This is a genomic window from Syntrophorhabdaceae bacterium (assembly GCA_028698615.1).
Taxonomy (GTDB): Bacteria; Desulfobacterota; Syntrophorhabdia; order Syntrophorhabdales; family Syntrophorhabdaceae; genus Delta-02.
Genome location: JAQVWF010000014.1, coordinates 1 through 57,671, shown reverse-complemented (window position 1 = coordinate 57,671; position 57,671 = coordinate 1). Strand labels below are relative to the sequence as shown.

General features: G+C 55.9%; 47 protein-coding genes (1 of these 47 running past the window's edge). 24 read left to right on the top strand and 23 right to left on the bottom strand.

Going from position 1 to position 57,671, the window contains the following annotated elements; translation table 11 throughout:
- The 3 genes in view from PHC90_07160 to PHC90_07150 are tightly spaced (at most 27 nt apart) and all read right to left on the bottom strand, a layout consistent with a single transcriptional unit that may run on beyond the window.
- On the bottom strand, positions 1–1,519 hold the 5' portion of the coding sequence (locus tag PHC90_07160; protein MDD3846129.1) for a DNA translocase FtsK 4TM domain-containing protein. Its footprint begins 524 nt before the window's first position; the window shows 1,519 of its 2,043 coding nt (coding positions 1–1,519); the start codon lies at positions 1,517–1,519; its stop codon lies off the left edge, out of view.
- Positions 1,520–1,546: 27 nt separating this feature from the next.
- Complete coding sequence (locus PHC90_07155; GenBank protein ID MDD3846128.1) at positions 1,547–2,275, bottom strand: lysophospholipid acyltransferase family protein; 729 nt, start codon at positions 2,273–2,275, stop codon at positions 1,547–1,549.
- On the bottom strand, positions 2,272–3,048 hold the full coding sequence (locus PHC90_07150; GenBank protein MDD3846127.1) for a carbon monoxide dehydrogenase accessory protein CooC: 777 nt from the start codon (positions 3,046–3,048) through the stop codon (positions 2,272–2,274). The genes PHC90_07155 and PHC90_07150 overlap by 4 nt, the downstream gene beginning before the upstream one ends.
- Before the next feature lie 281 nt (positions 3,049–3,329).
- Between PHC90_07150 and htpG the strand changes: the two genes are divergently transcribed.
- Positions 3,330–5,237: a molecular chaperone HtpG gene (htpG, locus tag PHC90_07145; GenBank protein MDD3846126.1), complete on the top strand. Its 1,908-nt coding sequence runs from the start codon at positions 3,330–3,332 to the stop codon at positions 5,235–5,237.
- Between the two features lie 23 nt (positions 5,238–5,260).
- On the opposite strand, the gene dnaJ is transcribed toward htpG, so the two are convergent.
- The 4 genes from dnaJ to PHC90_07125 form a co-directional block, all read right to left on the bottom strand.
- A complete protein-coding gene (gene dnaJ / locus PHC90_07140) occupies positions 5,261–6,358 on the bottom strand; it encodes a molecular chaperone DnaJ (GenBank protein ID MDD3846125.1) in 1,098 nt (365 codons plus the stop codon).
- A gap of 19 nt (positions 6,359–6,377) precedes the next feature.
- Positions 6,378–6,971: a nucleotide exchange factor GrpE gene (gene grpE, locus PHC90_07135; protein ID MDD3846124.1), complete on the bottom strand. Its 594-nt coding sequence runs from the start codon at positions 6,969–6,971 to the stop codon at positions 6,378–6,380.
- Between the two features lie 8 nt (positions 6,972–6,979).
- Positions 6,980–8,002, bottom strand: a complete 1,023-nt coding sequence (gene hrcA, locus PHC90_07130) for a heat-inducible transcriptional repressor HrcA (GenBank protein MDD3846123.1) — start codon at positions 8,000–8,002, stop codon at positions 6,980–6,982.
- Between the two features lie 441 nt (positions 8,003–8,443).
- Entirely contained in the window at positions 8,444–8,887 is a 444-nt protein-coding gene (locus PHC90_07125; GenBank protein ID MDD3846122.1) for a hypothetical protein, read from the bottom strand.
- Positions 8,888–9,051: 164 nt separating this feature from the next.
- Here PHC90_07125 and nudC point away from each other — a divergent pair, with 164 nt between their 5' ends.
- From nudC to PHC90_07090, 7 genes are all read left to right on the top strand, one after another.
- Entirely contained in the window at positions 9,052–9,852 is an 801-nt protein-coding gene (gene nudC / locus PHC90_07120; GenBank protein MDD3846121.1) for an NAD(+) diphosphatase, read from the top strand.
- Positions 9,849–10,817, top strand: coding sequence for an alcohol dehydrogenase catalytic domain-containing protein (locus PHC90_07115; GenBank protein MDD3846120.1), 969 nt, complete (start codon positions 9,849–9,851; stop codon positions 10,815–10,817). Before nudC ends, PHC90_07115 begins: the two co-directional genes overlap by 4 nt.
- Before the next feature lie 117 nt (positions 10,818–10,934).
- Positions 10,935–11,642, top strand: a complete 708-nt coding sequence (locus PHC90_07110) for an ABC transporter ATP-binding protein (GenBank protein ID MDD3846119.1) — start codon at positions 10,935–10,937, stop codon at positions 11,640–11,642.
- Entirely contained in the window at positions 11,639–14,128 is a 2,490-nt protein-coding gene (locus tag PHC90_07105) for an FtsX-like permease family protein (protein ID MDD3846118.1), read from the top strand. Before PHC90_07110 ends, PHC90_07105 begins: the two co-directional genes overlap by 4 nt.
- Before the next feature lie 5 nt (positions 14,129–14,133).
- Positions 14,134–15,264 carry a lipocalin-like domain-containing protein gene (locus PHC90_07100; protein ID MDD3846117.1) on the top strand — a complete coding sequence of 377 codons (1,131 nt, stop codon included), beginning with the start codon at positions 14,134–14,136 and terminating at the stop codon, positions 15,262–15,264.
- 146 nt (positions 15,265–15,410) lie between these two features.
- A complete protein-coding gene (locus tag PHC90_07095) occupies positions 15,411–16,355 on the top strand; it encodes a DUF523 and DUF1722 domain-containing protein (GenBank protein MDD3846116.1) in 945 nt (314 codons plus the stop codon).
- Positions 16,356–16,459: 104 nt separating this feature from the next.
- Complete coding sequence (locus PHC90_07090; GenBank protein MDD3846115.1) at positions 16,460–16,828, top strand: hypothetical protein; 369 nt, start codon at positions 16,460–16,462, stop codon at positions 16,826–16,828.
- A gap of 44 nt (positions 16,829–16,872) precedes the next feature.
- Here the strand turns inward: PHC90_07090 and PHC90_07085 are convergent, their stop codons facing one another.
- The gene (locus PHC90_07085; GenBank protein ID MDD3846114.1) at positions 16,873–17,103 is read right to left on the bottom strand and encodes a hypothetical protein; all 231 of its coding nucleotides are present in this window, start codon (positions 17,101–17,103) and stop codon (positions 16,873–16,875) included.
- Between the two features lie 357 nt (positions 17,104–17,460).
- Here PHC90_07085 and PHC90_07080 point away from each other — a divergent pair, with 357 nt between their 5' ends.
- Entirely contained in the window at positions 17,461–17,952 is a 492-nt protein-coding gene (locus tag PHC90_07080) for a hypothetical protein (protein MDD3846113.1), read from the top strand.
- Here the strand turns inward: PHC90_07080 and PHC90_07075 are convergent.
- From PHC90_07075 to dusB, 11 genes are all read right to left on the bottom strand, one after another.
- On the bottom strand, positions 17,937–18,767 hold the full coding sequence (locus PHC90_07075; protein MDD3846112.1) for a hypothetical protein: 831 nt from the start codon (positions 18,765–18,767) through the stop codon (positions 17,937–17,939). The two genes, PHC90_07080 and PHC90_07075, sit on opposite strands and share 16 nt — an antisense overlap.
- 25 nt (positions 18,768–18,792) lie before the next feature.
- Positions 18,793–18,954: a hypothetical protein gene (locus PHC90_07070; protein MDD3846111.1), complete on the bottom strand. Its 162-nt coding sequence runs from the start codon at positions 18,952–18,954 to the stop codon at positions 18,793–18,795.
- 31 nt (positions 18,955–18,985) lie between these two features.
- Positions 18,986–19,783, bottom strand: a complete 798-nt coding sequence (locus PHC90_07065; GenBank protein MDD3846110.1) for an undecaprenyl-diphosphate phosphatase — start codon at positions 19,781–19,783, stop codon at positions 18,986–18,988.
- Positions 19,780–20,562 carry a TonB family protein gene (locus PHC90_07060; GenBank protein ID MDD3846109.1) on the bottom strand — a complete coding sequence of 261 codons (783 nt, stop codon included), beginning with the start codon at positions 20,560–20,562 and terminating at the stop codon, positions 19,780–19,782. Before PHC90_07060 ends, PHC90_07065 begins: the two co-directional genes overlap by 4 nt.
- Positions 20,555–20,938 carry an ExbD/TolR family protein gene (locus PHC90_07055; protein MDD3846108.1) on the bottom strand — a complete coding sequence of 128 codons (384 nt, stop codon included), beginning with the start codon at positions 20,936–20,938 and terminating at the stop codon, positions 20,555–20,557. The genes PHC90_07060 and PHC90_07055 overlap by 8 nt, the downstream gene beginning before the upstream one ends.
- A gap of 26 nt (positions 20,939–20,964) precedes the next feature.
- Positions 20,965–21,642, bottom strand: coding sequence for a MotA/TolQ/ExbB proton channel family protein (locus tag PHC90_07050; GenBank protein ID MDD3846107.1), 678 nt, complete (start codon positions 21,640–21,642; stop codon positions 20,965–20,967).
- 309 nt (positions 21,643–21,951) lie between these two features.
- Positions 21,952–23,070 (bottom strand): radical SAM family heme chaperone HemW, encoded by a 1,119-nt coding sequence (gene hemW / locus PHC90_07045; GenBank protein ID MDD3846106.1) that lies wholly within the window; start codon positions 23,068–23,070, stop codon positions 21,952–21,954.
- Positions 23,063–24,856 carry a translation elongation factor 4 gene (lepA, locus tag PHC90_07040; GenBank protein MDD3846105.1) on the bottom strand — a complete coding sequence of 598 codons (1,794 nt, stop codon included), beginning with the start codon at positions 24,854–24,856 and terminating at the stop codon, positions 23,063–23,065. Before lepA ends, hemW begins: the two co-directional genes overlap by 8 nt.
- A gap of 61 nt (positions 24,857–24,917) precedes the next feature.
- On the bottom strand, positions 24,918–25,268 hold the full coding sequence (locus tag PHC90_07035; GenBank protein ID MDD3846104.1) for a hypothetical protein: 351 nt from the start codon (positions 25,266–25,268) through the stop codon (positions 24,918–24,920).
- Between the two features lie 172 nt (positions 25,269–25,440).
- Complete coding sequence (locus PHC90_07030; protein MDD3846103.1) at positions 25,441–26,340, bottom strand: hypothetical protein; 900 nt, start codon at positions 26,338–26,340, stop codon at positions 25,441–25,443.
- A gap of 68 nt (positions 26,341–26,408) precedes the next feature.
- Entirely contained in the window at positions 26,409–27,446 is a 1,038-nt protein-coding gene (gene dusB / locus PHC90_07025) for a tRNA dihydrouridine synthase DusB (GenBank protein MDD3846102.1), read from the bottom strand.
- 258 nt (positions 27,447–27,704) lie between these two features.
- On the opposite strand from dusB, the gene PHC90_07020 reads away from it, so the two are divergent.
- The 8 genes from PHC90_07020 to PHC90_06985 all read left to right on the top strand — a co-directional run bounded on the left by PHC90_07020 (position 27,705) and on the right by PHC90_06985 (position 44,388).
- Positions 27,705–28,577 carry a glycine--tRNA ligase subunit alpha gene (locus PHC90_07020; GenBank protein ID MDD3846101.1) on the top strand — a complete coding sequence of 291 codons (873 nt, stop codon included), beginning with the start codon at positions 27,705–27,707 and terminating at the stop codon, positions 28,575–28,577.
- Positions 28,578–28,622: 45 nt separating this feature from the next.
- Positions 28,623–30,698, top strand: coding sequence for a glycine--tRNA ligase subunit beta (gene glyS, locus PHC90_07015; GenBank protein ID MDD3846100.1), 2,076 nt, complete (start codon positions 28,623–28,625; stop codon positions 30,696–30,698).
- 9 nt (positions 30,699–30,707) lie between these two features.
- Entirely contained in the window at positions 30,708–33,488 is a 2,781-nt protein-coding gene (gene ppdK / locus PHC90_07010; GenBank protein ID MDD3846099.1) for a pyruvate, phosphate dikinase, read from the top strand.
- A gap of 291 nt (positions 33,489–33,779) precedes the next feature.
- Positions 33,780–38,900, top strand: a complete 5,121-nt coding sequence (locus PHC90_07005) for a PAS domain S-box protein (GenBank protein MDD3846098.1) — start codon at positions 33,780–33,782, stop codon at positions 38,898–38,900.
- Between the two features lie 156 nt (positions 38,901–39,056).
- Positions 39,057–41,243, top strand: a complete 2,187-nt coding sequence (locus tag PHC90_07000) for a heavy metal translocating P-type ATPase (GenBank protein ID MDD3846097.1) — start codon at positions 39,057–39,059, stop codon at positions 41,241–41,243.
- A gap of 58 nt (positions 41,244–41,301) precedes the next feature.
- The gene (gene tsaA, locus PHC90_06995; GenBank protein ID MDD3846096.1) at positions 41,302–41,784 is read left to right on the top strand and encodes a tRNA (N6-threonylcarbamoyladenosine(37)-N6)-methyltransferase TrmO; all 483 of its coding nucleotides are present in this window, start codon (positions 41,302–41,304) and stop codon (positions 41,782–41,784) included.
- A 133-nt stretch (positions 41,785–41,917) separates the two neighbouring features.
- Positions 41,918–43,777: a KUP/HAK/KT family potassium transporter gene (locus PHC90_06990; protein ID MDD3846095.1), complete on the top strand. Its 1,860-nt coding sequence runs from the start codon at positions 41,918–41,920 to the stop codon at positions 43,775–43,777.
- 173 nt (positions 43,778–43,950) lie between these two features.
- On the top strand, positions 43,951–44,388 hold the full coding sequence (locus PHC90_06985; GenBank protein MDD3846094.1) for a hypothetical protein: 438 nt from the start codon (positions 43,951–43,953) through the stop codon (positions 44,386–44,388).
- 91 nt (positions 44,389–44,479) lie between these two features.
- Here PHC90_06985 and PHC90_06980 read toward each other — a convergent pair whose 3' ends face one another.
- The 4 genes from PHC90_06980 to PHC90_06965 form a co-directional block, all read right to left on the bottom strand.
- On the bottom strand, positions 44,480–45,169 hold the full coding sequence (locus PHC90_06980) for a tetratricopeptide repeat protein (GenBank protein ID MDD3846093.1): 690 nt from the start codon (positions 45,167–45,169) through the stop codon (positions 44,480–44,482).
- A gap of 34 nt (positions 45,170–45,203) precedes the next feature.
- Positions 45,204–45,794 carry a DUF1318 domain-containing protein gene (locus tag PHC90_06975; GenBank protein MDD3846092.1) on the bottom strand — a complete coding sequence of 197 codons (591 nt, stop codon included), beginning with the start codon at positions 45,792–45,794 and terminating at the stop codon, positions 45,204–45,206.
- Between the two features lie 18 nt (positions 45,795–45,812).
- A complete protein-coding gene (locus PHC90_06970; GenBank protein ID MDD3846091.1) occupies positions 45,813–48,446 on the bottom strand; it encodes a hypothetical protein in 2,634 nt (877 codons plus the stop codon).
- Positions 48,447–48,520: 74 nt separating this feature from the next.
- The gene (locus PHC90_06965) at positions 48,521–48,937 is read right to left on the bottom strand and encodes a hypothetical protein (protein ID MDD3846090.1); all 417 of its coding nucleotides are present in this window, start codon (positions 48,935–48,937) and stop codon (positions 48,521–48,523) included.
- A 151-nt stretch (positions 48,938–49,088) separates the two neighbouring features.
- Here PHC90_06965 and PHC90_06960 point away from each other — a divergent pair, with 151 nt between their 5' ends.
- From PHC90_06960 to PHC90_06930, 7 genes are all read left to right on the top strand, one after another.
- Entirely contained in the window at positions 49,089–51,356 is a 2,268-nt protein-coding gene (locus tag PHC90_06960; GenBank protein MDD3846089.1) for a fused MFS/spermidine synthase, read from the top strand.
- Positions 51,357–51,412: 56 nt separating this feature from the next.
- Positions 51,413–52,519, top strand: a complete 1,107-nt coding sequence (gene amrS / locus PHC90_06955) for an AmmeMemoRadiSam system radical SAM enzyme (GenBank protein MDD3846088.1) — start codon at positions 51,413–51,415, stop codon at positions 52,517–52,519.
- Positions 52,516–54,006: an AmmeMemoRadiSam system protein B gene (amrB, locus tag PHC90_06950; protein ID MDD3846087.1), complete on the top strand. Its 1,491-nt coding sequence runs from the start codon at positions 52,516–52,518 to the stop codon at positions 54,004–54,006. Before amrS ends, amrB begins: the two co-directional genes overlap by 4 nt.
- A 37-nt stretch (positions 54,007–54,043) precedes the next feature.
- Positions 54,044–54,415, top strand: coding sequence for a hypothetical protein (locus PHC90_06945; GenBank protein MDD3846086.1), 372 nt, complete (start codon positions 54,044–54,046; stop codon positions 54,413–54,415).
- Complete coding sequence (locus PHC90_06940) at positions 54,408–55,610, top strand: aminopeptidase (protein MDD3846085.1); 1,203 nt, start codon at positions 54,408–54,410, stop codon at positions 55,608–55,610. Before PHC90_06945 ends, PHC90_06940 begins: the two co-directional genes overlap by 8 nt.
- Positions 55,607–56,773 carry an MFS transporter gene (locus tag PHC90_06935; GenBank protein MDD3846084.1) on the top strand — a complete coding sequence of 389 codons (1,167 nt, stop codon included), beginning with the start codon at positions 55,607–55,609 and terminating at the stop codon, positions 56,771–56,773. The genes PHC90_06940 and PHC90_06935 overlap by 4 nt, the downstream gene beginning before the upstream one ends.
- 183 nt (positions 56,774–56,956) lie before the next feature.
- The gene (locus PHC90_06930) at positions 56,957–57,355 is read left to right on the top strand and encodes a hypothetical protein (GenBank protein MDD3846083.1); all 399 of its coding nucleotides are present in this window, start codon (positions 56,957–56,959) and stop codon (positions 57,353–57,355) included.
- The last annotated feature ends 316 nt before the right edge of the window (positions 57,356–57,671 follow it).

The following is a 57,671-nucleotide window of genomic DNA, read 5'->3' as shown; positions in this document are numbered from 1 at the left end:
CCCTGGCCATCTGGGCGAGACGGGCGATGTATTCCTCCACCTCTTTCGGGGAGACCATCATGAGGTCGGCGAGCTCGTCTATCACCACAACGATATAGGGCAGGGTCTCGCCCTCCTCGCGCACAACCTTGTGGTTGTATTTCTCTATGTTGCGAACGCCCTTTTGCGCCATCATGTTGTAGCGCCTCTCCATCTCGTCCGTCATCCAGCGCAGCGCCGTCTTCGCATTCTTCGCGTTGGTGACGACGGGCAGGAGAAGATGGGGAATTCCTTCATAGAAGGACAATTCCAGCATCTTGAGGTCGATCATGAGAAAACGCACATGGGCGGGGGTCGCCTTGAAGAGAACGCTGAGGATCATGCTGTTCAGGGACACGCTCTTGCCGGAACCCGTCGCCCCCGCCACCAGGAGGTGAGGCATCTTCGCAAGATCCGCCACGTATGATTCTCCGCTTATGGTCTTTCCCAGCACGAGGGTAAGATGTGAGGGTGAAGACGTGAAGACCCGCGATTCAATGATCTCCCGTATGTACACCGTCTCCCGCTCCCTGTTTGGGATCTCTATGCCCACCACCGCCTTGCCGGGGATGGGGGCGATGATCCTGATGGAAACGGCGCTGAGGGCCATAGCCAGGTCATCGGAAAGATTGGCGATCTTGCTCACCTTGACACCCGGAGCCGGCTCAAATTCGTACATGGTGATGACGGGCCCGGGTTTCACCTCCGTCACCCTGCCATCAATCCCGTAATCCTTGAGCTTCTTCTCCAGGATGGAGGCGTTCGCCTGGATGGATTCCTTATCGACCTTCATCTCCTTCTTTTCGACGTTATCGAGAAGGGACGGGTCGGGGAGTTTGTAAGGCCCGATCTCCTTGAAGAACTCGAAGGTATCCTGTACCGCCGCCTTCTTCTCCTGGGTCTTCGGGGCCTCGTCCTCTTCCTTCCTCCCGTGAGTCACCTTGATCTCGCTGCGACGCTCAGCCTTCTTTCGCCTCGCTATACGCTCCTCGATCACCCCCAGGATGGGCGCCTGGATGATGAGAAAGGCGGAAATGAAAAGAAGAACGACGGCGACGAGAATGGTGCCGAAATTGCCGAGGAAGTTCATGAGGGCCTTTTCGAGAAGGGACCCCATTAGTCCCGAGAACTCGATCTGGACCCCTCGCAGGTAGACCTTTCCCACAAACACCTGCAGGAGCGTCCCCACGGAAAGGAAGAAAAGAACAAGCCCCGACGAGAAGACGATGATGCTGGGGGGATCCTTTTTCCGGACATAGAAGATGCCAAAGAGGAGGGAATAGGAGACAAGGAGATAGCTCATGAATCCAAAAAGCTGCATGAAGAGGTCAGAAAGGTAGGACCCTGCCTTGCCGCAGAGATTGCGGGCCGATCCGTCGGTGACCGTATGAAATGAGGGGTCGAGAGGGTGATAGGACAGGAGACTGACGAAAAGGAAGAGGAAAACCCCTATGAGGGCTACCCCGAGCATCTCTTTCTTCAGTTCCGCCGATAGATTCATGCGTCTGCCGTCATTACGAACTGAACCTCACCGGTCCCCCTGTGCACTCGCGGCCTGACCTTTCGCCATAAGCCTTTCGATGCGAAGCCTCACATCGTCCATCACTTTTGTTTTCTGAGACCTGTCCATGCCCTCGAGCACTACGGGTTCCCCGACCTCAATGTATATTACGCCTTTTTTACGGGGAATAAAACCTCCTTTTGGCTGCAAAGCACTCGAACCATAGATACCGACGGGAACAACGGGCACCGTGGCTCGAAGTGCGAGCGTAAAACCCCCTTTTTTGAAAGGAAGGAGCTTACCATCGGCGCTGCGGGTGCCTTCGGGAAAGATAACGATGTTCGTCCCTTCCCGTATCCTCTGAGCCGCCTTCTCGATGGCCTTTAAGGCCTCCCGGGCGTTTTCCCGGTCTATGCTTATATAGCCCGCCTTTTTCATGGCCCATCCGAAAATGGGGATGCTGAAAAGCTGCCTTTTGGCGATCCATCTGAAGGACAGGGGTAATCTGGACAGGAGCGCGTATATGTCGAGAGCGCTCTGGTGGTTGCACATGACGACGTAGGGGGACGAGCTGAGATGCTCGAGCCCTTCCATTCTGACGCGGATCCCCGCCATTGCAAGGTACATCTTTGCCCAGAGGCGGGCCAGGCGGTGGAGGGCCTCTTCGTAGCTCCCAAAAAGATTCACGAGAAGGGCAACGCAGGAGAGGGCTATCGTCGAAAGAACCAGCCAGACGAGAACAATGGCACTTCTCATCCGGATAGGTCCTCAAGGGAGTCGAGGACCGCCGTCACTTCATTTTTGATCCTCTCGTCCAGATCATAGGGCGAAACGCCTCTCTTGTCGGCCTCGACGACCCGATCGTTGAGAGAGAGAAAACCGAGGAGCGGCAGCCCTTCAAGGTTCTCCCGGACAAGGGCCTCATCCTCGTTCCCGGCGATCTTGTTTCCCACGACATACACCTTCTTAATTCCAATGTCGTCGGCGAGCTTTCTCACCTGGCGTGCAGTCTGAAAGCTTCGTCTGCCCGGCTCCACTACGACGATGAGAGCATCGATATATTCTGTTGTGCCCCTGCCGAGATGCTCAAGCCCGGCCTCGAGATCAACAATGACGTATTCGTCGCGCTCTATCATGACGTAGGAAAGCAGGCTCCTGAGAAGCGCATTCTCTGCGCAGAAGCAACCGCCGCCTCCCTGGGGTATATTGCCCAGCACGAGGAGTTTCACGCCATCCCTCACCAGCGAAAAACGTTCAGGTATGTCGTCGACGCGGGGGTTCAGCTGAAAGAAGGCCCCGTACTGGCCCTTTTTCGAACCCGTCCGCTCGGCGATGAACTCCTCCATGGCGGCAAGAGGCCTCACCGCATTCAGACTTTCCTCGTCGATGCCGATGGCGCTTGCCAGGTTCGAGTCCGGGTCGGCGTCGATGGCGATCACCTTTTTACCCCTCTCGCCGAGAATCCGCGCCATGCCCCCGGCAAGGGTCGTTTTCCCCGCACCGCCTTTTCCTGAAACAGCTATCTTCATGGTATCCTTCGCTGCAAAATTATCATCCTTTGCAAAGCATTGTCAACGTTGACGGCAGAATGAAGGGCCGCTTCGCGGCAAGCCTCCATGGATGACTGATTATAGCACGGTAGAACCAGGAAAAGAAGGGCTAAGGGGGTGGAGTCAAGAGTCAGGAGAAAAGGGGTGAACGCAAGAACTCTGGCGCCTGATCTCCGAATCCTTCTCCTTGTCTCTTGACTCATCTCCTCCCCTGTCTTATTTTTTGGGGACAAAACAACTAAATTCGAGGTGATCTGAACATGACAAGTGAACGTATGGAATTCAAGACCGAGGTCAAACAGCTTCTCGACCTTATGATCCACTCTCTTTACTCCCACAAGGAGGTTTTCTTGCGGGAGCTCATATCGAATGCTTCCGACGCCATCGACAGGGCGCGCTATGAATCGTTGACAAACAGCGATATCCTGGAAGAGGGCAGCGGGTGGAAGATCAAACTCGTCGTCGACAAAGATGCGGGGACGCTTACGATCAGTGACAACGGCATCGGTATGACCCACGATGAGGTGATCGAATCGCTGGGCACCATCGCCCGTTCGGGCACAAAGGAATTCCTTGAGGCTTTGAAAAGCCAGGAGGTGAAGGACAATCCCGAGCTTATCGGCCAGTTCGGCGTGGGATTCTATTCCTCCTTCATGGTGGCCGACAGGATCACCGTCATCTCCCACCGCGCCGGTTCGAAGGGAACACGGGGCATCAAATGGGAATCCTCCGGCGACGGCACCTTCACCGTCGAGGAGACGGAAAAAGGATCCCGAGGCACCGACGTCATCCTCCATCTCCGCGAGGACGAGAATATCTATCTCAGCGAATGGGAAATCCGCAGCGTCGTCAAGAAATATTCGGATTTTATCGAGCATCCCATCGTCATGGAAGTGGAAAAAGAGATAGAGAGCGAGCTGAAAAAGGGCGAAAAGGTAAAGGTGCGCGAAGAAGAGACGCTCAATTCCATGAAGGCCCTCTGGCTCAAGGAGAGGTCGGAAGCGAGCCCCGAGGAGTACACCGACTTCTACAAGCACATATCCCATGATTTTCATCCCCCCGCAAAGGTCATCCATTACAGGGCGGAAGGGACGTCGGAATTCGCGGCCCTCATGTTCGTGCCTTCCATAGCACCCGTGAACATGCTCTACCGCGATTTCAAGTTTGGGCCAACGCTCTACGTGAAGAGGGTCAGGATCATGGACCACTGCGAGGATCTCATACCCCAGTACCTGCGCTTCGTGCGCGGCGTCGTCGATTCATCGGACCTGCCGCTCAATGTCTCCCGGGAGATACTCCAGAACAACCGGCAGGTTGATATCATAAAGAACTCGCTCACAAAGAAGATCCTCGAAACATTTGAGGAAATGAAGGAGAACGAATATGACGACTATCTCAAGATATACGGGGAATTCGGTCGCGTCCTGAAGGAGGGGGTCCATTTCGACCTGCCTAGGAGAGAGACCATTGCAGACCTTCTCCTCTTCGCCTCCACGAGTTCACAGGAAGGAAAGCTCAGGACCTTGAAGGAGTATATTGACGACATGAAGGAGGGCCAGGAAGAGATATACTATATCGTCGGTTCATCCCTTTCGGACGCCGCCAACTCGCCCTACCTCGAAGCCTTCAAACAGAAGGAATACGAGGTCGTCTTCATGACCGACGACATCGACGATTTCATCTTCAACGGCTTCGAATACAGGGGAAAGAAGATGCATTCCATCACGCGGGGCGACATCTCTCTCGACAAGGACAAGACGGTCCAGATAGAAGAGACGAAAAAGAAATACGCAAAGCTCATCGATCTCGTCAAGGAGACTCTTTCCGAGGAAGTGAAGGATGTTAGACTCTCGGGAAGGCTCACCGATACCGTGTGCTGTCTTGTAGCCGATGAAGGCGATCTCGACCCGGCCATGGAACGCCTTCTCAAGGCAATGGGCCAGGATCTGCCCCCCATGAAGCGGATACTGGAATTGAACCCTTCGCATCCGCTCTTCGTCTCCATGAACAGTATCTTCGAGAAAGAGGAGGCCAGCCCGGAATTGAAGGATTATATTCGGCTCCTCTATGATCAGGCACTGGTCCTCGAAGGATCGAAGCCCAAGGATCCAGCGGCTTTCTCAAGGGCGATAGCGAGATTGATGGTCGAAAATGCGGAGAAGAGATAGAGACAGGGACCCGTGACCTCTCTTCACTCGAAAAACTCCATGAACTTATCCTTGAAGCCCTTGCGCGTCCTCGGCGATGAATCCTTGAATTCCCCCGCCAGTTCCTCGACGAGGGTCTTCTGCCGGTCTGTCAGCTCTGAGGGGATAACGATGTTGAGATAGACGAGCTGGTCACCCCTGCCGTAGCCATTGGACTTGTTGACACCAAGACCCTTGAGCCTGAAGACCTTTCCCTGCTGTGTGCCTGTGGGTATCTTGAGGACCGACTCACCCTCGATGGTAGGGATCGTTATCTCTCCACCCAGGCACAGGAGGGGAAAACCGACATCGACCTGAACGATGATGTCGTCCCCGGCCCTCTCGAAAACAGCGTGTTCCCTGACCTGGAGGACCACGAAAAGATCGCCGGGGATGGTGTCCCCAGACTGCTGCATCCCCTCTCCTCTCAACTGGAGGCGGGTATTGTTATCGACACCCGGGGGTATCCTGACCTTCAGCTTCTTCTTGGTCTTGACACTCCCCTTGCCCTTACAGTTCTTGCAGGGATTCTTTATAACCTGACCTTCACCGCCGCAGTACTCACAGGTTCTATTGATGGTAAAAAACCCGTGGCTCTGACGGACCTGGCCGCGGCCGCCGCAGTGCCTGCAGACCACCGGCTCGTGGCCAGGCTCGGCACGTGAACCGTTGCAGACGGGACATCTTGTTTCCTTGGGAATCTCGATCTCCTTCTCTCCGCCGAACACTGCTTCCTCGAACTCTATGGTCAGGTTATACCGGAGATCGTTTCCCTTCCTCTGGCGCGGTCTCTGGTTGCCGAAGAAGTCACTGAAAAGATCGTTGAAGACAGAATCGAAATTTCCCTGAAAACCGAAATCAAATACGGACCCCGCGTCGCCCGCAGCTCCGAAGCGCTCGTAGTGGTTTCTTTTCTGGGCGTCTCCCAGGACCTCGTAGGCCTGGTTTATCTCTTTGAACTTCTCCTCGGCCTTCAAGTCTCCGGGGTTGCGGTCCGGATGGTATTGAAGGGCGAGTTTCCGGTATGCCTTTTTTATCTCTTCGTCGCTTGCCCCCCGCGAAACATTGAGGACCTCGTAATAATCAACGTGCCTGCTTCTCATGATAAACCTTTCTTGAGCCTTACTGGATATCGGGTTTTTTTGAGACACCTACCCGGGAGGGTCTGATGAGTCTGTCATTGAGGAGATAACCTTTTTGCAATTCCGAAACCACGGTGTCAGGCTCCACGTCATCGTGTTCTTCCTGATAGAAAGCCTCATGAAAGTTGGGGTCGAACTTTTTGCCCACCGCTTCTACTGATTTGACACCGGCCTTTTCCAGGACCTTCATGAATTCGCTGAGTGTCATCCTGACACCTTCGTGGATGCCTTTGTGATCGTCAGTGGACTCGGCGTGCCTCAGGGCCAACTCGAGATTATCGAGAACGGGCAGCAATTCCTTGATAATGACCTCATTCGCGTACTTGAGCACATCCAGTTTCTCTTTCGCTTTGATCTTCTTGAAGTTCTCGAAATCGGCCTGAAGATAGAGCAGTCTTTCCTCAAGGGATTTGATCTTCCCTTCCTTCTCTTCCAGTTCCTTTTTCAATTCTGCGGGTGTCTCTTCTTTCTTTTTCTTTTTTTTATGCTCCTCATGTTTGTGTCCGTTACCGCCATTCTCTTCGTGCATTTCTTCCTTTTCGTCAAGGAGCAGGTCTTTGTCTTTTTCTTTCATTACTTTCCTCACATCAATTTAAAGAGATCTGTTACCGCCCGGGCAGTATAATCAACTATAGGGATAAGGCGCGAGTAGTTCATCCTCATCGGCCCGATGATACCAAGAAGGCCGTAGCTGTCCTCGCCGATTCGGTAGGCCGAAGTGATGATGCTCATCCCTTCCATCCCTTTCATGTCACTTTCGCTTCCAAGAATTACGTTAATGCCTTCTTCACTCAGGTACCGGTCAAGAAGCTGTATCAGTCTTTCCTTGTTCTCCAGGGTCCTGAAGAGGTCTTTGAGCTTTTCCACATCGGAGAATTCAGGGATACCGATCATCTTCGATGCCCCCTCTATATAGATCTCCCTCTTCTCCTCCTCGCCTACAAGAACATCAAGCGTATCCTGTATCTTTCGATAGAGGGTCTGAAAATTTTCCCTGTCCTTGTGCATGTCCTTAAGGATGTTCTCCTTGAGGGCATAAAAAGGCATGCCGGAGAAGCGTTCATTCATGTAATGTTTCATCTCGTCAAGTACGCCTTGCTCGAGATCCTCGCTGGTATCGACGAACCTCCTGTGGACCATGCCCGATGACGTGACGAAAACAACGAGGATCGTACTCCGGGAAAGCCTGACAAACTCCACTTCTTTGAAAAGCATCGTATCGACCCTGGGCTCTACAACAATGCTCGGACATCGTGAAATGGCGGCGAGCACCCGCGAGGCATCAGCCATGAGCTCTTCCGCATAGGCATAGCGCAACCGGGAAAGGGTTTCCAGGGCCTTGAGCTCCTTCTTTCCCGGAACCCCGGGAGCCGGCAGGCTGTTCACATAATAGCGGAAGGCCTTGGGTGTGGGTACCCGCCCGGCCACCGCATGGGGTTTGTACAGAAAGCCCAACTCCTCAAGCTCGCTCATGATATTCCGGATGGTGGCGGAACTCACCTTCTTCTTCATCACCCGGGAGATCATAATGGAACCTATGGGCTCGGCGAAGACGATGTAATTCTCGACGATGAGCTCAAGCACAGACCTTTCACGGTCATTCAAGATATCCCGTAAACCTTCCATTGATACAATACATTAATTATCCCGCCCGCCTTTGTCAAGAAAATGGCATGGGTCGCCATTGACGCTGCGTTCCGGGAAACGCAATCTTACAGGTATGTCCCGTTCCTGTGCCGATCAACAGAAAACGGGGGCGCATATGACCATCCAAACCGTGAGAATGCTGATATCCGTTTTGTTTCTTGCTTGTGCCCTCGCCGCCGTCTTCGCCATGTTCGAGATGCTCAGACGGGAGGAAGGGAGGTTCAATGCCGAAAAGTCCACAGGGGTTCCATCGCACCAACGGCATTGTGTTATTCATGTCGGCCCTTGCCCTCGGAGAGGATTGGGTGCAGCCTGCATGAAAGAACCGAAAAAGAACCGGAGACTCTTTCATCGGTCACCGGAATCTGGTTATTGTCTTTTGAATTGGTTATTGTCTTCTCAGACGGTTAATTCAAAGGTGCTGGGGTGCCAGTTGCGGTGGGAACTCGCCTCTGAGTATCTTTTCATCGCTATGTTGCTTACGTGAACATCATAGGGACCGATGCTTGCGCTGTAACGGACAACGCCGCTCTCGACCGCCGCGCCGGTGCGTTTCAGTGCCACGCTGTAATCGTGCCCGTTCCTCTGCCCTTCAAGCGCCTGACTGCTCCCGGCGGAAGAAACATTGGCGGGGAGCCGTTCCTGTGTTCCCTGAGCCCTCGTCCCCGAACTGATCCTGACATCGTCGCCATCGAAGGCAACAAGGAAGGAGGGCAGATCCTTGCGTGAACCTGCGCCCTGTCTGTCCTCACGATGGAGGTCTTCGCCTCTCCGCGCCTCGCCGATAACCGGAACGTGGCCGCGTGTCCGTATATTTTCTGATGTTATAACAGTAGTATTCATCTTGATGATGCCACTATTCTAACACTTTTTTTCTTTTTGGACGAGAAAAAAATCGAAAGTCCCTTAAAATATCTGCCGCCTCTGTGTCAAGCCTTCTTCTTGACTTTCCCATTCTCATACAGTATTGATTCATACATTGACCAAGTTTAAGAAAGGATCTGCGCATGACCGGCGATAACGACGCCTGCTATGTTTTCTTGCTTCGCGGTCAGAAGGTGCTTGTCGACCTGTCCTCGCGGCCGCCGAAAGTGCCGCGACAGTCTACCGCAAAGAGCCTGGGGCTGTCCCTTGAGAGCGCGTACCGCCTCGGCTCCCTGAATGGCCTCGAGTGCTATGCTTTTTCTGTCACCGGCGACAGGGAACCCCCGCCTGGAATGGATTTCCTGGGTCTCAGAAAGCTTTTCGGGGTCCTCGATGGAGACCAGTATTCCATGGCTGTCAGGGCACTCGGGATCCTCAACTGGGATGGCACCTGCCAGTTCTGCAGCGTCTGCGGTTCGCGTCTCACAAGGCACGACGTTATCCTCGCCAAGCAGTGTGAGGCTTGCGGCTTCACGATGTTTCCCAGGATATCTCCGGCAGTGATCGTCCTCGTGGAAAAGCGGGACAAGGTGCTTCTTGCCAGGGCAAGCAGATTTGCCGAAGATCTCTATAGCGTCCTGGCGGGTTTTGCAGAACCCGGCGAGACGCTTGAGGACGTGGTGCGCAGGGAGATCAGGGAAGAGGTCGGGATAGAGGTCAAGGACATCCGCTATTTCGGCAGTCAGCCCTGGCCCTATCCCGACTCCCTCATGATCGGCTTCATTGCGTCATGGGCGGCCGGTGAGATAGCCATCGACAACGACGAGATAAGCGATGCGCGGTGGTTCACCGTCGAGAACCTGCCGAAAATACCGGACAGGATCAGCATTGCAAGGGCACTCATAGACTGGTTCATTGAAAAGAACAGGAAAGGAGCCCAATGAAAGCAATAGTCTTCGACGGGAGCCTGAGGATTACCGGCACCAGGGGAAAACCGGTCCCGGCGCATGGCGATGCCCTGATCAGGGTCTCCATGGCCGGCATCTGCAATACGGACATGGAGATAACGAAGGGTTACCTGGGATTTAACGGGACCATCGGTCACGAGTTTACCGGCATTGTGGAGGCGATTGGCGGCAGATCGAAGAAGCTGGTCGGGAAACGCGTCGTCGGAGAGATAAATTGCGGATGCGGGCACTGCGACATTTGTCTCAAGGGCCTTGAAAAGCATTGCCCCGACAGGACCACCATCGGGATACTGGGGAGGGAGGGCGCGTTCGCGGAGTATATGACGCTTCCCGTCAAGAACCTTCATGAAATACCCGACGGCCTTACCGACGAAGAGGCGGTCTTCACCGAACCGCTGGCCGCCGCGTTTGAAATACTCGAGCAGATCAGGGTCGGGACCCGCGATACCATCCTTGTCGTCGGCGATGGCAAACTCGGCATCCTCTGCGCCCTTGCGCTCAGGCTGACCGGGGCGCACGTGACCCTGGCAGGAAAACACCCCTCGAAACTGAGCATTGCCCGGGATCAGGGTGTACCGGCGGTAATGACAAAAGACCTTTACCCGGGCAGCAAATACGACATCGTTGTGGAGGCGACAGGCAGCGCCGACACCTTCCAAACCGCCATGAAGCTCACAAAACCCCGCGGCGTCATCGTCCTCAAGAGCACCGTGGCCCACGGCAGCCCCATCAACCTCGCCCCCATCGTCATAGACGAGCTAAACGTCATCGGCTCCCGCTGCGGACCTTTCAAACCGGCCCTGAAGGCCCTGGCTGACGGCCTCATCGACGTTAAGCCCCTCATTTCGGCAATCTTTTCTCCTCGAGAAGCAAAGAAAGCCTTCGCGGCCGCGAGAAACCGCAACACCCTCAAGGTGCTTATCGATTTCAGAAGGAAGTGACAACCAATGACCAAACAAGAAGGAACGGCTGGCCGGAGATCTTTTCTCTGACCATTGTGATTTGGTCATTACGGTCGTTGGACATTTCTTCCTTCAGAATATAATATTGATGTACCCATGAAAGTTTCAGAGACATCTTCGATAATACGGACATATGACCTTTGGAAACAATACGAGGATGAAGGTCATGACGGCATGGCCCTTCGGGGCGTCGATCTTGATATTAAAAAGGGTCAGATCATAGCCCTTTTCGGGAAGAGCGGCTCGGGAAAGACAACGCTCCTCAATCTGCTGGCGGGTCTCGATGAACCTACGCGGGGGCGGATCGAGATCGATAAGGAGGACCTCGGGGCCCTGGGAGAAAAAGGCAGGACCCTCCTTCGGCGCCACAAACTGGGTTTCGTCTTTCAGTTCTTCAACCTTCTGCCAACGCTCACCGCGGCGGAAAACGTCCATCTCTCCCTTGAACTGGCCGGGCGTGCCGACGAGAGGCTCACCCATGAATTCCTGGACCTTGTAGGTCTTGCCGGCAAGGAGCGGCGATTTCCTCATGAACTTTCAGGCGGGGAACAGCAGCGTGTCGCCATAGCCCGGGCCCTCGTCAAGAAGCCTCCCATCATCCTCGCCGATGAACCGACGGGGAATCTGGATTCCGCGACGGGAGTGCAGATACTTACCCTCTTGACCAGCCGTTGCCGCGACGCCGGCACGACCCTCATCATGGTGAGCCACGCCATGAACACATGCGAATACGCCGACAGGGTCTTGCGGATGACCGACGGCAGGATATTCGAAGAAAACTCCTGCAAAGGTCTGGCCCCTTGACAGGCGTCATCCGGTCATTCCTGCGCTACCTGGTGCGGCGAAAGAGCCTCAGTATACTCCAGCTTCTCGGCATCGCACTGGGTGTGGCTGCTGCGGTGGGGATGACGCTGGCCTCCCGCTCCGCCCTTGAGAGCCTGGGGAACGCCGTCGACTTCCTCAGGGGAGACACCACCCACACCATTGCACGCCCGGCGGGACCCATGGACGAAGGACTGCTCTCGGGACTTATGGGCGACCCCGCTGTCAAGCATTTCGCTCCCGTCATCGACCGGAGGGTCAGGCTGGAGGGAGGCAAGCAGGTCCGCATGCTTGGCGTCGACCCTTTTCTTGACAAGGACCTCCGTACGATCACGGCCCAGATAGCCGCGTCTGCCAGCGATAATAAAGGAGAAGGGGTCTTTTCATCCTTCCTTTTCGATGCCGGGGCGGTTCTTGTCGATGAGAGCATAGCGAAGGATCTGAACCTTTCACCGGGAGGCACCCTCACGACCTTGCAGGGGCCCCTGAAGGTCGTTCACATCTTTCGCAATCCCTCCGGCGAGCCTCTCATAATCATCGACTTAGGGCATGCTCAGGAGTTCTTCCGCATGAGAGGGTACGTCGACCGTGCCGACCTTGTCGTCACCGACGAAGAGGCCCTCCGGCGGCGATGGGCCACGGGTTTCACCATCGAATCCAACACCGAGAAGGCTCAAACCCTGTCGGCCCTTCTTGGCGCCTTCAAGCTGAATCTTCAGGCGCTATCCCTCTTCGCCCTCTTTGTGGGCATCTTCCTCATATACAACACGGCCATGTTCGCTGTGGTAAGCAGGCGCAAGGATGCCGGCATCCTTCTTTCTGTTGGCGCATCCAGGGAACAGGTGGCTGGCGCCTTTCTTGTCGAGGTCCTTCTCCTCGGAGCCCTCGGGGGAGCCCTCGGGGGAGCCCTCGGCTACCTCCTGAGCACATTTCTCGTGCAGGTCGTAGGCAATACCATAAGCACCCTCTACTTCTTTCTGAGACCTTCCGCGCTTCCCTGGTCTTCCTGGAACCTGGCGGGAGGGGTCTTCCTCGGCTGCACGGCAAGCATCGTGGGCTGTCTGCCGCCCCTTGTGGAACTCCGCCGCGTCCAGCCCGTGCACGTCCTCAGGGGAAGGACGGCGACCCGTGGCGCATCGAAAAAAATGAAGACCATCGCCGTGGCGGGAGGGGTCTGCCTGGCCCTGGCGCTTGCCCTTTTCGGGCTCTCTTTTCTCCATGTATATGTCGGTTTTGCCGGTGCCTTCGTCTTTCTTCTCGGCGCAAGTCTTTTCGCGGGCTTTGTCATCATCCTCGCGGTTCCCGGAATGAAGCGTCTTTTCTCCTCGGTCATGGGACTCGCCGGCCGGATAGCCATCGGGAACATCAGAGAGAACCTGGGGAGGACATCCGTTGCCGTTGCTGCCTTCATGATCGCTTTATCCATGTCCATCGGCCTCGCATCCATGATCGACAGCTTTCGCCACTCCCTCGTGTGGTGGATGAACGGCCAGCTTCGGGGCGACCTGTACATCTCGACAAAGGCTGACGTGAACGTACCGGAAGAGCTTTATGAGGAACTGAAAATGATACCGGGTATCGGCGGCATCGATGTTTTCCGCAACGTCCCGATAACCTTCAGGGGTAAACCGGCCTCGATCACCTCCATAGACGCCTCTGTTCTCCAGCGATATGATCGGTTCGGCTGGCTCGATGGAGGGGACGGGAGCTGGGAACAGGTGAAGCGGGGCGATGTCATCATCTCCGAGAGTTTCTCCCGGAGATTCAAGGTTGGACGGGGAGACCGGATCACCATTGAAGCGGTTCACGGCCCGGCGGAGCTTCTCGTTGCTGCCGTTTACTACGATTATGCTTCGGAACACGGGGTGATCATGATGGACCGTTCCATCTATCTGAGACTCTTTCGCGACAGGACCATAAACAGTCTGGGTGTCTTTATCGACAAAGGGAATTCCGATCACGCAAGGATCATCGAGGAGGTAAAACACAAAGCGCGATCCTATGGCCTTCCCTTTGCGACCCGTGAAGAGTTCCACGGGAGGATACTTGATGTTTTCGACAGCACCTTTGCCGTCACGCGGTCAATGCGCGTTCTCGCTGTCATTGTGGCTTTTTTCGGCATAGCCGGGGCGCTTATGACGCTTTTTGTCGAACGACAGAAGGAGTTCGGCGTCTACCGCGCCCTGGGGTTCACCCTCGGTGATGTCGCACGCATGACCGTTGCGGAAGGCCTGGGGCTGGGACTCATAAGTTTTTTCATGAGCACCGTCGTGGGGACCGTCTTCGCGCTTATCCTCATCAAGGTCATCAACCTTCAAAGCTTCAACTGGACCATCTTCTACCATTTTACCGCACGCCCATACGTGGTCGCGGCGCTCACGGCACTCACAGCCAGCGCGGCCGCCTGTGCATACCCGGTGTGGTCAGTGATCCGCAGGTACCCGGTCATGCAGATCAGGGAGGACTGAGAGCTATGAAGATCCGGCACAACCTTGCCGCCAGATTCGCTGTTTTCCTTGTTTTCACCTTTCTGTGCTCCCTCTATACCCCCGGGACTTTGGTCGCGCGGGAGTGGAAACAGGCTTCGGAATTGCGGCTTTGGTCCTTTCCCCGCGACCACGGAAGCCATGGGGAATACAGGACCGAATGGTGGTATTTCACCGGAAACCTGACCAACAGCCAGGGAAACAGATACGGGTACCAACTCACCTTTTTTCGCTACGGCCTGGCGCTGGGATCCAAAAACGCCTCCAAACCCTGGTCCGTGCGGGACATCTACCTCGCCCATTTTGCCATTACCGATGTTACGAATGGAACCTTCCGCTACCGTGACCGCGTCTCACGGAAGGGGCCTGGCCTCGCCGGGTCAGCCGGTGATGCCATGAACGTCCATGTCCTCAACTGGTCCGCCCTCATGAGAGATGGCCGGATCATCCTCAAGGCCGCCCATGACGGCATGGAACTTGCGCTCAGTCTCACGCCCGCCAAGCCCCTTGTCCTCCATGGCCGGCAGGGACTCAGCAGGAAGGGCCCGCTGCCGGGTCAGGCCTCATATTACTATTCTTTCACGGACCTGAGGACGGAAGGCACCCTCAGGAGCCCGGGCATGAAAGGCCCTGTCGCGGTACGGGGAATAAGCTGGTTCGACCAGGAATTCGGTTCCAACCAGCTGTCACAGGAGCAGGCGGGCTGGGATTGGTTTGCGCTGCACCTCAGCGACGGCCGTGACCTGATGGTGTATTACCTGAGGAAAAAGGACGGCACCATGGAGAAGGAATCATCGGGAACCCTCGTGGAACCCGACAGCGCCTCGCGTCATCTCACACTCTCAGCCATAGACACAACCATCCTCGCCTATTGGAAAAGCGTCAAAACGGCCGGGCGATATCCGGCGGCCTGGCGCATCCGGGTCCCCGCTGCCGCCATCGATGTCACCATTGCTCCCCTCGTCGCGGACCAGGAACTTGTCAATACGGCATCGACGGGCATCACGTACTGGGAAGGAGCCGTCGACGGGAAGGGAACGTCACAGGGGAAAGAGGTGACCGTCGAAGGATATGTCGAGCTCACCGGCTACGCCGGCACGCTGGGAGGTAAGTTCTAGAGACGGTTTCACGTTTCAACCTGCAAAGTTTCAGGATAAAAGTCGGGGATACTGGTATAATCTCGAAGTGATAGTACAGATTTGTTTATAGCCTTTGCCTGAGACCTGGAATTTGAAACGTGAAACCGGTTGTTCGAGGGGGACGGATGGATAAGATAACGATCGGCATCAGCAGATGCCTTCTGGGCGAGAAGGTTCGATATGACGGCGGGCACAAGCATGACCGGTACATAACGGACACACTGGGCCAGTTCTTCCACTTCGTTCCTGTATGCCCCGAGGTCGAATGCGGCTTGCCCGTTCCCAGAGAACCGATGCATCTTGCCGATGACGTTGACAATCCTCGACTGGTGACCGTCCACACGGGTATCGATCACACCGAGAGAATGAAACAATGGGCTGAGAAAAGGCTTGACGAACTGGCAGGGCAGGAACTTTCCGGTTATATATTCAAGTGCAGATCTCCGAGTTCCGGCATGCGGGGGGTCAAGGTCTACATGGGGTCGGCACCGCCCGTCCACCGTGGCGTGGGGCTCTTCGCGGCCGCCTTTATGAAGAGGTTTCCCCTGATACCCGTAGAGGATGAGAACCGGCTTCACGACCCGGGGCTGCGCGAGAGCTTCATCAAGCGCGTATTCGTCTTCGAAAGGTGGCGGGAATTCACGAAAACGGGGGGCTCCCTCAAGGATCTCGTTGAGTTTCACAGCAATCATAAGCTCCTCGTAATGGCCCACAGCCAGAAACACCTATCGGCGCTGGGCAAACTTGTCGGCGGCGCAAAGGGATTCGGGCAAGACCTTTGCACTACCTACATCGAGACCCTCATAGAAGGGCTCCGCCTCATTGCCACAACCCGAAAGAACACCAACGTCCTCCAGCACATTTTGGGCTACTTCAAGAAGGACTTGACCGGCGCCGAGAAAAAAGACCTTCTTGAGATAATAGACGCGTACCATCGCGGACTGATTCCCCTCGTGGTACCCGTGACGCTCCTCAACCATTACGTGCGGAAATACGATAAGCCATATCTCGAAGAGCAGCACTATCTGAACCAGCATCCCCTGGAGCTGATGCTGAGAAATCATGCGTGAGATGATAATAACCGATGAACAAATCCAAATAGCCAAGATGGTACAAGCTCCTTATGGTTATTGGAATGTGGTCATTGGTTATCACCCGCAAAGGAGGTTCTATCGTGAAAAAGATCATTACATCCATTCTTGTGGTGGCGGTGTTCCTTACCCTGGCATCCCAGGTTCTTGCGCTCACTCCAAAGCCACAGAAGGGACAGAAGATCGAGAGGCTCACCGGCAGAGTAACATCCATCGATACCTCCGAGATGACGATGGTTGTGGAATCGAGAAACGCAGGGATGACATTTGACATCGGCGGAGCAAAGCTCAAGGGCTATAAAACGGTCAACAATATCAAGGAAGGGGACCGCGTAACCGTTCAGTTCGTCATGAGCCGGGGAAAGGCAACAGCCAGGACCATCACGAAGAACAAATCCTATCGGGGAGGTTCAGCGGCGGGTGTTGCGATAATCTCAAGCGACCACAAATAGAAAGGGGCCGGGTAAGCACCCGGCCCCTTGTTTGTTCCACGCTCTCAACTGCTGCAGCCGGAACCGCAGCCGCCAGCGCTTGTTGAACAGCAATCACCGCTGTTCTTGGCCGATAACGCCGACTTCAGAAGAAACCCCGCTCCCGTCGCGGACTCGATGAAATCAATGTTGATGGGTTTGGCTTCTTCGTAAAGTTCCTTGTCGATAATAAACTTCACTCCCTTTTCCACGAATGTTTCGTCGCCGCTTAATGGCCCATCCAGGGCCATGCCCAATGAGGGCCCCGATCAACCACCTTCGGTCATCATGATCCTGACCGACTGGGGTTCTCCTTTGCCTTCGAGGAGTTTTCTGATCACCTCACCGGCTTTTTCTGTTACCTCAAACATAATGTCTCCTTTCTACAAGACTGGGTACCCCAGAAGAGGTACCATATCCCATTAAGATATACACAATTAATATTTTGTCAAGCGGCAAGACCTAACCAATGGATATCACAAACGTTAGCGAAAAGAACGGCATGAGGGGCAAGACGAGGCCGGAATAAGAGAACGAGGGTCAGTCATTATGCACTTTCGACAGCAGTGGTTTATAATTGAAACAGGAATTCTTTTTGCACGGAGGTGGCACATATGGCAACCGGGACTTTTTTGCAGTGGCTTTCCGGATTTCTGGCAGGTTTGGTGGCCGGCATGGCCATGGGTATTACTTCCGAGGTCGCAGCCCGTTTACGGATCTTCAAGTCAAGTATGTTCATTGTTGACGGGAAGTTTCTCCTGAGAAACTTCGGTATGGAGGGCAGTCCCAAGCTTGTTTATCTTGCCGGCGTCCCCATGCACCTGGTGACAAGCGGGGTATTCGGCGCCATGTACCCGGTGGCCGCCGGCCTCGCAGGCCTCGAGACCCTTTCCGTCGGGTTGACAGCTTTCTATGTCTTCCTCCTGTGGCTATCCATGCTTTTTATCGCCCTGCCCACAGCGGGGCAGGGTTTTTTCGGGAGCAAGGCCGGACCCTTGACCTGGCTTGAGCAGGTCTTGCTTCACATTGTCTTTTTCGTCATATACTACGGGATGCTCGCGGTTGCCTATCACCCACCGACAGCGCTTTCTCAGACGATCCGGTAATCCCCGTCATCCTGCACGATCAGGCCGTCCCTGATCATCGTGTGAAGCACTGACGCCAATCGGTCCTTATCGTGGCCCGTGGCGCAGGTGATATCGTCGATAGCCGCAAAGCCCTTCTGTAGAAGAAGACTGATTATCTTCCCCCTGGCTTTTCTGTCGGAATCGGGAAAAGGGGCCTGTCTGGAATAATGTGCACTCCTCCTGTTCGGGTTCTGTACTGTCTTCCCAAGCACGGACCCGTAATCCATTAGGGCGTAGTACCAATCCCTGGGGTTCGACCGGTCGAGTGCGGCCTCGACAAGGGGCATGATCTGCCTGTCCGAGACCCTCGTATGGTCTGTGAAGAAGCGGTGAATGAAGACCCGCCTGATGTTGGTTTCGATGAATGCCGCGGGCATGTTGAAAGCGAATGCCATGATAGCCCCGGCTGTAGCCTCGCCAACCCCCGGCAGAGCAAGCAAGGATTCCCGGTCCTGCGGAAGTTCGCCCGAATGTCTCTCCATTACGACCACGGCGAGCCTTTTGAGCAAGAGAGCTCTGCGGTTGTATCCCAGACCCTGCCAGGCCCCCATGACGTCCCGAAGAGGCGCGGCCGCAAGAGAACCGAAATCCGGCAGCAACCGGATAAAGGGCTCGTACTTTTCCCTTACCCGATCGACCCCGGTCTGCTGCAGCATGATCTCGGAGACGACCACCCTGTATGGCGTGATGTCTTCCCTCCAGGGAAACACCCGCTTGTACCGCCCGTAGAACTCCATGACCTCTCGCCGGAAGGCCCCCATATCCGGCAATTCAACAAAGGGTTCGCCGGACATTGCAGACCCTCGCGCCGGAGATGTTCTACCTGTCCTGGAACCGGGCAATGTCTTCAGCGCTGAGTTCCGGCAGGTCCCGGATTATGTCGCATATACAGAGTTTCGTGCAGGGAAGGTTCTCTGGATCATACCTCGTCAAAGAAGCCTCGATACCCTTCACGGCCTCCTCTTGTTCGTTCTCTTTCACGGTGATATTGTACGGCGAAGACGAACCCGTGTCAAACACGGGAGACGAAGGAGAAGATAAGGATGAGCAGGGCGAGGGCAATGCGATAGTAAGCAAACAGGTCAAGGGTATGTTTCTTCAGATACCCGATGAGAAACTTGAGGCTGACGGCGCCAAAAACAAAGGCCGAAAGCATGCCGCAGACATAGAGCGCCGTCCCTTCCCCCTGGAACTGAACGTGTCTCATTTCGGAGAGAGACACTCCCAGGATGATGGGAATGGAAAGCATGAAAGAAAAATCGACGGCTTCGCTTTTTTTCAGACCGAGAAGCAATGCCATAGTGATGGTGATGCCGCTTCGCGACGTCCCGGGCACAAGGGCGATGGCCTGAGCGACACCGATCGCGATGGCGATGGGCGTGGTGAGATCGCTTCTGTCGATGTTGATCCTCTCGGATACGATCATGAGGATCGACACGAGGGAAAGCATGAAGGCCGCTACGAAAGGGGCCCTCAAGTAGCTCTCAATGATGTCCTTCCCGAGAAAACCGGCTATCACTGCCGGGATGGTGGCAATGACCAGCTTGAAGAGCATGGAATCGGCCCCGCGGCCACCCCTGAAGTCGATGAGTCCCTCGACGACAACACGGGCAAATCTCTTGCCGTAGATCAACAGGACCGCGAAGAGTGTGCCGAAATGGAGTATGATATCGTACGTCAGCGGGTTGATGCCCTCCTGGGACATTTCAAAGAACCAGGGGATGGCGATCAGGTGGGCAGAGCTGCTGATGGGGAGAAATTCCGTGATGCCCTGCACGGCACCCATAAGGATGCTCTGCAGTACCGTCACGAGATCCCTCCCGGCAGGAACCGGAACCCTATCTCCAGGGAATCCGTATTGAGGGACGACGGGATGGCCGGCAACGGTTCCACCGCCCTCAGAACGCGAAGGATGGACTCGTCATATATCCTGTTGCCGGAGCGTTTTTCAATGTCTATGTCGGTAATGCGTCCGTCCTTTCTCACCTTGATCGTAATGATCGTTTCAAGATCCTTCTTTGCCATGCCGGGGACATTCCATGCATTCTTTATCTTTTCATAGACATCGAGAAGGTATTTCTGCATCGCAGGGTCAAGGGGTGTACCGGAACCGCCGCCGGAGCCGGGCAAACCTATTCCGGAGCCCGTGCCTCTGCCGGAACCACCCGATCCGGCCTTTGCGACGTCTATGTAGTCTGTTTTCTTCCTGATGTTGCGTATCCGCTCTTCGAGACGGTCAACTTCCTCCCTGGTCGCCTTGTTCCTCGGGGGAACCTTTTTCTTCGAAATGGACACGGCGTTATCCTCTTTCCGGATCGGCTGAAGTTTTTTGGGGGGAGTCTTCTTTTCCTTGACAGCGGGTGCGGGTTTGTCCGGCTTCGGTTGGGGCTTGGATTCCGCGGCGACCTTCCGCCCTCCCGATCCGCCTCCCAGACTGCCCGCGCTGCCGACGAGATTAACGGAATATGCCGACGACAGATCGATCTTCCTGGAAGAACCCCATTTTATGGGGATGGAAAAAGCGCCCAAAACGATGATATGAAGCGCCATGGAAACAGCAAGAAACTTGTACCAGGTCTCTTCACTCATTTCTATCCAGAGGCTTCGTTACTATGTTCACTTTATCGACGCCAGCTTCCCTGATGGTCCCCATGCACCTGACGACAAAACCATAGGGCACATCCTTATCAGCGCGCAGGAATATCTCTTTCTTGTCCTTGTTGGCAAAAAGAAATTGTATGGCCCCTTTCAGGTCTTTGGCTTCGATCCTCTTCTCGTTGAGAATGAGCCTCTGATCCTTTGTGATGTTAAGGATCTGCGGCTCCTCCTTCGCGGGCAAGGCCTTGGCCGTCACATTGGGAATGTCGATACCGAGCCCGTGCTGCATCATGGGCGCGGTGATCATAAACACAATAAGAAGAACAAGCATGACATCAACGAGGGGAATAATGTTGATCTCTGACAATGGCCCTTTTGAATCGCCCCGTGCTTTCATTTCTCCAGGATGTTGATAAGATATATTGCTGCATTGTCCATGCGGGAGAGGATCCTTTTGAGTCTGCCCAGAAAGTAGTTATAGGCAAGAACGGCAGGTATGGCAGTGGCCAGACCCAGGGCCGTGGCGATGAGCGCCTCGCTGATGCCCGGTGCCACAACCGCAAGGCTCGTGGTACCCCGAATCCCGATCTCACGAAAGGAGTCCATAATACCCCATACTGTGCCGAAAAGACCGATGAACGGCGCTGTGTTGGCCACGGTCGCGAGAAAGGAAAGACGTCTTTCGAGCTTCACCGATTCATCCGATATGGCTATTCGGAGCATGTTCTCGATGCCGGGCAGATCGTCTTTGTGAACTCTACCCGGATTGTCCTTCTGCCTCGCAGTGACTTCCTTGTAGCAGGCGAGCACGAGGCGGTAAAAGGCGTTGTCCTGGCTGTCCCGATAGACCGATATAAGCTTCTTAAATGAATCGGCCTCCTTAAGAGCCCGGAAAAACCGCTCGCCCTCGGCTTCCGTCCTGCTGTACTGGCGAAACTTCATGAAGATGATCGTCCACGCCATTATGGAGAAAAAAAACAGAATCGCCATAACCGCTTTGGCCATCGGCCCTGCGGAGAGGAGCATCCCGATAAGCCCGCCGGTATACATGTCTGCGCTTGATACGTCCATTCTGAGTCAAGAGATTACACTAAAAGATGCCTCATTGTAAAGAAAAACCCCCTGGTTGGGTGCCAGGGGGAAGGGGGGTTATTATGAGAAGCTTGTGGAGGTGAATTTCGCGTTAAGTGATGCTATGTGAAATAATGCACGTTATGACCGAAACCTTTCTGATAGTTTCACGGATTGATTTCTCGCCAATCGTAACTGCCCTTGTTTTCAGGCTATTCTCAGTGGTTATATGTGAATTATTTAACATAGCTTGATTTATGATAATGTATTACGGAGTTCTTGTCAATAAAAAAATATTCTGGCGGCCCGTTATTCGGAAACCATTAAAGGCAGCCTGTCAGCAAAGAGGTAGCCTTCCAGCGTAGGGGTTATCCGCTTTTCGCTGATCTCAATGAGGCCTTTCTTTTGAAGGTCCTCCAGGCGCTTTCGGCAGAGGTCCCCGGGCAGTTCCGCTTCCTCCAGCCCCCATCGTGTCCTGAAACCGAAAAGCAGACGTTCGAGACGCATCTGTTCTTCCGAAAGCACCTCCGATCCTCCGACGGCGCAAGAGCGCGTATCGATACCCCCCAGGTAGTCTTTGAGGCTGCGGTGGTTCCACCATCTCCTGTCCCCCGAGAAGGAATGGGCGGAAGGCCCGAGGCCGAGATAGGGTGTATGCTGCCAGTATTTGACGTTATGGCGTGAGAGGCTCTCATCCCCCTTCGCAAAGTTGGAGACCTCGTAGTGAATGAAGCCCTGGCCCGTGAGGTAATTCGACGTGGCCCGAAAAAGTGCCGCCTGTCTGGCGTCATTGGGAAGCTTGAGGCCTCCCTTGCGCGAAAGGCGGAAAAAGGGCGTGTCGCCCTCCACTGTAAGCTGGTAACAGGAAAGATGGACCGGCCCGCAGGAAAGAGCCCTTTCAAGCGTCTCCCGCCATGTCCTGACGGTCTGGCCGGGCAGTCCATAGATGAGGTCGATGCCAAACTCCGCAAAGCCCCCTTCTGCGACAAAGCGGACCGCTTCCTGTGCCTGCCGGGCAGTATGACGCCTCCCGAGGAACCGGACATCCTCCTCGTTAAAGGACTGGACACCGAGACTGACCCGGTTCACCCCGAGCGACCGGTACAGGGCAAGCTTCTCTTTCGTAACATCATCGGGGTTGACTTCAATGGTCAACTCCATGGCGTCATCGAATCGAAAGATGTCCCGAAGCCCTGCAACGAGGGCCCCCATGTCATCATAGTCGAGGAGCGACGGGGTTCCTCCTCCTATATAGAGAGAATCGAACCGGGGAAACTCCGCCCTGTAGTGCAACGCCTCTTTAAGGACGGCATTTGACCATTCCTTGATGCGTCTCGTCTCTGTTACGGAATAGAAATCACAGTAGGGACACTTTGTCTTGCAGAAAGGCACGTGGACATACAGGCCGGGGTGCTCCGTCCTATTCATCGTCGGTCTTGAGAGCGGCCAGAAAGGCACTCTGCGGGATCTCGACGTTTCCGACGATGCGCATCCGCTTCTTGCCTTTCTTCTGCTTCTCCAGAAGCTTCCTCTTGCGGGAGATGTCACCGCCGTAACACTTCGCCGTAACATCCTTCCGGTATGCCGAAATGGTCGAGCGGGCGATGATCTTTCCCCCTATCGCCCCCTGTATGGCGATCTTGAACTGCTGTTTCGGTATCTCGTCCTTGAGGCGGTCGCAGACCCTGACGGCCCGCTCCCGTGCGTTGTCCCGATGGACAAGGATGGACAGGGCGTCCACCTTCTCGCCGTTCACAAGGATGTCAAGCTTCACAAGGTTGCTTTCCCGGTAATCGACGAGTTCGTAATCGAAAGAACCGTAGCCCTGGGTAATGCTCTTGAGCTTGTCATAGAAATCGAAGATGACCTCGGCGAGCGGCATGTCGAAGGTTATCTCCACGCGCCCCGGCGTCGGGTAGCTCATGTGCGAATTGACGCCCCGGCGCTCCATGCAGAGCTTCATCACGACGCCGACGTAGCGCTCCGGTATGAGGATGCTCGCCCGTATAAAAGGCTCTTCCGATGACTTTATCGTCCCGGGATCGGGGTAATATAACGGATTGTCCACATCGAGTTCGGTGCCGTCGTCGAGATAGAAACGGTACTGCACGCTGGGCGCCGTCATGATGATGGACTGGTCGAATTCCCTCTCGAGGCGCTCCTGAACGATCTCGAGGTGTAAAAGCCCCAGGTACCCGCAGCGAAAACCCTGGCCCAGGGCCGCCGATGAATCCTTCTGGTAGACGAGGGACGCGTCGTTGAGCTTGTATTTTTCAAGGGCCTCGAGGAGCGACTGGTAGTCGTCGGAAGCTATGGGGTAAATCGAGGAAAAAACAACGGGTTTTACGTCTTTGAAACCGGGCAGGGGCTCCGCAGGCCGAGCATCGAGGGTGACAGTCTCACCTATCCTCGTGTCGCTCACCGTCTTTATGCCGGCGATGATATAACCCACCATTCCGGCCGTCAATTCTTTCTGTGGTTCGCGCACGAGGCGAAAAATCCCAACCTCTTCGACGCGGTACGTCGTTCCCTGCGACATGAGCCGTATCGTATCCCCCTGCCTGACGGTGCCGTCGAAAACGCGGCAGCTTACGATGGTTCCGCGGAAAGAATCGTAATGAGCATCAAAGATGAGGGCCGTCAGCGGCTTTTCAGCGTCTCCCGTCGGGGGCGGTATTTTATCCACGATGGCGCGGAGAATGTCCACGACTCCCGTGCCATCCTTGGCGGAACAGAGAATGGCCGTATCAGGGTCCAGCCCCAGTTCATTGTCGATCTCCGTTTTGACCCGCTCCACGTCGGCCACGGGAAGGTCGATCTTATTGATGACGGGAATAATGACGAGATTGTGCTCCAGCGCGGCATAGAGATTGCCCAGCGTCTGGGCCTCTACGCCCTGGGAGGCATCGACAAGGAGGAGCACTCCCTCGCAGGAGGCAAGCGCCCGCGATACCTCGTAAGAAAAGTCGACATGCCCCGGCGTGTCGATGAGGTTAAGCTCGTATTCCTCGCCCTTTTCGTCGACGTAGGGCAGATCGACGGTCTGGCTCTTTATGGTGATGCCCCGCTCCCGCTCGATGTCCATGTTGTCCAGTATCTGGTCCCGGAACTGCCGGTCGTCAACGAGCTTTGTATACTGGATCAGGCGGTCGGCGAGGGTCGACTTGCCATGATCTATGTGGGCGATTATGCTGAAGTTCCTGATATGTTTCATAAACGGATGTACATTCCTGATGGTTTCGGCGACTCGCGCCGGTGCGGGCGGCGCCGATATACTAATGTGACCTTTTCACTATCTCCACGTCGACCTCTCCACCGAAGACCTCGGCAAGTTCTCTATTAAGGCTGTCCATGTCCTCTTCCTTTTCCGCTTCGATGACGAGTTCACGGTCATCGAGGACCTTGAGCCTGCCATATTTCCTGACGACCTCGATCACCTCTTTCGGATCCGTCGTCACCCACCCCTTCATGCGCTTCACCAGTTCTTCCCCGTTGAAAGACCTCTCGATCGTCAGGTCGACCCTGCGCCTCTTGGCTTCCCATCCGACGAGAGCGGGCTGGGCGACCATGGGGGTCACAGGATCGTGCATCGCTGCACACCGGAACCACAATTTTGCCCTGACCATTCTTCCAAGTCCTCCTTCACGATCTTTTAAAAATCAATCCTTAAATTAATGGTTTGCGGCTGTAAAGTCAAGGAAATGGGCAAACGTGCACCCCACGAGAAGAAGGGATGCTGCAAGAAGCAGCATGGCCATCTTCACTATCCCGCCCCTCTTTACTTCAAGGAAACATCCGTCATTTGAAATCGATGATAACGGGATTCTCGAATTCCAGTTTGAGCCCTTCGATGTTCTTCAGCATCGTCTTCATCTCCTCGATGGATTGCGGCTGTTCCTTGTCGATCTTCTGGAGCAGCTCCGCGTGGCTGATCAGTCTGCCGAAATCCATCTCTACGAGCGTTATCTTCCGCCCGGAGCGGTATGTGGCGTTGGTCTTTACGATATCGCCTTCAATGGTGAGCGCAATGCTGACCTTCATGTCCTTGAAGACGGCCTTCATCATCTCGATGGCACCGGGATCGTTCTTCGCCGGTCCTTTCCGGTCCGCCTTTTCCTTGCTTATCGGCCTGGGGGAAGGCATGTGGATGGAGAGTCTTGCGGGCGACCCTTCTGTGAAGACAAATCGGATCACGTCCTTCTCCCTGCCTTTCTCCTTTTCCTTGCCCTTCAAGGGTGCCTTGCCCCCCGGGTTCTGGTTCACCGTGACCTTGCCGATATCGTCAAAGGCATAGAGGGCGGTGTAGCCGCTCGCCGAATCCGTTTTCGCCGGTTTCACGGAAACGAACCGCACGCCTTCACCGAAGTCTTTCACATTGTTTTTCGCTTTTTCCATCATCTCCGACACGACGCCTTCGTGCTTCGTTGCGTCATCCTGGGCCGGGGCCTGCCCGGTTGCGCCCTTCCCTTCTTCGTTCAGGTTCTTGCCCATGTTCTGCATCATTTCGATGAACTCATTGCCCATGAGAACCGTCTCTTCGATGGTGCCGCTCCCATCGGGTCTCACGCTGATGGACATGGTGTCGTTGATGCAGCCCGAAAGGATGAGCCCTGCCGCTATGATGACGGCAGCCTTCAGCGTGTCCCATGGCCGCCGCGCCCTCTTTCCTGCGATCTTGAATCCCGGGAAACTGTTCATATCTCCTCCCTTGCAGACAGGTCTCAAGAAAATATCGTCAATGCTATCACCACCACCCCCCCCGAAGGTCATTCAAGGCAATTTGTGTGAAAGGGATCGACACAGGACCGGCAGGTATGCCCCGAAGATCCGCCGGGTTTCACGGGCCTTTGCGCGAGTTCGTCGATGACCTCGATGAGGCCCTCCTTCGTGCCCGTTCTGAAGGCCCTGTCGCGAAGAGGGCGAAGGCCGGCGAGACCCCTCGTGTACCAGATGAAAAACTTGTGGAAGATGCCGACGCCCCTTTTTTCACCCCAGTGCCCGACAGACAGTTCAAGATGGCGCTTCATGACAGCAACGCGGTCGGCGACATCCGGTTTCGGCGGCACCACGCCGTCCCGAAAAAAACCGATGACGTCCCTGAATATCCACGGGTTTCCCAGGGCGCCCCGTGCGATGGCGACACCGTCGCAACCGGTCTGTGCGAACATCCTCCTGATCAGTTCGAGGGAAAGATTGTCTCCCGAGGCTATAACGGGAATGCTCAGCGCCTCCTTCACCTCCCTGATGATCCCGTAGTCGACGGCGCCGCTGTACCCTTGGCTTTTCGTTCTTCCATGGATGAAGAGGGCGCTAATGCCCGCGTCCTGCGCAAAGAGCGCAACATCCCGGGCATTGATGGAATCGGCGTCCCAGCCCGCGCGGATCTTGACCGCCACCGGCAGCGGACTGCAACGCACGAGCGCCGAAAGGATATCGCGAAGCTTCTTCGGGTCTTTCATCAGAGCGGCGCCCTTACCCTTGCGGGTAACCTTCGGTGAGGGGCAGGCGGCGTTGAAATCGATGAGGTCGCACGCGTGTCCGGAGAGCCTCTCCACGGCCATAGGTATCTGCGACTCGCTGCTGCCCAGGAACTGCACGCCAAGCGGCCTGTCATCGGGGGACGAGCTGAGCATATGGGTGGTCCTTTTGTCCTTCTGCGAGATGGCATTTATGTCGATCATTTCCGTGAAGGCGAGCGGCGACCCGAATGAGCGGGTGATAAGGCGAAAAGGCAGATCGCTCACGCCCGCCATGGGAGAGAGCATGACGGGAACGGGCAGGGTGATGTTGCCGATGGTGAGCATTGCCTTATTCTATGATGGACACGGCCGGGTGTCAAACAGGCACACGGGTCCTGACACAAAGAATGATACATCACCCACGGGTCAGCTCGCGATGCACGCAAATGAGCGAACCGGGCAAGGACCACATCCGGTTTGCGCCGGGAGTTGTAGCGTCAGCCGGATAAAGCTGCTCCTCTGTTCTGCCCCGTCTGCCCGTTCGCGCGAACAAAACCTTGGAAAATCCTCCTCATTTATGGTATAGAAATCGTGGATTTAGCCATGTACTTCCAAGATCTCATATTTGCACTGCAAAAATTCTGGGCCGACAGAGGGTGCATTGTTCAGCAGCCCTACGACATGGAGGTGGGCGCGGGCACCTTTCATCCCGCCACACTGCTTCGCTGTCTCGGACCGGAGCCCTGGAACACCGCGTACATTCAGCCGTCGCGGCGGCCCGCCGACGGGCGCTACGGGGAGAACCCCAACCGTCTCCAGCATTATTACCAGTTCCAGGTGGTCATGAAACCCTCCCCCAAGGACATTCAGAATATCTACATAGGCAGCTTGAAAAGCTTCGGCATCGACACCGACTATCACGACATCCGGTTCGTGGAGGATGACTGGGAATCTCCAACGCTCGGCGCCTGGGGTCTCGGATGGGAAGTATGGCTCGACGGCATGGAGATCACGCAGTTCACCTATTTCCAGCAGGCGGGCGGCATCGCCCTTTCGCCGGTGTGCGTGGAGATCACCTACGGCACCGAGCGCATCGCCATGTATCTTCAGGACGTGGACAATGTCTATGACATCAAGTGGAACAAGGACATACTCTACGGCGATGTATTCCTCGATCCCGAGAGGGAATTCTCCATTTATAACTTCGAGGAATCCGACCCCGTCATGCTCAGGAACCTCTTCGACACCTTCGAACATGAAGGGGAAAAACTTGTCAAAACACGGGGGCTCATCTACCCGGCCTACGATTTTTGTCTGAAATGCTCGCATGTCTTCAACCTTCTCGACGCCCGCGGCGCCATCAGCGTAACCGAACGCGCCAACTACATTGCGCGGGTGAGAAACCTCGCGAAGATGTGCGCTGAGCTATACGTACAGAAGCGTGAAGAACTCGGTTTCCCCCTGCTCAAGCCATAACACACCCCATGCGGGGCAGCGGAAACAGGGGAAGGAAAATAAATCATGAGCGAATTTCTGCTTTTAGAGATCGGCACGGAGGAGATACCCGCGCGCTTTCTGGAGCCTGCCAAGGAGGGCCTGTCAAGGCTTGTCCGGGAGGTCTTCGGTCAGTCAAGGATAGCCTTCGGAGACATCAACATACAGGCGACCCCGAGACGCATGGCGCTCTTTGTCCAGAACGTCGCCGAAAAACAGGAAGAGACGGTCACCGTCAAGTTCGGGCCTCCGTGTAACCGCGCCTTCGACGAATCGGGAGATCCCACGAAGGCCGCCCTCGGTTTCGCCAGGTCACAGGGGGTCGAGGTTGGCGACCTCGGTAAGGGCGTAAAGGACGGCGTAGAATTCATCACCGTCGAGAAACAGGAAAAAGGCATTGCAACCGTCGAGATGCTCCCCGTTCTCCTGCCCGACATCATCTCCCGGATCCCCTTTCAGAAAAAGATGCACTGGGGGGCCGGAAGTTTCGAATATGCAAGACCGATCCAGTGGATCCTGTGCCTTTTCGGCGGCACCGCCGTGGAGTTCTCTGTCGCCGATGTAAAAAGCGGCCCCGTCAGCTGGTGCCACCGCTTCCTTTCGGCGGGCCCGGTGGAGGTCCATCACCCCCTCGAATATGCCGACGCGCTCAGGAACAACCATATCATAGTCAACGAAGATGAGCGCCTGGCGATCATACGGCAGGGCATTGCCCGCATCGAGGAAGGAACCGGCGGAAAAGCGATCCGGGACGAAGATCTGGTCAGGGAGATCCTCTACATCACCGAATATCCCTATCCCCTCAAGGGCTCCTTCGATGCGATATACCTCGATATCCCGAAAGAGGTTCTCGTCAACGTCATGAAGAGCCACCAGCGTTACATTCCCATCGAAGACGCCGCCGGGGGCCTCATGCCCTGGTTCATATTCTTCGCCAATACAGCCCCCAGGGACGACGCAAACGTCATACGGGGCAATGAGAAGGTACTGCGCGCCCGCCTCGCCGACGCGCGTTTCTTTTTCGACGAGGACCGCAAGATAAAGCTCGCGGACAGATACGAACGTCTTGCCGCCATCGTCTTTCACGTCAAGCTGGGCACCCTCAGGGACAAAATGGAGCGCGTGGGGGCCATCGCAGGATATCTCGCATCCGTCGTCGACCCCGGGGCCAGGGAAAAACTGGACAGGCTCGTCCCCCTGATGAAGACGGACCTCGTCACCCACATGGTCGGCGAGTTCCCCGAACTGCAGGGGACAATGGGCCGCATCTACGCGCGCATCGAAGGCGAGGACGACGAGGTGGCCCTCGCGATAGAGGAACACTACCTGCCCACGGGCGGCAACGGCAGCCTGCCCCTGACCTCTACGGGCGCCGTAGCGGGTATCGCGGACAAAATGGATTCCATCGTCTCCTTCTTCTCCGTCGGCATAACCCCGACGGGCAATCTCGACCCTTACGCCCTTCGACGGCAATCGCTGGGCATCATCAAGATAATCATTGACAGGAAACTGCACCTGCCCCTGGAGACGCTCATAGAAAAGGCCTACGAGGCAGGAGGGCACATCGCCAAAAGGCTCACCCTGGAGGAAACAAAGGCCTCTCTTTCCGAATTCATCACCACACGCTTTAAATTTTCCATGTTGGAAGAGAACCACAACCAGGATTTTGTCGAGAGCGTCCTTCCCTGTGTGGCAGGCGACATATACGACGGCTTCATGAGGCTCGTCTCCCTGGAGACGCAGGGGTCCATTGAGGACTTCCAGCGGCTCATGGTCGGTTTCCGGCGCGTCTTCAACATCACGAAGCAGATCACCCAGGATATGAGCGTCGATCCCGCCCTTCTCGCAGTCGAGGAGGAAAGGGAGCTTTTCGGCCTCTACGGCGCAAAGAAGGACATATTTTTCGGACTTATGGCGAAACGTGACTATGATGCCGCCCTTGCAATCCTCGTAAGCTTCAAGGAAACCATCGATAATTTCTTCGACAAGGTCTTCGTCATGGATAAGGACGAAGCCGTGAAGTCGAACAGGCTGGCGCTTCTCACGCATATCAAGAACATGTTCTTGACCTTTGCTGATTTTTCAAAGATACACTTCGAATAAGGAGGAAACATGGCTAAAAGTAATAAATTCGTGTACTTCTTTGGCGGAAAGAAAGCCGAAGGGAATCTCCAGCTCAAGAACCTTCTGGGAGGAAAAGGCGCCGGTCTCGCCGACATGGTCAACCTGGGCATACCTGTGCCACCGGGCTTCACCATCACCACCGAGGTCTGCACCCTCTTCTACAAGAGCAACATGAAACTCCCGAAAGGGCTCGAGAAGGAAGTCCTCGAAAGCATCAAAAAGGTCGAGAAGATCATGGGCGCAAAGTTCGGCGACCCGAAGAACCCCCTTCTCTTCTCCGTCCGGTCGGGTGCAAGGGTCAGCATGCCGGGTATGATGGACACGGTCCTCAACCTCGGTCTCAACGAAAAGACCGTTGAGGGTCTTGCGAAGCTCACCGGGAACCCCCGGTTCGCCTACGACTGCTATCGCCGCTTCGTGCAAATGTACGGCGACGTCGTGCTCGGCCTGAAGCCCGAGCACGAGGGCGAGCACGACCCCTTCGAGGTCATCATCGATAAGAAGAAGAAACAAAGAAAGACCACCTTCGACACGGACCTTACCGTCGACGACCTCAAGGACCTGGTCAAGGAGTTCAAGAAAGCCATTAAACAGAGGCTCGGGGTAAGCTTCCCCGAAGACCCGCTGGAACAGCTCTGGGGCTCCATCGGAGCGGTTTTCAAGTCCTGGAACACGGACAGGGCGGTCGCATACCGCCAGCTTAACGACATCTCAGCCGACTGGGGAACAGCGGTCAACGTTCAATGCATGGTCTTCGGCAACATGGGCGAAGACTGCGGCACGGGCGTTGCCTTCACGAGGAACCCCTCTTCGGGCGACAATGAGTTCTACGGCGAATATCTCATCAACGCCCAGGGCGAGGACGTTGTGGCAGGCATCAGGACACCGCTGCCCATCAACAAGAAACAGAAGACCGACAAGTCGGTGAAGTCCCTCGAAGAGGTCTGGCCCGACATATACAAACAGGTCATAAAGATCAGGAACACGCTGGAGAAAAACTATCGCGACATGCAGGATGTGGAGTTCACCATCCAGAACAGGAAGCTCTGGATGCTCCAGACAAGGACGGGCAAAAGGACCGCCTTCGCGGCCTTCAAGATCGCCGTCGACATGGTCAAGGAGAAGCTCATTACAAAGGAAGAGGCCCTGATGCGCGTAGAGCCGGAACAGCTCAACCAGCTCCTCCGCCCCATCTTCGACCCCAAGGAAAAAGAAAAAGCCTTGAAGGCGGGCAACCTGGTCTCGAAAGGTCTCAATGCGGGCCCCGGCGCGGCCGCCGGCAAGGTTGTCTTCAATGCGCAGGACGCAGAGGCCTGGGCAGGGCGTAAGGAACAGGTCATCCTCGTGCGTGTCGACACCTCCCCCGAGGACATCCGCGGCATGAACGCCGCCCAGGGCATCCTCACATCCCGCGGGGGCATGACGAGCCATGCGGCGCTCGTCGCGAGGCAGATGGGAAAGGTCTGCGTGGCCGGCTGCGGAGACCTTGACATCGATTATGCAAAGAAGACAATACGCGTGAACTCAAAGACCATCAAGGAAGGGGAGTACATCTCCATTGACGGCACGACGGGCGAGGTCTTCGCCGGGCAGATAAAGACAAAACCCTCCGAGGTCCTCCAGGTAATGATAGACAAGACGTTGAAGCCGTCGAAATCGCAGATCTACCAGGATTTCGCCCTTCTCATGAAATGGGCCGACGAGACACGCAGGCTGGGTATCCGCACCAACGCGGACCAGCCCGACCAGGCAGCCGTAGCCGTTTCATTCGGCGCTGAGGGCATCGGGCTTTGCAGAACGGAGCACATGTTCTTTGAAGGCAACCGCATCGACGCCGTCAGGGAGATGATCATCGCCGACGACGAGGCGGGAAGAAGAAAGGCGCTGGCAAAACTGTTGCCCTACCAGAAAAAAGACTTCGTGGGCCTTTTCACCGTTATGAAAGGCCTGCCTGTTACCATCAGGACCCTCGACCCGCCGCTTCACGAGTTCCTTCCCCACACCGAAAAGGAAATGAGGGAGCTTGCACGGCAGATGGGCATCCCCTTTGAGAAGGTCCTCGCCAAGGTCGAGAGCCTCCACGAAGCCAACCCCATGCTTGGCCACCGAGGCTGCCGTCTCGGCATCATCTTCCCCGAGATAACGGAGATGCAGGTCCGGGCAATATTCCAGGCCGCCTGCGAGGTGAAGAAGAAGGGCACGAACGTAAAACCCGAGGTCATGATACCCCTCGTAGGCAACGTGAACGAGCTGAAACTCCAGAAGGCGATAGTCGAAGAGATCGCCGATGAGACCCTTAAGAAGAACAAGGTAAAGATCGACTACATGATCGGAACGATGATCGAGATACCCCGTGCGGCAATAACCGCCGATGAAATAGCCAAAGAGGCTCAGTTTTTCTCTTTCGGGACCAATGACCTCACCCAGATGACCCTCGGCATGAGCCGCGACGATGCAGGGAAGTTTCTGGGCGACTACGTGAAGAAAGAGATCTACGCCTTCGACCCCTTCCAGAGGATCGACGAAGGCGGCGTCGGAAAGCTCATGGAGCTCGGCGTATCGTTGGGGCGCGGCGTGCGCAAAAATCTCAAGGTGGGCATCTGCGGCGAGCATGGCGGCGAACCGAATTCCGTCGAGTTCTGCCACAGGACGGGCCTTGACTATGTGAGCTGTTCGCCCTTCCGCGTGACCATAGCAAAACTGGCCGCCGCGCGGGCGGCGATAAAGGACGCTCCGGCCGTTCCGAAAAAAGGCGGCAGGAAGAAATAGCATCCCGATTTTCTCGCAGGTCCTGCAGGACGAACCTGTTCCGCAGGACCTGTTTTTCGCCCTTGTCGAACCGCGCCAGAACGCCACCCGATCAGCGACACGGAGTTTCTTCTTGCCTCCCCCTGTGGTTCTGCTTATAGTTAAATATTTCCATGTTGTGGCGATAATATCTAAACAACTTTGCGTGTGCACCCCGAAGGAGCGAGTATGACAGCCATGGCAATATCTTTCCCGGTAACATCCCCACCCAATCGTCCTTTCCCCGGGTACTAGCGGAGCATTATGAGCGAAATGATGTTATCTTTGCCCGAAGGACCCGAGATCATTGTTGCACAATGTATGGATCGCCTGAAAAGGCTGACCGGCCATCATCGGGCAAACCTGAAGGAATCTGAATCCATGGCGGGTTCCCTCGTCAGAGCCCTCGCTGACAGCATGGAAACGGGACATCCCGGGAAATTCATGGATTCCGTCGACGGCCTGCGCAGATCCGGGGCGACCTCGAAAGGCGCCGCCTCTCTTCCCGGCATCATCGCGGTGATGGAAGAGATCGCAATGGAGTGGCGGCTCGATGCCCCGGAAACACGCTTCCTGTGGGGGCTGTTCCGGGACGCGCGCGGCAGGTGCGCCGCAAACCGCTCGAAGGGTCGCGAGGCAAAAGCGCCCGGATTCGCGGAATCGCTTCGTGTTCTGAAAAAGGAGATCAGGGAAAGAAGACGGGCGGAGAAAGAACTCAGGGAGAGCGAGCACAAGTTCAGGGACATCGCAGAACTGACGCCTCAGGTCATCTTCGAGCAGAATGCCGATGGGATTGTCACCTTTGCCAACAAGCAGGGCCTGGAACTCTTCGGCTATACCGAGGAAGACCTGCGAGAAGGCCGGGTTAGAGGAATGGACCTTTTCCCCGCAGACGAGCATGACGCTTTAAGGGAAAACCTCGCAAGGACCATTGCCGGCAAAAGGGAGCGCGCGGGGTACGAATATACGGCGCTGAGAAAGGACGGCTCCACCTTTCCCGCCATCATTTATACCACCGCCATCTTCAGGGATGCTGTATTTTCAGGTTTCCGCGGCATCCTCGTCGATATATCGGAATTGAGGAGCGCCGACCGGGAGCTTCGCGAGCGGGAGCGAAGGTTCAGGGACCTTGCCGAATCCATGCCTCAGGTCATCTTTGAAATGGACGAGAAAGGGACGATCACCTTTGCCAACAAGCAGGCCTTCACGATATTCGGTTACGATGAAGAAGACCTTGGCAGCGTCAATGCCTTTTCTCTGTTCACGAACGATGAGATTCCAAGGCTGAGGCTAAATCTGCAGAAGATAGCCGACGGCGGCCCGTCTACCGGCAATGAATACAGCGCGGTCAGAAAGGATGGCAGCTCATTCCCCGTCATTATACACGTGGCACGGGTCATGAAAGAAGACCGCGTCACCGGGTTCAGGGGCATCATCGTCGACATCACGGAGAGAAAACATGGGGAGGACAAACTAAGGGCCAGTGAAAGGAAATTCCGGGACATCGCCGAGCTCACGCCCCAGGTCATCTTCGAGATCGATACGAAGGGCAGCATCATCTTCGTCAACAAACTTGCCTATGAGTTCTTTGGATACAAGGACACCGATCTTCCTGCCGGATTCAACTGTTTCGACCACATGCTGCCCGAAGACCTCCCCAGGGCAATGGAGAATCTGCAGAAGGTGGCACGGGGCGGAGCGTCCATAGGCAACGAATATGCCGCCGTCAAGAAGGACGGTACCGTGTTTCCCGTCATCATTTACGCCACAAGGATCATGGATGAGGGTCGGCTCACCGGTTATCGCGGGATCATCATCGACATAACGGAGAGGAAGAAGGCCGAGGAAGAGCTTCGGCGCACCCACAAGGAGTTGGACGACCGCAACAGCTTCCTCAATGCCCTCCTTTCAGCAATTCCCACCCCGGTCTTCTACAAGGACAAGGAGGGACACTACCTCGGATGCAATCAGGCATTCACCGACCAGATGGGCTTCACATCCGATGCGATGAAGGGCAAGACCGTCACCGATCTCTGGTCTGAACATGCAGACGTTTCCCGGCGCAGGGATCACATGGTCATGGAAACCGGCCAGCCCCAGGTATACGAACGCGTGATCCGGGACAAGAACGGCAATCGACGCTCCGCCATATTCACCAAGAATGTCTATTGCTATGCCGACGGCAGTGTCGCCGGTATTGTCTGCTCGTTCATGGACGTCACCCAGCAGAAAAAGGCACAGCAGAGCCTCGAAGAGAGCGAAAAGATGTACCGGACATTTTTCGACTCAACAACTGATTTCGTCTTTCTCAAGGACGACAAACTCAACTATATCCTTGTAAACAAGCTATATCTCGACTTCTTCGGAAAGGGCGAGCCCGAGGTCCTCGGCTCCAGCGATTTCACCCTCATGCCCATCGAGGGGGCCGCCAGCCGTCACCGGACGGACCTGGAGGCGCTTGTATCCGATAGTGTGGTCGTGAGCAGGGAGGTCATGGGGGACAGGGTGTATGAGACCCTGAAGTTCCCCGTGGAGATAGCCCGGGGAAAGGTCGGGGTGGGCGGATTCATCCGTGACATAACGGAACGGACAAAGGTGGAGGAGGCCCTGAAACAGGGCGAAAAACGCCTCAGGCAGATAATAGACCTCGTCCCGCACTTCATCTTCGCAAAGGACGTCGACGGAAGGTTCATTCTTGCCAACAAGGCTGTTGCCGACACCTACGGCACAACGGTCGAAGGCCTGATCGGCAAGGGGGATGCGCGCTTCACCCCCACCGAGGAACAGGTCAGGCATTTCCGCAGCGACGATATGGAGGTTATCGCCCGGGGCACGAGAAAGCACATCCCCGAAGAGCCCATAACCGATTCACAGGGAAATGTCCGGTATATCCAGACCGTCAAGATCCCTTTCACCTTTTCGGGAACACAGACCCCCGCCCTTCTGGGGGTGTCCGTGGATATCACGGAACGCAAGACCGCCGAGCAGGCCTTGAAGGAGAGCGAGGAGCGCTGGCAGTTCGCCCTCGAGGGGGCAGGCGATGGCCTGTGGGACTGGAATATATTGACGGGCAAGGTCTATTTTTCCCGGCAGTGGAAGGAAATGATCGGCTTTGCTGACGATGAGATTGGCGATTCCATCGACGAATGGCGCGTGCGCTTACACCCTGACGACAGGGATGATGTGTATACAAAGCTCAGGAGCCATCTTGAAGGCGAATCACCCGTCTATATCAGTCAATACCGTTTCCTGTGCAAGGACGGCACCTACAAATGGATACTCGACAGGGGCAAGATCATGACCTGGAGCGAGGACGGCAAACCGCTTCGCATCATCGGAACTCACATGGACATCACGGAGCATAAGAAAACGGAGGAGCGGCTTCGTCTCGACGAATCCAGAACAGAGGCCCTCTTGAAGATCAACCAGATGGGTAACCAGCCCCTCGATGAGATAACCTCTTTTACCCTCGAGGAATCCATTCGGCTCACAAAGAGCGAACTCGGCTACCTCGCCTTTCTCAACGACGACGAATCGGTCCTCACCATGCATTCCTGGTCGAAAAAGACCATGGAAGAATGTCTTATTCAGAACAGGCCCATCATATATCCCCTGGAGACAACGGGGCTGTGGGGAGACCCTGTGCGCCGGCGCATGCAGCTCATCACCAATGATTATGATGAGCCGGGCCTCGCCAGGCGAGGCTGCCCTGAAGGCCATGTGAAGGTCAAGCGCCATCTGGGAGTCCCCATATTCGACGGAGAGAGGATCGTCGCCGTCATCGGTGTTGGCAACAAGGAGGAGGAATACGGCGAAACGGATATCAACCAGCTGAAGCTCATGGCGCAGGGCACGGTCAGGCTCCTCAAGCAAAAGGCGGCCCAGGAGGCCTTGAGCGTCTCCGAGTCCCGCCTGAGGGCAATCATCGACAGCGCAAAGGACGCCATTTTCATCAAGGACACAGATCAACGTTACATCGTGGCCAACAGGGCAATGTCGGAACTCTTCGGCGCCCCCATGGAGCAAATAATAGGCGCTTCCGACAGGGGCCTCTTTCCCGGGGAAGCCGCCGCCCACATCGAAGAGGTCGACAACCGCGTGCTCCAGGGAGAGACGATCGAGGAAGAGATGGTGCGGCCCATCAACAACACCGCATATATCTTCCACACCATCAAGGTTCCCCTGAGGAACGAACGGGGCGAGATAACAGGCCTGTGCGGTATTGCCCGCGACGTCACGGAGCGCAAGCATCTCGAATCACAGCTCCTGCAATCCCAGAAAATGGAAGCAGTGGGAACACTGGCCGGAGGCGTGGCCCATGATTTCAACAACCTTCTGAGCGCCATCATGGGGTATGCAAGCCTCCTGCAAATGAAAATGGAGAAGGACAACCCCCTTTATGTCTATGCTTCTCATATACTCACATCATCCGAAAAAGCGGCCACCCTTACCCAGAGCCTCCTGGCCTTCTCAAGAAAACAGGTCATCAACCTCAGGCCCGTGGCAATAAACGACACCGTGGAAAAACTCCACCGTCTCCTCGAGAGGCTCATACCGGAAGACGTGGAGTTCAGGATAAGAAAAAGTCCTGAAAGGCTTATCGTCATGGCCGACCCGGGCCAGCTCGACCAGGTCATCATGAACCTCATCACAAACGCCCGTGATGCGATGCCCCGGGGAGGAAAGCTGACGATCACTGTCGAACGCGCCTCCGTCGGCGGGGACTTCATAGTGACCCACGGTTACGGCAAGGCGGGAGAATATGCGCTTATCGCCATTTCGGACACGGGCATCGGCATGGACCAAAAGGTGATCGACAAGATCTTCGAGCCCTTCTTTACCACGAAGGGCGTGGGGCGGGGCACAGGGCTCGGGCTTGCCATAGTCTACGGGATCATCAAGCAGCACAACGGCTACATAGACGTGACAAGCCGACCAGGCGAAGGGAGCGTCTTTTGCGTGTACCTGCCCCTCGTGTGGCTGGAACCCGCAGACGAAGAACAGACCGCACGTGTCGCCGGCGGCACGGAAACCATCCTCGTCGCCGAGGACAACACCGACCTCTGCGAGCTTTCCGTGAAGGTCCTCGAAGACCATGGCTACAAGGTCCTCGCCGCGAGGGACGGCGCCATGGCCCTGGAAACCTTCCGAGAGCACAGGGACGATATATCCCTCGTCATTCTCGATGTGGTCATGCCGAGAATGAACGGGAAAGAAGCCTTCGACGCCATACGCGTCCTCGACCCCTCCGTGAGGGTCATATTCACAAGTGGATACACCGACGACATAATCGAAGAAAAAGGCGTACCCGACGAAAAGCACGACTTCCTCGGAAAACCCATAACCCCGGCAACCCTTCTCAGAAAGATACGGGAAGTGCTGGACAGGAAATGAAGACCGTCCCGCGTCACCTCATCTTATATTTGATGAATACGGTGGCGCCGGCCGATGTTCAGCCAATGAATTGACGACCATCGCCACGTTCTTGTAGTTCACGGGATGCTGTTCTATACTATCTGCAAGATTGCGGGAGAGGACGAGGAAAGAAGAATGCCTGAAAGGATAGAGCTTCCCATCACCGGCATGAATTGTGCCGCCTGTGCCGCGCGGATAGAGAGAGAACTCAACAAGATGGACAGCGTCCAGGAGGCGCGTGTCAATTTCCCTCTGAAAAAGGCGGTCATTCTCCCGAAGACCGACATGGAATTGAAACAGGTTATTTCCCTCATCCGCGATATCGGGTATGACGTGGACATGGAATCGGACGTTACGGCGCGGGCGCGAAAGGAAGAGGCCGGACTGAGGAAGGATTTCACCTGGGCTGTATCGCTGAGCGTCCCCATCATGGTCTTCTCCATGTGGATGGTCCTGCCATACAACAACTTTGTGCTTCTCGCGCTGACCATCCCCGTCCAGTTCTATTTCGGCCTCCGCTTCCACACATCGGCCATCATTAACCTTAAACATTTTACCGCCGATATGAACACCCTCATCTCCGTGGGCACATCGGCGGCATTCTTCTACAGTGTATTCGTCACCTTTTTCCCCCATATAATAAGCGCCACCGGCGTATCGACGATGACCTATTTCGACTCCAGCGCCATGATCATCTCCCTCATTCTCCTCGGCAGATATTTCGAATCCAAGGCGAAGACACGGACCTATGCCGCCATAAAGCTGCTCTACGAACTCTCGCCGAAGGAATGCGTGCTCCTTAAGAATGGCGTCGAAACACGGGTGCCCACGGATTCCCTGGAGGTTGGCGACAGGGTCCTTGTACGGCCCGGAGAAAAGGTCCCTGTCGACGGCGTAGTATTCCAGGGCTCCACGTATGTCGATGAATCCATGCTCACAGGCGAAAGCATGCCCGTGCATAAGAACCCCGATGACGAGGTCATAGGAGGAACGATCAACGGCAGGGGCTCGATCACGGTCACCACCACCAGAATAGGTTCCGATACGGTCCTCGCCAGGGTCATACGCCTCGTCGAGGAAGCACAGTTCACCAAGGCCCCCGTACAGCGCCTCGCGGACAGGGTGGCCGGCGTCTTCGTTCCCATTGTCATCCTCGTCGGCATCGGCGCCTTTGTTGTATGGTTCTTCATCGGTCCCGAACCGAGGATAACCAACGCCGTCCTCTCCTTTGTGAGCGTCCTCATCATCGCGTGCCCCTGTGCACTGGGGCTTGCAACCCCCACTGCCATCATGGTCGCCACCGGAGCCGGGGCCAAGAGGGGAATTCTCATAAAGAGCGCCGAGGCGCTGGAACTGACAAACAAGACAAGAAATGTGCTCTTCGATAAGACAGGCACCCTCACGGAAGGCGTCATTGTCCTTGCCGGGATCGTTCCCCTTGGCGGGGTCGACGAGAAGGCGATCCTCCGTATCGCCTTCAACCTGGAGAAACAGTCGGAACACCCCTTTTCCGAGGCCCTCAGGAAAAAGGCACGGGAATCGGACATCCCCTCCATCGACGTCGCAGCCTTCGAGGCCGTTGTCGGCAGGGGCATCAAAGGGGAGATGGAAGGAGTTGTCTACCGGATGGGGAACAGGACCTTCTACGAGGAGGAAGGGCGCAGTCTCGACGACACGACGATGCGCCTCTACGAGGAAAAGGAAGGATCAGCCGCTTCACCCGTCCTTCTGTGGAGCGACACGGGCCTTCTGGCAATCCTCACCTTCAGCGACACCGTCAGGGAAGAGGCGGCCGATGTCATAAGGGAGCTCCGGGAGATGGGCATAGAACCCGTCATGATCACGGGTGACAGCCAGAACGGGGCAAAGACGATAAGCGAACGCATCGGCATCGACCGTTATTTCCACCGCGTCCTCCCTGACAGGAAGGCGGCCATAGTCGAGGATTTCAAGAAGAGCGGGGTAACCATCATGGTGGGGGACGGCATCAACGACGCCCCCTCCCTCGCGGCGGCCGACATCGGCGTCGCCATGGGAAAAGGCACGGATATCGCCATCGAGTCGGCGGACGTGGTGCTCATGAAAGGCCAGTTGTCCCGACTGGTCAGTCTCATCAAGCTTTCCCGGAAGACCCTGCGCGTCATCAGGCAAAATCTTTTCTGGGCGTTCATCTACAACACCCTGGGAATCCCCATTGCCTTCGGCGTTCTCTACCCCTTTTTCGGCATAAGAATGGAACCCGTCTTCGGCGCGGCCGCGATGGTCATAAGCTCGATATCGGTCGTGAGCAATTCGCTGAGATTAAAATTTTTCAGAGATTAAACAGGGAGGAGCGTTCCAGGCTCTAAGTTATGGAACGGTCTTTCCGGAAAGGAACGGAATGAACGACACAGGCATGGAGTTTGTGGTAAGGCCGATCGGGGTCATCCACTCTCCCTTCAGGACAAAAGAGGAAGCACCGATACAGGGAAGATTCCGGCCCGACGCGGTTGGGTCGATAGAGATCTACGAGGAGTATGAAAAAGGGCTCAAGGATATCGAGGGATTCTCCCATATATTCCTTATCTATCCCTTCGACAGGGCGGGTCGGGTTGAACTGGTGCGGCCCGTGCTGCTCGACGACGAACCCCACGGGATATTCGCGTGCCGCTACCCTGCGCGGCCCAACTGCCTCGGGCTCACCATCGTGGAACTTCTCGGCAGGGATTCCGGCAGGCTAAAGGTTGCCGGCATAGATGTCCTCGATGGCACTCCCCTCCTTGACATCAAACCCTATGTCGCCCGCTTCGATTGCTTTCCCCATGCCAGCGAGGGATGGTTCGAAGGCAAAAAGGACAGGCCAAAACCTCCCGGCATCGAGTAGAAGGATACCGGAACCGCCTCTGGTCCGGGGCTTCCGGCCAGAGACCTTCGCGGGCAGGGAAGGCCATTTTGCCTGCTCCATGACGGGGTCTGAGTTGAATTTCCGACAAATTAAGGGTAACATTAGCACATAAATGGAAAACAACGATATCTCGGCGCGAAAACCCGGTCGCCGGCAGCGGGTTATCGATGACCTGCGGGCGGTGATAAAATCCCTTGGGCTTGTTTTCGGTGACATCGGCACAAGCCCCATCTATACCCTTACCATTATCTTCCTCCTCCTGAAACCCACCGTCGATAACGTTATGGGTGTACTTTCCCTTATAATATGGACCCTTGTGATCCTGGTCTCCGTCGAGTACGCATGGCTCGCCATGAGCCTCGGCGAAAAAGGCGAGGGAGGGACGATCATTCTCCGGGGCAAACTGATCCGTCTCTTGAGGTCAGGGAGAGGGGCGGTCTTTGTCACCATACTCGCCTTCATCGGCATATCCCTGCTTGTCGGCGACGGCGTCATCACTCCCGCAATAAGCATCCTCAGCGCCGTCGAAGGCATCCTCCTTATTCCCGGATTCCAGGAGACGAGGCAGACCACCCTCATCCTGATAGCGGGGGCGATCGCCATAGTGCTCTTCGGATTTCAGAGGAAGGGCACGGAAAAGGTCGCCGGGGCATTCGGGCCCCTCATGCTCTTGTGGTTCATGGCCCTTGCCATTTCCGGCGTGGTATCCATCATCCAGTTCCCCTCCGTTTGGAAGGCTATCAACCCCTGGTATGCCGTCACGTTCCTTTACAAGAACGGGGTCGCAGGGTTCTTTGTATTGTCCGAGGTGATCCTCTGTGCCACGGGAGCAGAAACCCTCTATGCCGATATGGGGCACCTGGGGAGAAAACCCATCATCCGGGCATGGTATTTCGTCTTTTTTGCCCTTCTCCTCAACTACCTCGGACAGGGCGCTTTCATATTGAACAACCCCGCTCAATCGACGACCATCCTTTTCGGCATGATGTTCCACCAATCTCTCCTGCTCTACATACCCTTTCTCGTCCTCAGCATACTGGCAACCATCATCGCATCCCAGGCGATAATCAGCGGCATGTTCTCCATTGTCTACCAGGGCATCAATACACGGCTGATGCCCATGTTCAGGGTAGAATATACGTCACCGGAGCTGAGGTCCCAAGTATATATAGGTTTCGTCAACTGGTTCCTGCTCCTCTCGGTGCTCTTCATCATGTTCGAGTTCAGGGAATCCAAGCAGCTAGCGGCCGCATACGGCCTTGCAGTGACCGGCGACATGACGATAACGGGAATTCTCATTACCTCCATATTCTGGCTGCGAAAGGAGTACGGGAAAGCCCTGATAGCCTTTCTCGTGACACTTGTCGACGTCACCTTCCTGGTCTCCAACGTATATAAGATCCCTCACGGCGGCTACTGGTCCCTGATCATCGCTGCCGTTCCCCTTGCCATGATCCTCATCTACACAGCCGGCCAGAGAAAACTCTACCGGAACATCCGCCCTCTCAGACTGGACATCTTCCTCCACAGCTACAACGAGGTATATCAGGCCGTCAACAGGATAAAAGGAACCGCGCTCTTCTTTGCCCGCAATTCCCACAGGATCCCCGCCTATATCGTGCACACCATGTTCATGAACAATATAATCTACGAGGAGAATATCCTCGTCTCCATCGTCACCCTCGACGAACCCTTCGGACTGAAGAGCTGCTTCAAAGAGGACCTTGCCCCGGGCTTGAGGTCATTTGAAATACAAATGGGGTACATGGAGGTGGTCGATATAGGCCTGATATTGGAGGACGCCGGGATCACGAATGAAAAGGGGATATTCTATGGATTGGAAGAGATCTACACGCGAAACTTTTTGTGGAAAATGTTCTCCATAATGAAAAAACTGGCCCTGCCCTTCGTCCAGTTCCACGATCTCCCCTCCAACAAACTCCACGGCGTCACCACAAGGATAGAGATATAGCAGACTATATAATTCGCTTCTCAAGCGGGGATGGTCCGTCCCACGGGACAGGTATATCCGTGAAAAGACGGTTTCACGTTGTTCTTGCTTGAAACCTGAAACCATCTTTTCCCCTTTGAACCTCTATTGTGCTACAATGCCTGTATCAGCGCATACCTGAGAAGGGGGTTATAATGAAGATTCCGGAATACATTACGAAGGCAGAGGTTCAGAAGTTTTGCAAGGCACTGAAGATCAGGGACTGGACGAAGCTGAAGACGGCGAAGATATTGCCGAAGGAGGCGAAGGCCGTCCTCACAGCCGTCAATGACACGAAGATGAAGATAGACCCCGCGGAGTTTCGCAGAGGGCTCGAGGTGGAACTTGAACACGGAATAACATTCAAGGACGCCAACGTGACGAACAACCATCCCCTCGTCACCGGCAAGATAGTCATCGCCCACCTCAAAGAATTTCTCGACTACTACAAGCTCCTGGAAGTTGCCGAACTCGAAGGCGACCTCCACAAGGCGATTATGGCCGGTGACACGAAGAAGATCAAGAAGGAATACAAGAAGCTCGCGCTGGCCAAAATAGCGCTGGCCAAGACCGAAGCGGCACAGGTGAAGTAGATCCAAATCCCGAATGCTTGAAGAAAAAACAGGAGCCTGACCCACCGATGTCCATTGTAAACCTCGGGGGTCAGGCCCTTCCCTGCTGTTTTTATCTCATAATATCCTTCATCACGTTGAACGCCTCGCTGCTCGTGGGATCGAGGGAAAGCGCTTTTCGGGCCGCGTCTATCGCGTCAGGGATGGCACCGGTTTTCAGGAGAGCCCTTGCAAGGCCCAGGTAGGCCCTTGCGTTGTCGGGGTTCTCCTTGATGGCATCACTGAAGAGCTTTACCGCATCGCGGACCTCTCCTTTCATGAAAAGGGACATCGCCACTGCCACGAGCGCGCTTGAGATCTCTTCCTTGACCTTCGCCGCCCTGGGCTCCACGGACATGAGCTCCCGCAGGTACGACAGGGAGTCTTCATAGTTGCCCTTTTTGACCTCCGCGAAGGCCGCCCCAAGAAGGGCGTCTATGAGGATATCAACGATCTGACCCTTGAAATCCTGCGGCGAAAGCCGGTATGCCGCCCGCAGGGAAGGGATAGCCTTCGCGAAGTTCTTCATGCTGAGGTACGTTCTGCCGAGGTAGAGCTGTGCCTCGTAGTAATCCGGCTCGGCCGCCGTCGCCTTCTCAAACAGCGGGAGAGCCTCAGTGAACTTTCCCTGGTTAAAGAGGGCAAGACCAGTCTCGAAGTCGGCGCGCACCGCCGGACTTATGAAAGCCCCTGCACAGGAAAAGAGAAAGGCGGTCAACACGACAGGAACGAAAACCTTCAAAAATACCGTATTCGTGCGCATATGATCGAGCCTCCCTTTTTCGCTCAAAGCGGGGCTACCTCTTCTTTTCCCATCCTCCGGCATCGTTCTGTATCCACCAGCCGGGCTGGGATTTTCCACGCCAGCTGTTGGCGAATATCCTCTGGATCTTGGGCAGCGAGTCCGCGCCCAGCTTGTTCGCCTTCATGATCTCACTGTAGAGAACGCTGCGATTGTTGTTCTCCTGGCCCACGAAGCGGTTGAGGTCGGCCTTTTCCTTGAGGTTCAGGCTCCCCGCGTCGCGCTGCTCCAGAAGACCCATGTTGTTCTCCCCGATGGCGCCCCTGTCAAGGAAAGGTTTGATCTGAGGGAAGTTATTCCTCATGGCCTCTTTGAGGCTCCGTATCGCCGGGGTTGAAACCTCTATGTTGATCTGGGCGTGCACTTCCCTGGGGCCGATGAACCCCCGTATGGAATCCATGATGCTGCTTTGTTTGTCGTTCTTCTTCTGCTCGAGCTGCTTTTCGTCCTTCGTGCCCCGCACGTCGTCGACGATCTCATCGGCGGCCTTCTGGATGGCTGCGGCCGGGAAGTAAATGTTCACGGTAACACAGGCGGCAAAGACTATCATGAAACCCAATGCAAGATGACGCAACTTTTTGGCCATTGTATCCTCCTTCGTCCTTTAATTCACCTTTATCGTCGGACCCGCGCCGTCCTCGTCCTTGTGGAAGATCCTGCCGACGCGTTCCTGCATGTCCTTGAAGCTTACCATATTCTGAGGGTCCCTGTTCACCACGTCGATGCCCCTCAAGAAGGCGCGCCTGATGAGGTATTCCTTCCCTCCTTCGACGATCTTACCCCTGATGTTGAAATTATCGTTCTCCAGCGTGCACCGTATGCCGATCCTGCTGTAGGGATATTCCTTGAAGAACTTGTTGAGCCCGCTCTTGAGCACCGCCCCTATCCCGCCGGAGCCCGTACCGAGGATCGATATGTTCTCGATGGCATCCACAGAGACCTTCCTGGACACCCCCCATTTCTTTACCGTATCGAGGTCGAAAATGAAACGGGAAGGCTGACCGTATTCGATGACGAGATTTTTCACGGAACCTTCGATGATGCCCGTTATCTTACCGACCTTGATCGTATCCGTTATCTTCCCGAGATCGATATCTCTGAAGAGGATGTCTCCGCCTATTTTTCTCGACGACGCAAAGAGGTCCTTCACGTACACGTCCACCGCTTCTATCCTGCCGCCGAATATGTCGATGACCGTCTTCCCCTGCGTCACCACTTCCCCGTTCTGATAGGCAACGCTGGGAAAGCGGGCCTTGACGGTGCCGGGAAAGGTAAGACCCGTCGCCTCGCTGAGCAGCCGGGGGAAATCTATGCCTTCAACCAGGGCTCCGAACACGAGCCTCGGCGACGGCCCGAGGATGTCCTTCGCCGCAAGGCCCCTTATGCGGACGGCTCCGCCATAAAAAGGCAGGCTGATGATCCCTGTTGCCGCCACGTCGCTGCCGTAAGCCATGAAAGGTATCTTCAGCTCCGGCAGGCTGTAGCTCCCCTTCGTGAAACCGGTGATGGTGATCATACCCAACCGTCCCCCCTGGGCGGGAACGACCGTCCCCCCTGCCGCAGTCAGGTCAAAGGGCACATCCATGTCGACGGCCGCGACGCCCAGCGAAGCTCCCGGAAGCTTCAAAGACCCCGTCGACAGCTTCACACTGCCCTTTGTCGCCAGCTTGTTGTCCGTCGATGTAACGGATATATCGGCGTCGAGTTTCCCGTCAGCCTCAATGCCCTCCAGCGCCGGCGCCGTCTGCGCCAGATAATCGGCGGCAAAAACGGACACTATCCTTTTCACCGCGACATCCTGCGCAGTCAGATGAAAACCCCATTGCCCCGTTCCGAAGAAACCGTCGTAGGCATATCGTCCCGTGTTGAAGAGATCGCAGGTCCCCTTGATACGCGAGCCCGTCTTGCGGCTTACGGTCACATCCGTTTTCGAGGTGAGTTTTGAGGGCTCCTTCTTGAGGTCCTTGTAATACTTTCCCCAAAGATATTCTCCCGAAGACATCTGGGACGATATCTTCATGGAGGCGTCCTTGTCATCTCCCCGGGGAAAGCTGAAATTGAGAATGACGGAACCCGTGATGCCCTGGGCGGCCTTTGAGCCGTCGGGAGAGGAGAACCCTCCCTTCTTCACATCCATGGTGACACTCCCCGAAAGGGAGGGGGACTTCCCGCCAAGACTGCCCTCCATCCGGGCCTTCAAGGAACCCGACCCCTCGATGGACCACTTCTTCGCCTCTTCCTGGCCCAGGAAGGATCTTGCCATGCTGAAAAGACTGGAGAAATTGAGCTCCCGCGTTTCGAGGACGGCGCTGAAGGGCATAGCCCCCTTGAGGGTCATCCGTCCCGTGCCCTTCACGGTGCCCACGCCCGGCATGGTCACCTGCAGGCTGTCCGATGAGATAAGCCCGGACCTGGCGGTGTAAGAGGCGTTCATCGCAAGCTGTCCCTTCCTGAGTTCGGCCTTTCTCCCGTCCATTGCAAGGGTCAGCGCCTCGATGAGTGCGGCGGCCCTCGAGATGATGATGCGGTCCTTCTCGAAAAGAACGGGGAGGGTGAATTTCATTCCCTGCAGTGCCACATCCCCCGCCGAACCTTCATCTATGTCGATGTCGACGGCCCCCTTCCCGAGCATGTCGGGAAGGATCCCCGTCAGGTCGAGCCTGCCTTTGCACCTGCCCGTCGCCTTCATCTTCGATCCGCCCGGCCCGTCGATGACGACAGCACTTGTGAAGGAAAGCGCCCCGCCGCCCTCCGGCGAGAAATCCTTCACGGTGAGATCGATCTTCTTAAGGGTGACGGTTCCGGGAGAACCTTTGAAGAAGAGGGTGAATTCGCCGTTCTCCATGGTCAGAAGATGCACGGGCGGTATTTTCCGGATGAAGGACAGGTCCGTCTCGGTCTCTTTCTTGTCGCCAAGGCGGATGCGTATCTTCGGGTCCTTGAGAAGGACCCGCTCGACGTTGCCCTTAAAGGCGGCCCCCGGGCTCGATGAAACACTCACGCGGGAACTGGTGAAGAGGAAGTTGCCCCTTCGCGTATCGGCAACACTGAACCCTTTCAGGTCCGCCCTCAGGGGATAGAAGGAAAAGGATTCCGCCTCCATGTCATAACCGAAAAGGGGCCCGCTCACCATGGCGGCGGACCGCACGAGAAGAGGGGTCCTGGCCAGAAGGACAAGCCCCGCCGCAAAAAGTGCGATCAGAATGACAACGCTAAGAACAAGCCTCTTCTTCGTCACGGATCTCCTGAGTTCATTATAGCACGTAAACTCGCTGGAAGTCCCGGCCAGATTATGGTCTGTCCTCAGTCATCTCAGCCTGTCGCTTTGGCAACCACCACGACCTTATCGCTTGTCGTCTGGATCTCGTTGTCAAAAGTGTACCGTCCGCGTTTCGATTTCGCCTTGAATTTGCCCGTTACTTTGATGATATCCCCGTTGCGGGCTGCCGGATGTCCCGGACCAAAGACGTTTATGACCTTCTTCTTGTCCTTGGGATCGAAGAAACTGATAAGCATCCACGGGTTGCCGCTGCGGTCCTTCTTCTTGCGGACAATAAATGCATAACCGGTCACGGTCACGGTCTTCTGATCATATTGAGAAGGATTGGACAGGATCTCCGCCACACTGACCTCTTTGGACAGGACCTGCGCATCCGTCTTTACAGCGGTGGTCAAAAGAGCCACCGCCGCACAGAACACTACCAACCCGAAAATCAAAGCCTTTTTCATGGACTGCTCCCCTTTCTTAATTTGATTTCTTATCCTATATCCCGTTACAGGAAAAGAGTCAACAGAACAGGTGGTGGATCGCCGTCCATCGCGTCTCTTCTTGTTTTTCTCCCCTCCTTCCGCTATGGTATGTGAAAGAAAGAGGCGGGTCATGATCGCACCCCTTGTATTCGCTCTTATCGTCACGGGATTTTCGGGAATCGTCGCGCAGACGGTCCTTATCAGGGAGAGCCTCATCATCTACGGTGGGAACGAGCTTTCCATCGGCCTCACCATTGGCTCCTGGATCTTATGGGAAGCTCTCGGCGCCTGCATCGGCGGCCGGTGGCCGCGCCGGGTCTCACGGGTACCGCAGGCTTTCATCGCCGCCAACCTCGTCTTCAGCCTCGCTTTCCCGGCGGGTGTCTACTGCATCCGCACCCTCAAGGTCATCTTGGGCCTTCCGCCGGAGGTCTCCATGGGGATCGCGGGGATATTCTTCGCGTCCATGGCTATCTTCCTTCCCGTAGGCCTTCTCCACGGTCTTTCTTTCACGGCATCGTGCCGGGTCTACGAGAGCCTGAAACAAGCGCGAGGGCAGGCGGCGGGCAGGGTCTATTTCTACGAGATGCTCGGGACCATTGCCGGCGGGATACTGGTAAGTTATGTCCTCATCACCTGGCTCCATTCGTTCCGGATAGCCGCCCTCATCCTCATCCTCATACCCCTTGCCTGCCTGGTGATGGCCGTCTCAGCGGCGCCTGCCCACAGGAGGCTCCTTGCCGGCCTCAGCCTTGCCGCGGCCCTGGGCTGGACCTTGTTCCTGGCGCTTGGCCTTGACGACCGGCTGCAGTCGCGGTCCATCACCGTGCAGTGGCACGGCCGCGAGGTGGTTTCTTACGAAAATTCGCACTATCAGAATATTGCCGTTACACGGGCAATGGACCAGTATACCTTTTTCACCGACGGCCTGCCGGCGGCCACCATGCCCGTGCCCGACATAACCCGCGTCGAGGAGATCGTCCACATCCCGCTCCTTGCTCATGGGGCGCCGCGGGATATCCTCATCATTCATGGCGGAGCCGGCGGCGTGATCGGAGAGGTCCTGAAGTACCCCACGGTACGGCGTGTCGATTACGTGGAGATCGACCCGGCGTACCTCTCCGCCATAACCCGCCATCCCTCGGGCCTCGTACGGTCGGAGCTTGGCGATTGCCGCGTCGAGCTGCACTACGCCGACGGCAGGGGGTTTGTTAAAAGGGCACACCCGACGCGGCGGTATGATGTCGTCCTTCTGGGGCTTTCCGCGCCCGGAACGCTGCAGGCTAACAGGTTCTTCACCGTGGAATTCTTCCGGGAGGCGCGGCGCATCCTCGCCGACGAAGGCATCCTCGTCTTTACCGTTCCCGGCTCGCTTACCTATTACGGCAGTGAGCTAAGGGATATTAACATGTCCGCCATGGCCACGGCCCGAAGCGTCTTCGACCGCGTCGCCGTCGTGCCGGGGGAAGAGAATATCTTTCTCGTCTCCCCGTCCGCAAAGACCATCAACCTTTCGGCGCAGCAGCTGGAAGGCAGGTTGAGGGGTTATGGCATCACCACGCGACTCATCTCACTGCCCCATCTGATCTACCGTCTCGATGCGGAAAAAATGGAATGGTTCCTCTCTGCGATCGGGCCGTCCCGGGCAGAGGCGAACCACGATCTTACCCCAAAGGGCCTCTATTACAACATTGCCTTTGCCAATGCCCTTCACTCGCCCTCGATGAAAGGTCTTTTCGCGACGGCCGAGCGCCGGGGCGTACCCGCCCTCCTCGTCGTGCTGGCTGCCTTTGCCGCAGGGGCGTTCCTCCTGAAAGGCAGGTACCCGACAATGCCCGTTCTCTTCGTCATCTCCACGACGGGTTTTGTCGTCATGCTCCTCGAACTGTCGCTCATTTTCGTCTTTCAGGTGTTGTACGGGTATGTCTTTCATGAGATCGGCATGCTCATCACCATGCTCATGGCCGGCATGGCAGCAGGCAGCATGGCTGTGGCCCGACGCGCCACGGCGGATGCAAAGGTATCGAGGACCCTCATGGCGGCAGAGGCCGCGCTGACGCTTTTGTGCCTTCTTCTCCTTCTGATATTTACCATTGTGGGCCAGGCCGAAATGGGTGGTGGTCTGTTGGGCCGCCCCCTCTTCTTTGCCCTCCTGTTTATCTCGGGGCTCCTTGCCGGAATGGAATTCCCTCTTGCCGCGGCGCTCCACGATGAGGAAAGACCCCTCAAGGGATCGGTGGGGCCCGTTTACGCCAGCGACCTGATAGGCGGCTTCATCGGAGGAATAACGGGAGGTTTCTTTCTCTTTCCCCTCATGGGTCTCGTTAACAGCTGTCTTCTTTTGGCCGCCGTAAAGGTCTGCGGGCTTCTTCTGCTGTTATCGGGAAAGAGAAAGTAGTATAATAGCAAGAAATTCGGGGGCATTTTACACTTTAACGTCATGACGGTGCCACGATGAAAAGAAGAGATTTCCTGAAGGTCGCGGCGTTCTCGCCTTTTATCGTCTCCGGGACTGCCCGGGCTGTGACCGAGGGGTCCCGGCCGGCCTTCCACGAGGCGCTTTATTATAGAAAAGCCCGCTCGGGGAAGAGTGTTGACTGCCTTCTATGCCCCCGCCGCTGCTCTCTTCCCGAGGATGCGACGGGTTTTTGCAGAGCCCGCAAGAACATTGCCGGCAAGCTCTATTCCCTCGGCTACGCTTCGCCGTGTGCGGTGCATATCGACCCCGTGGAAAAGAAACCTTTCTTCAACGTCCTCCCCAGAACGCTCTCCTTTTCCGTGGCAAGCGCCGGCTGCAACTTCAGGTGCAAGTTCTGTCAGAACTGGCAGATCTCCCAGGTATCGCCCCTTGAGACGGTCAATATCACGCTGTCACCTCAAGACCTCGTCGCCGCCGCCATCCGAAAAGGCTGCAAGAGCATCGCCTACACCTACACGGAACCCACGAACTTTTACGAATATATGTTCGACACGGCGAGGTTAGCCCGCAAGCAGGGTATCCTCAACGTTTCCCATTCCAACGGCTATATCAACCCCGGGCCCCTGAAGGCGCTGAGCAGGCACATGGATGCCGTGAACATCGATCTCAAGGGCTTCAGCAGCTCCTTTTACGGCAAGCTCTGCGAGGGAGAACTGGAGCCCGTGCTCGCCACCATAAAGACGCTCAAGCGCTCCGGGGTGTGGGTGGAGATCACCAACCTCGTCATACATGGCTACAACGATGACGAAAAGATGATAAAGGGTATGTGCGAATGGATCGCCGCGAATGCCGGGACAGACGTACCCGTCCATTTTTCCCGCTTCCACCCCATGTATAAACTGACGGGGGTTTCTCCCACGTCCGTCAAGACGCTGGAGGGCGCCCGGCAAACAGCCATAGAAGCGGGGCTCGCGTTCGTCTATATCGGGAATGTCCCGGGCCATCCCGGCGAGAACACCTATTGTCCGAAATGCAAGAAACTCCTCATTCAGAGATCGGGGTACAATGTCTTGAGCATGAGCCTCAAGAACGGCACGTGTCCCTCTTGCGGGACAAGGATCGGAGGGATATGGACAACATGAGAACACGGCGTGGGAAAAGGGCCCTTTTCGGCGGCGCCTTGATGGCGGCGCTCATCATCGGCGTTCTCCTTCTGCATGGGCATGGGGTTGATGCACAATCGGTCGCGGCGGTGAAAAAACCTGTCTTTGCAGGCTCCTTTTATCCCGCAGACACGCTGTCCCTGCAGACCATGATTGATGGCTATCTCGGGGAAGCGCACAAGGATGGCGATGTGCCGCCGGGGGTATTTGCCGTCGTCGCTCCCCATGCGGGGTACATCTATTCAGGAAAGACTGCGGCTTATTCATACAATGCCGTGAGGGGAAAGGGCATACGGACGGTGGTCCTTCTCGGCTCGAGCCATCGCAGCTCCTTTGCGGGCATAGCTCTCTACCCGTCGGGCAGCTGGGAAACACCCCTCGGAAAGGTGCCCGTTGACGCCGCCATGGGCCGGAAAATGGCGTCTCTCTGCGGCGCCGTCAAGAGTCTTCCCGGCGCTTTCGACGAAGAGCATTCCCTTGAGGTACAGCTCCCCTTCCTCCAGCGGACGCTTAAGAGTTTTAAGATCGTCCCGCTTCTGACGGGGGTCATGGAAAGGCGGGATATCGAGGCCCTCGCCAACGCCCTCACGACGGTCCTGAAACAACACAAGGGAAAAGTGCTTCTTCTTGTCTCCTCTGACATGTCCCACTACCATTCCTATGAGGAAGCCGTCAGGATCGACTCGTCGACGCTGCGGCTCATGGCCGACCTCAACCCGGATGGGCTCCTCGAAGGCCTGTCGAAGAAAGAGAACGAGCTATGCGGTGCGCCGGCAGTCGTTGCCGCCATGATGGCCGCAGTAAAGATGGGCGGACAGGCACAGCCTCTTCACTATACAAATTCGGGGAATACAGCGGGAGACAGGCACAGGGTTGTTGGCTACGGTTCCGTGGCCTTCTGGCAGCCTGAGAGCAAGGAAGACTCACCCCTTACGGGGGCCGAAAAGAAGCGGCTTCTTGCCATCGCCCGGAAGACCCTCAAGGAATACGTGTCATCGAGGACCGTCCCCGGCATCGAGGTCACAGAACCGGCACTCCACGAAAGAAGGGGCGTCTTTGTGACGCTCACCATTCGCGGACGGCTGCGGGGATGCATCGGCTACATCAAGCCTGTCGCGCCTCTTTACAGGTCGGTGATGGATATGACCGTCGCGGCATCGTCGAAGGACATGAGGTTCCGGGCCGTTGCCATGGACGAACTCAAGGACATACACATCGAGGTCTCCGTGCTTTCGCCCCTTAAATTGGTCAATTCCGTGGATGAGATCAAGGTGGGCATCCATGGTCTGTATATCGTAAAGGGCGGCAGAGCGGGCCTTCTGTTGCCGCAGGTTGCCACTCAGTATAAATGGGGCCGGGAGGAATTCCTGCAAAACACCTGCGCAAAGGCCGGCCTGCCGGAAGATTCGTGGAAGGACAAGGAGACAAGGATATACATTTTTTCGGCGCAGATATTCTCAGAATAGCGGATGTTTCATTCACTGCGCATACCGGGGGGCAAGGATGAGGATCAGTTTTGTTGTACCAACGGCAGACATCGTCAATGAAGAGCGGGACCGCTTTCTCACTCATGCCACGGGGGGCTGCTGGCATGACAGCGATGCCGGAAGCCCTGTCACGGTGTTTGCCCTCAAGGGTTATATCTGCACAAAATGCGGCATGTTCTACACTACAACGAACGATTTTTCCACTCTGGAGGACTTTCTGAGGCTCTATGAATGGGCACGCTGCGACCCGAACCTTAAGGATTTCGTCACGAAATTTCGGGCACGGGATCTGATGAGTGAGGAACAAGGGCCCGAGACAAGAAAAAGATTCGCCGACGGTCTCTACCGGATACTGTCGGCACGCGGGAGGGAAACAGAAAATGTATGACAGCAACACACTCGACAAATACGCCGATGTGCTCCTCTGGGGGCTTTTTACGGCACGGAAGCGAAGATTCAGGAAAGGCGATGTCATTTTGCTTCAGTACGATCCCGCGGCCACGGGTCTCGCGGAGATCCTTTACGGTAAGATTCTCGACCGGGGTATGTATCCCCTTCAGCGCATGGGACTCACGACAGTCATGGAACGCTCATTCTATGAAAAGGCCACCGGCCGGCATCTCGCCTGGCTGCCTCCCGGAGACAGGGAACTTTACGAGTCTATCAACGGAAGAATATTCCTGCGGGCCCCCGAATCCCTTACCCATCTCAAGGACATAGATCCCATGCGGGTAAGCAGGGTCCTCGTATCCCGAAAGGTGTTCAGAGACATCCTTGACGGGAGGGAGGAACGGGGAGCCTACGGGTGGACACTGTGCACCTATCCCACCGCCGGTCTTGCGAAACAGGCGAAGATGTCCGCCGCCGCCTATGCCGGGCAGATCGTCAAGGCCTGCTTTCTCGATGAGAAGGACCCCATCGGGAAATGGAACGCCGTTCATGCGGAGGCAACGCGCATCAAGGAATGGCTCAGCGACCTGAAGGTACGCTATTTCCGCGTGCATTCAAAAAATATCGACCTTGTCCTCACTCCCGGAGAAAAGCGCAAATGGGCAGGCATATCCGGCCACAACATCCCCAGTTTCGAGGTCTTTCTCTCGCCGGACTGGCGGGGCACGGAGGGCACCTATTACGCAAACCTGCCTTCTTTCCGGAGCGGCAACTACATCGAGGGCGTGCGACTCGTATTCAAAAAAGGGAAGGTCGTTGAGGCCGATGCGAAAAAAGGCGCCGAATTCCTGAACAAGCAGATAGCGATGGACAGGGGCGCCTCACGGGTGGGGGAATTCTCCCTTACGGACAGGCGTTTCTCCCTCATTGACCGGTTCATGGCGGACACCCTCTTCGACGAGAATTTCGGGGGCCCCGAGGGAAACTGCCACCTCGCTCTCGGTGCGTCCTACAGCGACACCTTCAGCGGCAATCCCGGCAAGCTTACAAAGGAAATGAAGCAGAAACTGGGCTTCAACGACTCGGCCCTTCACTGGGACCTCGTCAATACCGAGGCAAAGACCGTGGTTGCCCGCCTTGCGAACGGCAAGGAACTCGTCATCTACGAAAAGGGTGCCTTCTGTCTCCCTTGAGATCGAACAAACACCTTTTCTTCGTTATCGGCTGGGTGGGGATGGTGCTCTACTTCACCCAGAGATGGATATTCGGGCCCCTTATCCCCTCCCTCATGGAGGCCTTCGGCACCGACAAGACCACGCTCGGCATCGTCGGGGCGGGTTCGCTGTGGGGCTATACGTTCACTCCCATCATCGCCGGCCTCATCTCCGACAGGTTCGGGAGGAGATATGTCGTTCTCTTCGGCATGTTCGGGCTCTCGGCACTGACGGTCATATCGGGTCTTGCGCACTCCACGGGACAGCTCTTCCTTTTCCGTTTTCTGACAGGCCTCGTGGAAGGGTTCTTTTTCATTCCCATGATCGCCTTCACCATGGAGCTCTTCCCCGAGAGGCCGGGGTTCTATCTCACTTTCATGTCGTCGGGCACCTCTTTCGGCTGGTTCACGGGCCCCGCCCTTGCGGGATGGCTCCTCGACCTTACGGGAAGCTGGCGCATCCCCTTCATGGTAACGGGGATCGCGGGCATCGTCCTTGCGGCGGTGCTTCTCCTCGTGTGGCCTGAAGAAAAAAGGGAAACACACCCCGGCGGCAAGCTTTTCGACCCGTCCATACTGCAAAGGTCAAGCCTCATCATGCTTGTTCTCGTTAGCTTCGCTGCCATGTTCCAGATATCGGGCGAGTTCGGTTTTGCCATGTGGTACCCCGTCTTCCTGAAAACGGAGATAGGCATGACGTCATCGATGGCGGGTCTTGTCGCGGGCTTGTGGGGCGTGGGCCAGTTCATAGGCAGGCCGACTATGGGCCACATCTCGGACAGGCTGGGATACCGTAAGGTGGGCATTGCCGGCGGCATCGTCATGGGCCTGTGCCTTGTGTTGGTCCTCAAGGTCCAAAACCCTGTCGCCAGGGGTTTCGTAACCTTCTTCACCGGTTTTGCGGGCTGCGCCGTAATGGGGGCTCTCTGGACCTTCACGGGCCTCGCCTTCGCGCGCGCAAGGGGCCTGGCCCTCGGGGTGCTGACCACCTGGTCCTATGCCATCGCCTCCCTTTCCCCCATTGCCATCGGCTGGATCGGCGACCATTACCGCGTATCGACGGGCCTTCTCGTCATCTGCATCCCCGCGGTCTTCCTCGCCTGTGTCACCTTCGCCGCGACAAACCTCGTGAAAAGACAATGACCAAACAGGAGGCGGTAACGCAACCTTGTCCTGTTTCTTGTTTGATCAACTTGGTTATTGTCTTTTCTTTGGTTATTGAGATTTGGTAAATTGGTCATTATCTTCTCATTTGGTTCTTGTTCCATTTATGATACAATAGCTTCTATAATCCACTCCAAATTCTCTGAGAAGGAGTTTCAAACCATGGGTAAGGCAATACCGGGTGCTCTTTTGAGGATGTGGGAGTTTCTCCCCGATGACATAGGGGACGCTCTTTTGCTTGCTGTTGAAAAGAACCGTGATGCCCACAAGAACTTTCGGGGCGCATCGGTTTCCCGCTGTCCCCACTGCGGCGACTCGAACACCATGGATTGCTCCACCATAGACGCCATCGGCGACGCTACCGTGGGGTTGTGCCTTGTCTGCGGATACCTCTGGTGCCTCGAGTGCGACTCCTCCCTGATAACCGGCATCAACTGCGGCCACTGGCAGATCTGCTCCTCCTGCCCCGAAAAGAAACAGTCCTCGGGCTACTGCGGCACCCTCCCCTGGGAATGTCCCCACATCAGGGAATGGCTGAAAAAACATCATCCGGTAGTTTAAAAGCCTTTAGAGCCTTTGGAACCGGAGAGGCGAAGTGGAGAATTGTCGTCATCCCGGACTTGATCCTGGATCCAGAAATCCTTCGTATCCAAGCGGCTGCCATCTTTGATCGGGTCTTTCCATCTTCTCCGTTCCAACGGTTCCCACTGTTTTTTCTTGGAGCTTTTGACCTATGTCAATTGAGGCACAGGATGATCTGGGGTAAGATGAGAGCAAGACAGCGACTATCAATCAATAAGGAGGGGCTATGAAATTTGAAATTACCTCGAATGTTCATTGGGTAGGCAAGATCGATTGGGAGCTGCGAAAGTTTCAC

Bases quoted from the DNA above. Each gene is read 5' to 3' on its own strand.
- PHC90_07155 (MDD3846128.1), bottom strand. From the start codon at position 2,275: ATGAGAAGTGCCATTGTTCTCGTCTGGCTGGTTCTTTCGACGATAGCC.
- PHC90_07150 (MDD3846127.1), bottom strand. From the start codon at position 3,048: ATGAAGATAGCTGTTTCAGGAAAAGGCGGTGCGGGGAAAACGACCCTT.
- htpG (MDD3846126.1), top strand. From the start codon at position 3,330: ATGACAAGTGAACGTATGGAATTCAAGACCGAGGTCAAACAGCTTCTC.
- dnaJ (MDD3846125.1), bottom strand. From the start codon at position 6,358: ATGAGAAGCAGGCACGTTGATTATTACGAGGTCCTCAATGTTTCGCGG.
- grpE (MDD3846124.1), bottom strand. From the start codon at position 6,971: ATGAAAGAAAAAGACAAAGACCTGCTCCTTGACGAAAAGGAAGAAATG.
- PHC90_07125 (MDD3846122.1), bottom strand. From the start codon at position 8,887: ATGAATACTACTGTTATAACATCAGAAAATATACGGACACGCGGCCAC.
- nudC (MDD3846121.1), top strand. From the start codon at position 9,052: ATGACCGGCGATAACGACGCCTGCTATGTTTTCTTGCTTCGCGGTCAG.
- PHC90_07115 (MDD3846120.1), top strand. From the start codon at position 9,849: ATGAAAGCAATAGTCTTCGACGGGAGCCTGAGGATTACCGGCACCAGG.
- PHC90_07110 (MDD3846119.1), top strand. From the start codon at position 10,935: ATGAAAGTTTCAGAGACATCTTCGATAATACGGACATATGACCTTTGG.
- PHC90_07100 (MDD3846117.1), top strand. From the start codon at position 14,134: ATGAAGATCCGGCACAACCTTGCCGCCAGATTCGCTGTTTTCCTTGTT.
- PHC90_07095 (MDD3846116.1), top strand. From the start codon at position 15,411: ATGGATAAGATAACGATCGGCATCAGCAGATGCCTTCTGGGCGAGAAG.
- PHC90_07080 (MDD3846113.1), top strand. From the start codon at position 17,461: ATGGCAACCGGGACTTTTTTGCAGTGGCTTTCCGGATTTCTGGCAGGT.
- PHC90_07075 (MDD3846112.1), bottom strand. From the start codon at position 18,767: ATGTCCGGCGAACCCTTTGTTGAATTGCCGGATATGGGGGCCTTCCGG.
- PHC90_07060 (MDD3846109.1), bottom strand. From the start codon at position 20,562: ATGAGTGAAGAGACCTGGTACAAGTTTCTTGCTGTTTCCATGGCGCTT.
- PHC90_07050 (MDD3846107.1), bottom strand. From the start codon at position 21,642: ATGGACGTATCAAGCGCAGACATGTATACCGGCGGGCTTATCGGGATG.
- hemW (MDD3846106.1), bottom strand. From the start codon at position 23,070: ATGAATAGGACGGAGCACCCCGGCCTGTATGTCCACGTGCCTTTCTGC.
- lepA (MDD3846105.1), bottom strand. From the start codon at position 24,856: ATGAAACATATCAGGAACTTCAGCATAATCGCCCACATAGATCATGGC.
- PHC90_07035 (MDD3846104.1), bottom strand. From the start codon at position 25,268: ATGGTCAGGGCAAAATTGTGGTTCCGGTGTGCAGCGATGCACGATCCT.
- PHC90_07030 (MDD3846103.1), bottom strand. From the start codon at position 26,340: ATGAACAGTTTCCCGGGATTCAAGATCGCAGGAAAGAGGGCGCGGCGG.
- dusB (MDD3846102.1), bottom strand. From the start codon at position 27,446: ATGCTCACCATCGGCAACATCACCCTGCCCGTTCCCGTCATGCTCTCT.
- PHC90_07020 (MDD3846101.1), top strand. From the start codon at position 27,705: ATGTACTTCCAAGATCTCATATTTGCACTGCAAAAATTCTGGGCCGAC.
- glyS (MDD3846100.1), top strand. From the start codon at position 28,623: ATGAGCGAATTTCTGCTTTTAGAGATCGGCACGGAGGAGATACCCGCG.
- ppdK (MDD3846099.1), top strand. From the start codon at position 30,708: ATGGCTAAAAGTAATAAATTCGTGTACTTCTTTGGCGGAAAGAAAGCC.
- PHC90_07005 (MDD3846098.1), top strand. From the start codon at position 33,780: ATGATGTTATCTTTGCCCGAAGGACCCGAGATCATTGTTGCACAATGT.
- PHC90_07000 (MDD3846097.1), top strand. From the start codon at position 39,057: ATGCCTGAAAGGATAGAGCTTCCCATCACCGGCATGAATTGTGCCGCC.
- tsaA (MDD3846096.1), top strand. From the start codon at position 41,302: ATGAACGACACAGGCATGGAGTTTGTGGTAAGGCCGATCGGGGTCATC.
- PHC90_06990 (MDD3846095.1), top strand. From the start codon at position 41,918: ATGGAAAACAACGATATCTCGGCGCGAAAACCCGGTCGCCGGCAGCGG.
- PHC90_06985 (MDD3846094.1), top strand. From the start codon at position 43,951: ATGAAGATTCCGGAATACATTACGAAGGCAGAGGTTCAGAAGTTTTGC.
- PHC90_06980 (MDD3846093.1), bottom strand. From the start codon at position 45,169: ATGCGCACGAATACGGTATTTTTGAAGGTTTTCGTTCCTGTCGTGTTG.
- PHC90_06975 (MDD3846092.1), bottom strand. From the start codon at position 45,794: ATGGCCAAAAAGTTGCGTCATCTTGCATTGGGTTTCATGATAGTCTTT.
- PHC90_06965 (MDD3846090.1), bottom strand. From the start codon at position 48,937: ATGAAAAAGGCTTTGATTTTCGGGTTGGTAGTGTTCTGTGCGGCGGTG.
- PHC90_06960 (MDD3846089.1), top strand. From the start codon at position 49,089: ATGATCGCACCCCTTGTATTCGCTCTTATCGTCACGGGATTTTCGGGA.
- amrS (MDD3846088.1), top strand. From the start codon at position 51,413: ATGAAAAGAAGAGATTTCCTGAAGGTCGCGGCGTTCTCGCCTTTTATC.
- amrB (MDD3846087.1), top strand. From the start codon at position 52,516: ATGAGAACACGGCGTGGGAAAAGGGCCCTTTTCGGCGGCGCCTTGATG.
- PHC90_06945 (MDD3846086.1), top strand. From the start codon at position 54,044: ATGAGGATCAGTTTTGTTGTACCAACGGCAGACATCGTCAATGAAGAG.
- PHC90_06940 (MDD3846085.1), top strand. From the start codon at position 54,408: ATGTATGACAGCAACACACTCGACAAATACGCCGATGTGCTCCTCTGG.
- PHC90_06930 (MDD3846083.1), top strand. From the start codon at position 56,957: ATGGGTAAGGCAATACCGGGTGCTCTTTTGAGGATGTGGGAGTTTCTC.